The sequence below is a fragment of the Acetivibrio ethanolgignens genome (assembly GCF_001461035.1).
Classification (GTDB): Bacteria; Bacillota; Clostridia; order Lachnospirales; family Lachnospiraceae; genus Velocimicrobium; species Velocimicrobium ethanolgignens.
On record NZ_LNAM01000124.1, the window covers coordinates 1 to 47,311 of the forward strand.

Below are 47,311 nucleotides of genomic sequence, written 5' to 3' on the forward strand. Positions count from 1 at the left end.
AATGTATTTCCCATCCCGCACGGTAAACACCTCCTTTTCACGCTGAACAGAAAATATAGACAGAAATATTATCACACATTTTCTGTCGGATTTCAACTGCACCTCGTTGCCGGGCATAGGAATGCAAAAATTTTCGGTAACATAAGTTATCAGGAATTCACAATACTACGCGCACATGTGCGCAAGCAATGCCTGTGTTAATACACACAGGCCCGCAGAGTGCAAAATCTCTCCGTGATTTTCCTCTCTGCTTGCTTGCCCGGGGCAGCGCCCCCAAGCCCCCTTGAACACAGAATTTCGTTCTGTGGCTGCGCGGTCTCCGTTCCACTCCGGTCGGCACTAAGCGGACATCCCCCGGATGTCCAGTGCCTGCGAACGCTTTTGACCATGACCGGCTCACCGCTGGCCGTGGTCTTTTTCCTGTTCTTTTTTCTGTTCCTCGTCCATTTTCAGTAGCCGGTCCACATTGGCCTTTGCCGTTAAAAGCTCCCGCATTTCCTCACGGGAGCGCCGGTACTCGGCGTAGGTTTTCTTCTTTTCCTCCAGCAGCTTTGCATACTCGGCTTGCAGGTCTTTGACCTTGGGCAGCTTCTTCACGCCCATCTCGTCAAAGGCATTTTTTGCCGCCTGATGGATCAGGATTTCCTGCTCATGTTCCTCCCGAAATTTTCGGGAATAACCGGCCTTGCGGTAGGCTACATAGGTTTCACGGGTCTTGGCATAGTTTACGATGTGAGTACGCAGAACAGCGATCTCCGCCATGCGTTTCTCCGCCGCCTTGATTTGCGCCGAAAGCTCATTGTGATGTGCCGTGGCAGCCGCAGCCTTTTCTTCCAAAACCACATACTCCAGCAGATTGTTCTCTGACAGGTAATTCATGGTCTGCGCCATTTGTTTCAGATTAAAAACTTTAGCCCATCGAGCATAGCCTGCACCTTTTCCAGCCTGCAATTTTGCCTGAATGTCCACCAGCAGATTGACCTTGGGCGGCTCCGGCTGCACGATGGATTTTTTACGGGGCGTATGCTGTTTTTCACCGGCCAGCACCGCACGGATTTCTGCTTCACTGTACCCGGCCCCCAGCTTGTCATCCATGCGGGCTACATTCTTCCAGCCGGGTGCTTTGAGCCGGATTGCTTTCCCGCGCCGGGATACTTCACAGCCCATTTCGGAAAGCAGCTTCAGCAGCGCATCAAAGTCCGCCGGTTTCTGCTCCAGCACACGGTCAATCATCACCCGCAGCTGCTCCCGATGGGAGGGCTTGGCCTGATCACCCAGCCATTTGTTGTAGCTTTTTCCGTGGGGCTTGGGATTCTCCACAATAGACAATCCGTTCTCGATACAGATGGTATCGCTCAAGCGTCGGACGGCTCTGGTGCTGCCCCAAAAGTTGCGGAATTTTCGGTCACAATCTGCATTGACCGCCGACCAGATGATGTGATTATGAACGTGCGATTTGTCTATGTGAGTGCAGACCACAAAGGCGTGATTGCCCTTGGTGAACCGCTTGGCAAATTCTATGCCCAGGCGGTTGGCTTCCTCCGGTGTGATCTCTCCGGGTTTGAAGGACTGGCGCACATGGTAAGCGATTACATCATCCGCACCGCGCACCCGCCCGGTGGCGGCGATATACTGCCGCTTCGCCAGCAGAAACTCCGCATCGGCGGTCCGGCTGTCACAGCCATAGCTGGTAATCAGTTTTCCGTTGTCGGTCTTTTGCGGATTTGCCACATAATCAATGATGTCGCTGATTGCCTGACTTTCGGTGCGCCCCTTGCCGATATGCAGGGGCATGATGCGTGTGGTTGCCATAGATGGAGCCTCCTTTCCAAAAAAGAAAAGGACAGCTGTGTGAGCTGTCCTTTGGTTAATCTAAATTTTCAACAGGCTGCTGTGCTTTTAAGACTGCAATCCGTTTGGTATCCACAAAATGAGTTGCATACCATTTCTCAATTTCCAGATTTCCGCTTTTGCTGAACCGCAGCGGAATCACCGGCTTGTGTCCCTGCCCATTTTTCTTTTTTACACCCCCTTTCTTGTAGTAACAGAAGGAGGGTTTTAAGCCAGTTTTCTGTGCGTACACTCGCATCTGGTGCATGATGAATGAGAGTTTGCGCAGATTGACAGTACATACCCGTTCCAGATAATCAACCCGCCCAAACCGCCAGTCCTCATATTTCTGTTTTGGCAGGACACCGATCTCCATCAGTACATCTACCGGAGTCGCATAACCACGGCGCTGGCATTGATGATAGACCGCTGAATGTACTTTTCCAATCAGTTCTTTTTCAGTCATGGCAGTTATCTTTCTTATCGTGCCAGTTTTTCAAGACAGCCTCTACCTGAGCAATCAGCTGTTCCTTGTCCGGCATATAGAGAACATACCGGGATGCGAAAATATTGTTGGACAGACCGCCCAAGGCATATTCCGCCGCGATGCTGTCTTTTTCCGTACAGAGGATAATACCGATAGGCGGGTTATCGTCAGGGTCGTTGACTTCTGCCGCATAGTAGTTTAAGTACATATTGAGCTGACCGGCAGCCTCTGGTGTCAGTTTTTTCGTTTTCAGTTCAATCAGTACATAAGCACGGAGGATTTTATTGTAAAATACCATGTCCACATAGTAGTGGGTATTGTTCAGGGTCACGCGCTGCTGGGTTCCGACAAACATGAAGCCCCGTCCAAGTTCCAAAAGAAACTTTTCGATCTGTACGACAAGAGCTTTTTCCAAATCGCTTTCCAATATGGGCTTGTTCTCCGGCACACCCAAAAACTCGAACACATAGGGATCACGGATGATGTCAGCTGGCTGATTGATTTCAATCCCTTTCTGCGCCAGAGAGAGGACCTTTTCTTTATTCGCATCTCCGCTGGAAAGTAGCAGCCGTTCATACAGCGAGCTGTCAATCTGCCGTTTCAGCTCCCGAACTGACCAGCCCGAATTGATAGATTCTTTCTCGTAAAAGCTGCGTTTGTTCTCATCCGTAATACTCAAAAGTTCACAGTAATGAGACCAGGACAATTTGCCAGACACTGTCTGGCATTTTTCATAAGCAAGATAAAATGCCCGCATATTTTGCAAATTAGAACGAGAAAAACCTTTTCCAAATTCCCGTGTCAGCTCTTTGGAAAGTTCCCTTAAGGTTTGTTTTCCATAATCCGCGCGAATCTGATTTTGCTGTTCATACTCCACGATAATCCGGCCAATGTTCCAGTAGGTTGTCAAAAGCTGCGTATTAACCTGCTGTGCAACATTTTTTCTGGCGTTTTCCAGCAGCTCTCGGATTTCCAAAATCATGGAGTTGTTTGGCGTTAATTGATTTTCCATACACGCCCTCCTTTATCTAAAACTATCCGCACTCGGCGGCAGAATATATTCTTATATAGTATATCCTATTTTCAATGGAAAGTAAAATAACATCAGTGGCATATTTTATCCATAAACCAAATCCTGAATGGCAAACTTCAAGTCCTGCACCTTGCCCAGCAGCCAGATGGCAGCCATCGGCAGACCATAGGGACTAATAAGGAATGCCATCACCAGTAGGGCGATCACCATGCTGATAAGCCCCAGCACCAGACCGGAAACATAGACGATCCCCACACAAATCCAAACGAACAGGGTCAGTGTCAGAATTACCGGAGCTACCAAAATCTTCAACAACAGTTTTAACAAAAACACCAATGCCCTCATTGTTATGCCTCCTCCCAAAATCACAGTTCCTGTTCCTGATTCCATTATCCCTGTCTCACAGCCAAAAGGCAAGGATATGGGCAAAAAGAAAAAGCCAGAGATTTGAAAATATGTATAATTTTCAAATCTCCAGCAAAAATGAGCCTTAATAACTATTCTATTTTTTCTTCATGAAACAACCCTGGTTTATAATAAATACTATCAAAGGCGGCAGGCCATAAATTAACAGCAAAGCTCATTCTATCTTATCCTCTCCTATGCCTCTGGAAAAATCCTGATATAGATTCCTGCAATTATCCCATATAAGCTTGGAAAAGTGCCAAATACCAGCAGTGCAATTTTATCTGTTGTATTGCTGGCTTCTAAAGCCGCTTTTCGCTTCCCCTGATAAGTATCCTTCCACTCCTGCCTAAGCCGCTTTTGCAGATCCTTTCGCTTCGGCATATACTTTTTCACGCGATACCAGGCAATCTGAATATTCAGCAAATATCTTTTTATTGCTGCCGCAGCCATTTCCTTATCTCCTGCCTGTGTAAAGAAAATAACTGCCTCCTTCAAGGCCTCCAGCTTATCCAGCCTTTTTTCACTGTAGCCAGCATTCATAATACTTCCCTCACGCTGCAAATATTTGTACAGGGGCATTGGACTTACTACCACCGTATCTGCTGCATACATCACACGATAGGTTACAAATTCATCCTCATGGATCCTTCCCTCCGGATACTCCAAAAGCCCTTTTAGATTTTTATGATATAGCTTTCCCCATGCGGTAATCATAGGTCGTCGGCTATTTTTTACAATTTCCTTTGCTGCTTCTTTTCCTGTAAGCATATAAGGCTTTTCTTCCCTAAGCTGCTTCTTTTTCCTTTGATTTTCTTTTTCCCAGACCGGCTCAAAGGAACAAACAGAAATCTCAGCCTGATGCTGTACTGCATTTTGATAAAGAACCTCCAAATACCGGGCATCCACCCAGTCGTCACTGTCAATATAAGTAATCCATTCCCCCATCGCAGCCTTAAGTCCCTGATTTCTAGCCCCTGACAAGCCTCTGTTTTGCTGATGGATAACCTGTATTCTGCTATCTGTTTTCTGTAATTTATCGCAAATAGCTCCGCTTCCATCCGTAGAGCCATCATCAACCAGTATGATTTCAAACTCACTCTGAGTCTGGTTCAAAAGTGATGCTACGCATCTTTCAATATAGTCTTTAACATTATATACAGGCACAATTATACTTATCATTTTTCCCTCTATTTTAGTGTCATTTTCGTGTACAGTTTCAAAAGTGGATACAGGCAGAAGAACAAAAAAGCACAGCTTCCTTCAGCCTTCCATCTTATTAAATGCAGACAGATTGTATAGAATACTGTCTGAAGCCCTGATGGCAGAGGCTTCAAATATTTTGCCGATTCTTTTTGCCTAATTACACGCTGTACCGGCTGACTGTCTATAAAGGCTTTTATTCTCTCTTTTAGCTTTGCCATAGAGTTTCCTTCATAGGCTGTATTTTTAATTAAAGACCAGCAAAAGGTTCTCATAATAAGCGGTACCACCATGTCAAGGTTTTCCTCCAGCTTATTTTCTTCTTCCAGATACTCTATTATTGTTCTTAGCATTTCTACATTTTTTCTATGTATCTGTGGGTCTGCACTTCTCGTCGTAGACACATTTTCTATAACGTAATAATATATCGGAATATCAGCACAATACAGAACTGGTTCCTTGCTCCAGGCCTTCAGATTAAAAAGGGTATCCTCCATGTAAACGCTACGAATGTCATCCATTTTCAAGTCATGGCAAAGCAGAAAATCCCTTCTGTAAAGCTTATTCCAGACATAACCAAAACAGCTTTCTGTTTTTATGCTGTGGTAAAGAGCCTTTTCTTTCTTACTTCCTGTTCTTCCGGCAAAGCCCTCCAAGGGGATATGAACCCATTCCTCCCGGGAAGCACTCACTCTTACATAGCTTCCCATGGTAATATCCACTTTCTGCTCTTCAGCCTTCTGCCACAAAAGATATAGCCTTTCCACATCCACCCAGTCATCTGCATCGACAAAATGAATATATTTTCCTGTCGCTGCCAAAAGTCCTTGATTTCTGGCAATTCCCTGTCCACTATTGGCTATATGCAGAATGCGAAGCCTTCTATCCCTTCCTGCCGCTTCCTCACAAAGCTCTCCGGTACGATCTGTTGAACCGTCGTCCACCACAATAATTTCTATCTGCTCTTCCCTATTCCATTTTTGAAGAGAGCTTATACAGCGTAAAATCCACCGCTCCCCATTATAAACAGGTATAATAAAGCTAATCTCTACCATCATACCGGTCTCCTAAAAATTATTTTTATACCTCTCCTAACGCAGGCTCTGCCCGTCTGGAAAAAGGGGCCAAATCTATAATATAGCTTCTCCAGCCAGTTCTGCCATATCAGTTCTGCTTCCTTATCCTCCAGATATTTTATAATCTCCTTCCCGCTATCTATTCTCCAGGCCGCATACTTTTGCAACTCTTCTATTTTACTTCCTTCACCATGCTCTTTTATCCATTGACAATCTAATAGCATAATTATCTTTCCTGAATTCAGTTTTTTCATATAAACAGGGGCGTACTCATCATATATTTTCCTGAACTCCTTGTCTTCCAGCATCCCGCCAGGTAACGTATATAAACAGCATTTTCTCATATCTACATATTTTTTTGCCATCTCTATAATATACGTTTCTGCCAGGAACCGTTTTCTGAAAAAAAGAAAATCATATTTATTTGGCAGCTTTTTATCAAAAAGGTACACCAAAAGCCTCTTTTCATAAAAAATTGCTGTACTGATTCTATGGGCACCATCCATTGCCATATATTTTGCATCCACTGGTATTGGATTTCCCAGCTGCACTAAGGTATTGGAATCCTCCCTTGTAGTGCTTGCTATTTGCTCAAAGGTATCTAAATATTTCTGAAGCCCTCTTTTTTCATTTTGTCCCGACTCAATCATCAGACGATTAGAGAAGGCTTCCAAATGCTTTTTATACAAGTCATCAGCCTTTTTCCTATCATAGGTTCCGTTCTTTGCAGTCAAAAGCAGAAGTTTAGCCATAAGATCCAGACGATACGGAGATATAAGGCTCTCTGCACTCACTTCCTTGCGTCTGATTTTCATGCTCTTCTTAAGCCGGAAGGTAGCACACAAATAGGGATACTGCTCAAAAAGGACGTTCCTTTCATTCCTGCCCTGCTCTCTCCACTTTATATAACAAGCAGTAAATATCGGCAAATATACCAGATTAGATGCCAACGCACAAATCACCATTTTGACAATAAAAGCCCCTGCTGTTTCCCCTGACAGCTTGCTTACCATCAGATCAGTCAGTAAAAATGAAATTCCCATCAGACCAATAGTGATACTATTATAAATAATTTCATTGAAAAAGCTCTTCTTAAAATAATCATACACAATTTTTGATTCATACCAGAACAAAGTCGTAACCGAGGACACCGTTGTTGCAATTAATACTCCTTTAAGCCCCCAGGCTCTTCCCATAATATAGGAGAGAATACTATTGAGTATACCCTTCAGTAATATGATATTTTGTATATTCCGGAATAAGCCCGCTGCCTCCCGATACATCTTAACTGCATTATGGGCTTCATCCAGATAAAAATTCACCAATAGCACCAGTATTATTTCCTCTGAAAAAAACTCAATTTTTCCCATCCACAGCCGGATAAAATCCTGTACCAAAAAATAAAAGCATATAAAAGATACTCCCATTAACCAGGCATTTACCAGAGAATACAGGCAAAATCCCCTGTACTGCTTTTCTTTGCTGCTCGTTTGTATCTGATAGCCTACCCTTCCCCGGATAGCTTCAAACAAAGCACCTGCCAGACTACGGATACCTACCATAATAAACATATAGTTTGAATATATTCCAACCATCGCCGTATTAATAAAGTAAGAAATAAAAATGCTATCCGTATTATGAATCAGCACACTTCCAAACCGATAAAGCCCCATGGAAAATATGTTTTCCCTTGCTTCTTTTTTCTCTTTTTCCAAAAGCTCTTCCTTAGATTGATAAATATATGCATATTCTTTTTCCAGATATTTTTTTAAAATAACGTTGGTCACAAGATTTTTCGCCAGAATGCAAATAACCATCAGCTCATAGTTATGAAAATACTTTAATACAAAAACTTCTGCAGCAAGGGCTGTCACATCAACACCACCTGTTACCATCGCTACCACATACCGCCTTTGATCTGCCTGAATAAAATAGTTGCGAACCAGCTGACGGTTATAAAGTACCACTGACAACAGAAAGGTTACATAGGTAGTACAGATTTCTATGATTTCTACATCTGCATTTACAAAAAACACGACTGCAAAGGTAGAAATTGCACCAACTGCCAGCACCAACAGACTTACTCTTTTGTAAAAGCCGTCATAATACTGATAAAATGCTGCCAGCTTTTCTCTATCGTTTCTGGCAAATGCCCCGTATAAGCTGAACAGCATAGCTGTCCCCATGCCAAAGAAAGCAAAGGACATAACATCGCAGAAATTCGAGTAGACACTTTGTATACCAAGATATTCCATACCAAGATAGTATTTAATGGCTCTTTTTGATATTAGATTTGTCATCAGTGATACAATCTGTATCACCATACTAGCTGCAATATTTAACTTTAAGCTCCTGTTTTTACCTTGCTGTGCTTCCTTCTTTGTTGGCATACACTATCCTACCTTTGTTTGATGACTTCATCGTATCAACTACCTTATAATCACAAAAAATATAGGTGTCAAAATTGCGTTCAATCCAGCGAATCCTGAAAAAGCTGTAGCTCCAGCCTGCAAGCATTCCGACCAGAGCTCCCATCCCCCAAAAAGGAGCTTCATACTGGCTTGAAGCTAAGCTTGCTCCCAACGTAACCAAAAAATAAATTCCCCCTGTTATCATAGCCCCTTTTAAATCAGAGAAATAATACAAATACACCAGGTTGCCGTACATCATAAAAATTCCCAGATAAGCGACTACTAAAGCTGGATATATAGCCAAGGTAACACTATCTATCCCCAGACTCGTTCCAAAAGAAATAATAAGCAGATAAATCACAGAGGTAATTGCTACCTGTGTACTGAATATCTGTCCAATCTGCTGTGAAAGGGTACGGAACATCTTTTTTCGCCCCTTTACCAGCATTTTGTAGGTTCCACCTAAAACAGCCTCCATGTACTCCTTGTAAGCGGTGTGAAATTTAGTCTCTACTGATACCGTAAAAACAACCATAATAAAAATATTGGTAAGCATAGCCAGATAAGTAGCCATATCATAGGCCTGGTTCGTATAAAAGGTTTTCGCTGTCTCTGTACGGCTCGGCATCGTCCACATTACAAAATTGTGTGCATACAGACCAAGCGTATACATCATATTTGCAAGCAGCAGGCTTTTATAAGACATCATATAATGCATACATTCTCCATATCCAGTCTCCGAGGAAGAAAAATATCTTTTTATATAAGCAAAAATCTGTATTGCCGTTACTAAAAAGCCAGCTGCCAATGCATAAATTATTGCATGAATTACATCCTGCTGTCTCCATTGATATAAAAAAACCGCCAGTAAAAAGGCAAGCAGAGAGCCTGATAAGAAAAATATCGTAATCATTTTATAATCCTTTGTTGCATGAAGATAAATAATAGAAAAAAATACCATAATCAAGGAAATCCACAATACATAGGCAGCCAGAATATAAGGATAATCAATTTCTCCTCTTATCCGAAGACTCCAGCCAACAGGCAGAAAAAGCAAAGAAGAAATTGCTGCACATACCGTAATTCCCATATAGTAGGAGTTTAAAATATTTCTGTATTCCTCGGTGTAAAATTTATCTGCAATGTATCTGGAAAAAACGACGTTAAAAGGAGCCGTTACAATAACAGAAAAAATGAAGGCATACAAAATTGTCGAAGAAAGCAGCTCCCGGTCAGCATAAGACACATCACTTATTTTCAGGAAAAAATATAATCCAAGAATAGTGCAAATTGAAAAAATCATGGGACCAAGCGTAACGACTGTACTATATAAAGCTCCAAGAGCTCCTCTGGTAATTCCCTCCTTCCGGTATATTTTCTTTAACTCAAATCCAATTCCTGCCATAATTCTCCCTTTCCTTCTAAATCATATCCTTATACAGCTGATGATATCTTTTAAATACCTCCGCTTCTTCATAATACTCACAGACACGTTGATAGCCGATAGCTCCCATCCGTTCCCTGCCGTGTTTATCTTCGGCAAGCTTTAAGATGGCTCTGGCAATTTCCTTTACACCCATAACCGGCACAATATAACCGGCACTTCCATAATTATCCTGCTCCCCTTGAATTAATCCTCTGCAATTTCCCACATTTGTAGCAATATATGGTTTCTTAGCTGCAAAGCCCTCTAGAATGGAAAGCGGCTGTCCTTCGCTTAGACTAGTTAATATCATAAAGTCCATTTTGCCAATATATTCTTTTACATGGATAGCTCCTGTAAATACTACGTCCTGAATTTGCATATCTAAAACCATAGTGCGGCACTCCTCTGCATATTGCTTTGCTTCCTCCATGCCACCCATAATCCAAAGCTTCAGCCTAGGCTCCTTTTCCTTTGCGATGGCAAAGGCCGCCAACAGTGTCTTCACATCCTTAATTGGAGTTACTCTCAGCACAGCCCCTACATTAATCCAGCTGTCCTCTGCATCCTTTTGAGGGATATCTGCAAAATTTTTATAATTAACTCCATTTGGAATAACCAGCGTCTTTTCCGGCATACACCCCATCTCTATCTGTAGCTTTCGTGCATCCTCAAATAAGGAAATCACTCTATCTGAAAAATCATAGCAGCACCTTCCTATCTTTTTAAACTGGTCAATCCATAACTCCTTATAAATTCCATTTACCCAGTCTGCCTTGATAATTTCCTCTTCTCTTTCTCTGATATAAAGACCATGCTCCGTCATAAGAAATGGTGTATCTGTCATACATTTCTGTAGACTTCCCCAGATACCGGCATAGCCATTAGACACGGAATGGTACAAATCTGCTTTTTCAACTCTGGATTTTAAAATCGTAAACAGGGGCAGAAAAAGAGAACGCATCGTCCATAGGAAATCGGAGAATATCACTCTTTTATAGTTTTCATTATAATAATTACGGGTCATCCGGAAGAAATCCTTCCCAGATAAAAGGGCATTTAAAGAAACCTCTTTTTCTGCAAAAAAACGGATAATAATATTCCAATCGGGATTTTCCCCAAATATCAGACTTTCAAAAGCATCATACTCCTCACCTGTCAGCCTTATCTTCTTTTGTACCCTGTTATTTACATAGTCATCCGATAAAAGATATACCTCCTGAATCTGAGTTACATTGGGTGGTATCTTATATTTAAACTGCTGTCTGGAATCTGCCATAGCCGCAATCGCCTGAATTACAAACTCCACATCCGGCATACTTAAGAGCAGCTGCTGTACCCAGCTGGAAACACCACCGGTCACATAAGGATATGCCCCCTCTACAATTAAACACACTTTCATCGCTTTCTCCTCTAACCTTGAAATTCTATTTTTGCCCTTTCCTTCGTTATCTTAATCAAATACAAATTATCAGAAATCTCCGTTACCTCTGCATTCAAGGCTTCGATAATCTCTTTTTTCGTCCGTAGATAAAAATAGGCTGCATCTGCAAAAAAATCAATCTGGATGTCAATCCCCTCCGAGGTATAGCTAAGCCTTGGTTCCATAACCTCAAAGGCTCTGATACGGTAAACAGCCTCCCTGGCTGAAACTCTGTCCAGCCAGAAAATCTCCTGCTTCTCCGTTCCAAGAACCGATTCCAGATTGTTGCTGAAATCTATCCAATCTGCACTGCTTTCCTCATCCAGAAACTCATCTATGTTAATGACTGAAGAAGTAAAGCCAAGACCCTTTATACCACTTAGATTTTCTACCAGAACCGTCCGATAGTCTGCTGTAGAAATATTCATATACGGAATCTGTACCTGTTCGTTCTCCAGCCAGCGAAATTCCGGAGACCATTCCTTTAAGACATTATCAAACTCTGATGGAACCTTTTTCTTTCCCGTTTTAAGATTCCACTCACCAATCTCGTCATAGTTTTTCTCAATATTCTTAATATAATATTGTATTAATGGATTCGTCGTGGTTTTTATTTCTTTTTTCTGAGAAGTATACCAGGTAGCCTTTAAGCCGTATCTATCCTCGCATCGGCGGATTTCCGGAAAGAAAATATCATTTTCCACTCCAAGGGCATTCTTCCCATAAACAGACTCCAGATATTCCTCCGAAGCCGTTCCTGTATATTCTTCATAGGGCATACCTACAACCATAAAGCAATAAGCGTTTACAATAGGATACATATAGCTTTCATATACATCTTCAAGCAAAAAGCTGATAACAGCATAACCTGTTTTCTTTTCAAATAGAGACTTATCTGCCACATAGATACTACCAGAATCTACACTTTGCTTATATCGCCAGAACAAGGGAATATCTTTTTCCAAGGTTTGTGCATAGACCTCCGTCTGATTTTCCAGTTCAATCTTTTTAACCCTTATTTTCTCCTTGCTTTCCGCTATTTCACCAAAAAGCAGAGCTTCGGAAAGCCGTACTCCCCTCTCTCCTTCTATTCCCTTATAGGACTCTATTCCCAAAAGCTTCAGGAGGGATTTTTTCCTTAACTGTTCCTCCTCCGGTATCTGGGTAAAAAAAATAATCATTCCTTTTTTATTCCATTTATCCAGCGTTATAAGCTCAGACTCCGAAAAAGAGGCTTGGCAGACAAACAAAATAAAGGCATCTTTGCAATTTATTAATTCCTCTTTTATTACATAGCTCATTTTCATATTTTCTAATTGAGCCTCTGTAATCTGGCAGCCTATCGTTTGATTTCCCCACAGATATATCATCTGCTCTCTTTTATCCTGAGCTTTTATTTTCTCTGTTTCTTTAAAGGCTTCTACTGCGTCCACCACTCTTTTATGCTCTGCCGCTTTCTCCTCCATTTTTTTTGTGCTAACCAGAAAATACTTTAGGTTGCTAAAAGTAGTAAAAATCAAAAGCATTAGAAAAAGTACAGCTACAATATATAGAAACAGATGTCTTCCCAACTGATTTTTTCTTAAAATTTCTGGTTTTTTCAATATTTTCATTTTTATCTCATTTCCTATATCTCAAATAAACATTTAAGCTACTAAAACACATTAAAATCATATATTTTGCAACCTTTAACAGTCCACTGTGCATAGAAGTCCCTGCTGTACGCTTATGCATAATCGCCGGAAATTCTTCTATTTTGTATCCTAAAAGAAGCATTTGGATTACCATATTCATATCCGGATATTTTAAATCAAAATTTCCATACCTTGCGTAGAAAGAAAAGGCTCTTCGATTCAGTCCCTGAAGCCCGCTGGTCGGATCTGTTAAATCGTTTCCTGTATTATGCTTAATAACAGAACGAAACATATTGATTGCAAGCATTTTAAGCTTCGACATACAAAAGCTTTGGCTCCCCTCTAAAAAACGAGAGCCTATAACAATATCCGGAAAATCTGTTTCTCCCCCAGCAAAGCAGCCCAGTCTTTTACAGATAGTATCTATATTTTTCAAATCATGCTGTCCGTCTGCATCAATCTGCAGTAAATAGTCATAGCCCTTTTCTACGCCATACTTATAAGCGGTTTGTAAGGCAGCACCATATCCCATATTGAAAATCTGACGAATTACCTGATAACCGCATTCACAAACTATCTGTGCCGTTTTATCTGTTGACCCGTCATCAATCACCAGGATATCCATCTGCTCCTCCAGCTTTTCTTTTTTAATCCTTTCCAGAAGCAGTCCAATGTTTTCTTCTTCATTATAGGCCGGTATAGTCAAAAGTATTTTTTTCATTCACTCATCCCCATATCTCCTTTTTAGCAAGAACCTTATAATCTACAAAAAGATTAATTGTAAAATAAGGATCCTGTTCAATCTTATAAATGCACACCTGTTCATCTTCATAGTAGATAGAAACATGGCCTGGATATATCTGCCCTACTGTCTCTATCCAGTAATAAAGCTTTGACATAAGAATATCTCTTTGGAAATAATAAGGTGCATCCAGCGAATGTATAGAGTCCACTCCATAATCCCAGCTAATTTTTTTTAGAGCCAGCTGCCCATTAAGTTCCTTTACATTATCCTTCGCAACTATATCACTACGATCAATTGCCCTTTTCGCATTTTGAAAGGAAATTGGCTTTTTCTCCGATACTACATAGATTTCTCTGGTAGGTATATAGATATCTCCCTTTCCCTCCTCCAGCTTCTTGATTAAATCGGTTATCTCATAATGGTATCCATCATAGCGTATAATCGATAAATCATTTGTCGGTGAAATAACTGTCCAATTCTCTCTTTTCTCATGTTCCACCAATTCAAGACAGGTTTTTACATCTGCCTCAGTAGCTATTATCTCAAAAAATAAATTTTCTTTTTTCTTTCCTGCACCGCTAAAAATAAGATATGCCATTTCACCTGCAAGCAGTAAAACAAATATCCACTGCACATAAGCAACCCTCATTTTCAGATGCTTTAGTATACAAAACAAAATATCAAAGGGCATGCAAAAAATTGGAATTGATAAAAACATTAAAAAGGTTGCCATTCGCTTAACCTCTATGAGAGTCATCAGATTCAGATAATAGGTGCAAGCCATAAAGGCACCTGCCTCCCACAAAACCGCAAAAAAAACATCTCTTTTAAATTTATCTTTGTTATTTGCAAAAATAATACCGAGCAATGCATACAAAAGCAATATTTTATTTGCTAATATAAGTATCTTTGCAGTCTTTTTCTGGTTTACAAAATTTTCTGCCAGATATACTGCTTCTTTTTCAAAAATAGAAGCAGTCTCTAAGGCTGCTTTTGTATCTTCTGTTTTCTCTGCTTCTCCTCCTTCAGCCGCAGCCGTTTTGGCAGTAGTACTGGTCATTCCCAGAGCCCACTCTATCGACCGCTCAAACTGATAACCACAGACATGGCCTAGGGCATAGGGTACGCAGGCCAGAAAAACTCCTATACTTCCTGCTGCTACCAAAGGTAGCACCATTCTTTTTTTGAACAGCCGGTACAGATAAGTAGCTCCAAAGCACACACACATGACCGCACACAAAATAGTAATATAAAAATGTGCCATTAGGCTCCAGGTAATGCATAGGGAAAATAATAACAAATCCTTTTTTTCCTTTTTCTGTATGTACTGTATCAGGCTATGCAGCATACCAAAGGCAGCTACCAGCCCAAATTCCATTGGAAATGAAATCTGAAATCTGAAATATGCATTTACATCAAATATATCTGATAAAACCAAAAATATCCATCCAGCCAATGCCACATAGGCATTATCAAAGCAGCTCCTAAAAAACAGATAGGCCGAAGCAAATACCAATACTGTCGATAAAATAGAAAAGGTTATATATACTCTGTATGTCGTCAGACCAGATAGTACAGCAATTGCTGCTACCAGCGTGTGCATCCCGTGAGGATACATACCTGCGGGAAAAATATTTCCATGAATCAGCTCACTAATCCAGTATAGATGGGTTTCCTCATCTGCATGACCATATGCCGTATTATGAAGCTTATACCAGCCATAAAACCAGATAATCCATAGTATTACCAAGCCAAAAATGCTTAACTCTGCCCAATGCCCTTTCAGATACTTTTCATTTACTGCATTCAGCCTTTTTTCAAGCCTGTTTTTAATATTTCTTATAAAAACCTTTTTTCCATAGGTTTTCATCATCAGCTCATACAATATGTCTTCTATCTGCTTCCATTTCTTCCAGAGTGCATCTTTGTTCCTGAACCCACACCATGACAATGGAAGAAACAATAAAGTTACAAGTAGCGTTAGGAAACTAACTCCATGGCAAAGTCCAAGCCCCCACACAACAAAACCAATATATAAATTGCCAGTACACTGATAAAAAAAGAAACGAAAGATCAGGTTTTTTCCCCTCACATATTGGTGCAGGCAAACCAAAGGAATATAAAGGGTTAATATGATATACCAAGCTGTACTGCCACCAATTGTCCAAGCATTTTCCCAGTTCATTTTTTACCTCTATTCTATGATGTGTAGAATCTTATCCATCCTATAAGCTCACTGTCCAGCTCCAGCTCAGAGCTTTTAATTATGTCCATTGCTTTCTCAAAGTTTTGAGTATCCTTCGTATAAAAATAATATTTCAGAACCTCCTTTGCGGCATCGATATCCTTTTCCATTATTTGTTCTGCACGAGATACCCACCTTTCTACAGCAATGTTATTTTTCCCCTCTTTCTCAAGGGAAATCATCTGAGATATTTTTATGCCGTCAATCTCTCCTGGATTAAGCTGATACAGCAGTTCCATATATTTTTCAAAATTCCCCACATACATCTGCCGTTCTGTACCACTGAAGATGTTTTTCTGGAGAATATCAGCACAAAGGCGGAGATATCTCAAAAGTATTTCAGGATCCTCCTCCTTATCGCACAGCAAACGAAGATTTCTTTCACTTTCCTTATATTTTACAATCGTATCCGAGATATAGGAGGCCGCATAGTGTACTACCTCTGTGTCCTTTTGTTTCATAGCCTCCTGTATCTTTGCCATATAATTTTCTGCATCGTCACGCTTTAATACCTCTAGAAAGGCCTGCCGTTTGTCAATACTATCCGAGATACGCAACGCCTCATCAATTGGAACAATATTTTCCGCTTTCTCTATGTCATCACTAATAATTGTTCGCCCTTTCTTTTTACAAAATCCCAGCTCATCTTCATTAAGTTCAGTCTCATTTCCGTGAAAAAAGAGAAAATTTAACATTTGTGCCCCTGCTAAAAATACAGCTCCAACTCCCGGAACAAAAAGAATAAAAAGTCCAATGAAAGCTCCCTTCCGGTAATTTCCTTTCAGTATTCCCTGATACAGAAAATGTAACAGTGCAAGCAGTGTATTTATAATCAAGATTAGTATTAAAATTTTACTTTCCAACATTTCAACCCCTGTCGCTTATATTTTCAACCACTATATTTGCCCTGTTAAATCGTTCCTTTACATAGTCTGTTTCTTCTTCATTGGCATTCATCAAAATAATATACAGCCCATCCGCTCTTTTTCCTACAAAATCCGTTTCCCGAACAAAGCTGCTTACCTCAGAATATAATTCCTCCGTTCTGGCTTCCACTGTCTCCTGGGGAATTCGCAGCAGAGAATAGATTACCTTATTCTGCTCTCTTCCTTCTTTGCACAAGGTAAGAATCTTTTCAAAGCTCTCCTCCTGCAAAACCGCTGTGCCCTCCAGATACTGGTTCAAGTATTCATTCCAAATAATACGAGCTCTTCCCATAGAATTTTCAATCAGCTTTCCCAGCAATGCAAGCATATTAGATTCATAAAGATTTATCTTGGTCAAATCCTGTGTCCATATCATTACAATCGCTATCAGGCTGTCTTCTGCAAAAATACCACAAGCATAGGTCGGAAGCTCTGCCTTCATATCCCTGTTGCAAAACACATTTTTCTCTATCAACTCATTATACATAAAAAAGCCTTCATCAACACAAATAGACTTTCCCATAGAACGAGCCAATTCAGAGGAGGAGGCTGTCAAACGGAGATATTTTGCATCCTTCCCTGCAATATAGATGGCTACATCCTCTACCTGTAAAAGCTCCTTTGCCACATCAATTGCTTGAAAAACTACCCTTTGTGGCTCCCAGAAATCAAGGGAGCTGGATAATTCATAGACCTTGGCCATACTCATCTCATAGCTCAAAAGCCGCTGCTCATACATTTCCTTTATACAACGGTTTCCATCATAAATTTTGGTCATATCCAGTAGCTCACTCTGAAAATACCGTTTCTCATCCTCCAGATCCTCTGACCTCCGTTTATATTTATCGTGCATATATCCTGTAATTACACCTACTATCAATATCTGTAGTATATCTGCAAACGCAATATATTCGATATCCATACCCTGCAAAAAAAGTCCCAGTACCCTCACTATAAGCACAAAAAGGCTAGAAATCAAAGCCTGACTACAGCCATAAACAGTCGCTATAATTGCTACATAGAAAAGATAAAAATTGACATGCTCGCCAAGCCAGGTGCTGCGAAGCATAGCTGAAATGAAGGTTACAATAAGAAATAGTCCTACATTTTCTGCAAGGGGAAGTAGCTTTTTTCTGATACCACCTTTTACATTCTCCTTATAAAAGTTAGCTTCTCTTTCTTTGGTAAAAAGCTTGTAATATTCACTCAAGCCTTCCTTTAGCGTATATTTTTCATAAAATCCCATAGCCTCCTTTTCCGGCTCCTCTACAGCCGGAAGTGCTTCCTCAGCACCAGGCTTATCCTTGATATTTACCTGTCTTTCTCCAATAACCTTCTTAATTTCAGAAAGTAATTCTCTCTCCGTATGCACAGAGCCTTCTATAAAGTAGTTACTCTTTCTATCCTTTTTACTAAAAACTCTCATTAATGCATCTACGGCATCTTTTACATAAAGTATCCGGTGAAGACATTTCCCATATATCTCTATCTCATCCCGCTCCCAAAGTTCTTCCATAAGTTCGGCACAGATATCTGTCTTTTCCGTTCTGCTCTCGCCGTAAATTTCCGGAAAATGAATTGTAGTAATGGAAGGTTTCCCTGGCTCCTGTTGTTTTTCACACAATTCCTCCACCTGTTTATAGGTCCTCTTAATTTCAGAGTCTTCATATGTATTCAAGGTAGAACAATAAATAATCTCAGGAATTCCAGCCTCTTTCCCATTCAGTAATAAGTTTGTCATACCCGTCAGGTATTTTACAGCTTCCTGTTTTTTCTCTTTCCAGGTAAACTTAACATCACAAGAGCCGAGTATAATCATGGCATCAGCATCTATATTTTTCATAACCTTGCCTATACTTTTACTGCGATAGCTGAAATTATAGTCCTGAAATACTCCGCTGTGAGGTCTTTCACGTTTTGGTTTTTCCGAACCGGTTATTACAAATACATCATGCCTTTCCTTTTTCATTCGGCCAATTAATTCTTTGCAAAAAATACCATATTCGCCGCATATCAATATTTTCATCCCTTTTTTCTCTCCTCCTCTTTAAGATATGCCAGCTCTTCCCACAACTCCTGATTATTCTCCTCTAATAAAGCAATGTGCATTGCCAGCTCCATTTGCTTTGCTTCCAATGCCGTAATCGAAAGGGTATGATGAAAAACAATCAGAATAATTACGATTAAAAGAAAAAATATTAATATAGCCGGAGGCCACCAAACCTCCAGCAAATCAGCCACCCATGGTATAATATCCGGAAAGCATGACAAGGTTAGCAAACCTACTGCACCAATTACCCACAGAAGTGCCTGGCTTTCTGACATTTCCTTCTTTTTCGTTTTCATAATCAAGCCGTAGCACATCAACAAACATATTCCTACAGCTATCAGCTGCCATAACATATGTATATGCATATCCTTTCCTCTTTTCTACTTAATGATTAAGTTTTATTCCAAATATTTCACATTTACAAAAAACGACAAAAACAGCAGAGACAGGACATCACCATATCCTGCCTCTGAAACCTACTTTATTTATTCTTCTATTTCCTTTCCCAGCCGGCGAAGCATCGTCTTCTTTACAGCACGGAAAATATTCTCATAACCGGTACACCGGCACAGATGACCGGATAAGAGCTTTCTAAGCTCATCATCGCTATACTCAATTCCGCTATCCAAAATCTCTAAAGCTGTCATAATAAAGCCTGGAGAACAGAAGCCGCACTGCACTGCAGACTCGTCTACAAAGGCCTGCTGGATATCAGAAAGCTCACCCTCTGGACCCAAAAGCCCTTCTACTGTCGTAATCCGCTTTCCTTCTGCCCAGACAGCCAGATAAATGCAGGAATTATAGGCCTCACCATCAATTAAAACAGTACAGGCACCACATTCACCTACCTCACAGCCTTTTTTTACACTGGTCAGGCGATAATCATTCCGAAGCATATCCGTAAGGGAAGCCCGGACATCTACCATGGTCTGGGTCTTTTTCCCATTGATGGTACAGGTAACTAACTGAAACTGCTTTTCTTCCATTAGATTTCACCTCCGGCTCTCTTAATTGCTTTTTCCAAACCACGCTCTGCCATAACCTCACCAATGTGGCAGCGGAAGGCCTTGCTGGCACGCCAGCTGTCACGAGGATTAATATCAAGAAGCACTGCCTCTCCAAATTTCTTACAGGTTTCCTTTGATACCGGCTGTCCCTTTACCAAAGCCTCTGCTGAAGGGGTTCTCATAGGCACCGGACCTGCAACACCATAAGCAATGCGGGCAGCTACGATTGTTTTCTTATCCTCAGAAAGCTTTACATTTACGGAACAGCCTGTGGTTGCGATATCCATCGCATTTCTCATGGCATACTTTGTATAGTGTCCAAAGTAACCCTCATAGGCCTCCTTTGGAATCAGAATACCTGTCTGGATTTCTCCCGGACGCAAATCCACGCAGCCAGCCTTAATATAAAACTCCTTAATTGGAATCCGGCGAATCCCCTCCGGACCGGAAATCTCTACAATCGCATCCCACGCATGAAGGGTGGATGCAGAATCTGCACTGGTAACACCATTACAGGTATTGCCGCCAATAGTTCCGATATTTCTAATCTGCGGTCCGCCTACCATATCTACTGCTTCACCCAGCACATTAATATACTTCTGAATAATCGGGTCTTTTGTAATATGGGAAAAGCTGGTAAGAGAACCAATGCGGATTGTCCCGTCGTCCTCCATTTTAACGCCACGAAGCTCATCCAGCTTATAAACGCTTACCAGCTCTTTTCCTGCCCGGCGTCCCTCACGAATCTGTACTAAAACATCACTTCCGCCAGCAATGACCTGTGCTTCAGGATGTTCCAGCAAAAGCTCTGTTGCATGGGCTACACTGGCAGCCTCATATAATGCTTTTATATCATACATTTTCTAACATCCTCCTTAAATAAGTCCTTCTTCCTTAAACCGTTCAAACAGCACTGCCGGCCGCATCGGTATCTGGTTTACAGCTACTCCGGTTGCATTTAAAATCGCACTGCGAATAGCGGAAGCTACCGGACATGCCGGTGGTTCACCTAACGCCTTGGTTCCAAAGGCACTGGTAGGCTCTGGATTTTCAATAAACTGTGCCTCCAGGTGAGGATGATCCATAAAGGTGGATAATTTATAATCCAACAAATTATTATTAAGAACTTTTGCTGTCTTTGGATCATACAGCATGGTCTCTGTTAAGCCAAAGCCAATGCCCATACTCATACCGCCGTGTACCTGTGCCTCTGCTAAAGCCGGATTAATCAGCTTTCCACAGTCATGCACATTGATAATTTTCTTTACCTCTGCACGGCAGAATGGCACATCTACCTCTACCTCTGCAAAGCAGCAGCCAAAGGAATATGCATTGGACTTTGTCTGATAAGTGCTTTCTGCTGTCAGGTGCTTACTGTTCTCCAGACTATAAAGAGCCTCTGTAGCCAGCTCACCAAGGGTCATCAGACTTCTTCCATCGGTAGTCCGGACAATATTTCCATCTATAATATCCAGATTATATTCCGGCATTCTTGTCAGCTCATGGGCATACTTTAAAATCCTCTCCTTTAATAAAAGACCGGTCTGACGGATAGAAAATCCGGCAGTATAGGTCTGACGGGAAGCGTAAGCTCCAGTACCAAATGGTGTCAGATCGGTGTCCTGGGTCGATATGGTATGTACCATTTCAAAGGGTATTCCCAAGACCTCTGCAGTCATCTGGGCATAGGCTGTATCAGCACCCTGCCCTATTTCTGTTTCTCCTACCTGCACCTGTACAGAGCCATCCTGGTTAAGTACCATGCGGCAGGAAGAGCTTTCAAGAGAAATTGGCCATACTGCCGTATTATACCAGAATACCGACATACCGATACCCTTACGGATATCGCCAGTTTGATTTTTATATTCCTCTCTCTTTTTATAATAATCCATATATTCAATTCCCTTATCCATACACTGATTAAAGGAATCATAGTAATTTTCATTTTTAGAAAAACCGTCTACATAGCCTACCGGCATGAGATTTTTTCGGCGGAACTCAATCGGATCCAGCCCCATGGCCATGCATACATCATCAGTATGGCTTTCGTAAGCAAAGGTTGCCTGCGGCATACCATAGCCACGCATGGCACCTGCCACGGTACGGTTTGTAAATACGGTATAAGCATCACATTCCACATTGTCACAAGGATAGAGCTGCGGAAATGCTCCCATTGCCTTTGCTGCTATACTATGTCCATGAGAAGCATAAGCTCCCTGGTTAGAAAATATCTCCAGCTTTCTGGCCGCATAGGTACCATCCGGCCGCAGATAAGAAATAATATGGAGCTTCATAGCATGACGGACACGGTTACATGCAAAGGTTTCCTCACGGGAAACATCCAGCTTCACTAACCTGCCACCTACCTGAGTACATAAATAAGCACATAATGGCTCATACAGTGCATCCTGCTTATTTCCAAATCCGCCACCAATGTATGGCTTAATGATGCGGATCTTACCCCAGTCCATACCAAGGGCCTGCCCAACAATTCGCCGGACAATATGTGGAATCTGTGTAGATGCCACAATGTTCAGTCTGCCAGCCTCTTCATAGCAATAGCAGATAAAGTTTTCAATATGGCTGTGCTGAACCGTCGGTGTCTCATACCAGCCCTCTACCTTAGTAAGTCCTTCTTCCTTACTTACCTCTTCATAGTTTCCTTTCCGGATACTGGTATGCTTTAATATATTATTCGGATAATCCTCGTGAAGCTGCGGAGCACCATCCTTCATTGCCTCAATAGGATCCAGTACAACCGGATACTCCTCATATTCTACCTTTAATGCACGAACAGCCCGTGCCGCTGCCACCTCATCCTCTGCAATTACGGCAGCAATGTCATCTCCGTAAAAACGGACTCTTTCTGTTAAGACCAGACGGTCTGCCACATCCTGATGATTCGGATCCGTTGACCATGGATGTCCAGCGGTTGGAAAATAATGCTTTTCTTTTACATCAAAACAGGTTATTACCTTAACCACTCCAGGTATTTTTTCGGCTTCTGTTGTATCAATTGATTTTACAATACCATTGCCAATGGTGGAATGGCAGATTTTTGCAATCAGGGCACCCTTATCACAAAGGTCGTCGGTATACTTTGCCCGGCCAGTAATTTTATCCACTGCATCCACACGCGGATAGCTTTTTCCTACTACCATTTTTATATTCCCTTCTTTCTTAAATAAAAACCCACTGATAGCAGCAGACTTCTCCATGGCCCATCAGGAGAAGTCTGTTGCCAGTATTTTTCTTTTCCCTCTATATTATCAGGTCTGAATAAAGATATATTTCAGGATGAACAATAGGGAAAGCACATACATAAGTGGACTGATTTTCTTTTCCCTTGCTTTTCCAGATGCTACGTTAACTACAACATAAGAAATAAATCCAAAAGCAATACCCTCAGAGATGCTGTAAGCTAAAGGCATAATCAGCAGGCAGATAAATGCCGGTAAGCTTTCGGTTGCATCGGAAAAGTCTATCTTTAAGATAGAACCAGCCATTAAAAATCCTACTACAACTAATGCCGGAGCAGTTGCAAAGGATGGAATAGCCAAAAAGATTGGAGATAAGAACAATGCAATCAGGAATAAAGCTGCAGATACCAATGCTGTTAATCCTGTTCTTCCGCCTTCTGCAACACCAGCTGCACTCTCTACGAAGGTTGTAGTAGTGGAGGTACCAAACACTGCACCTGCAGAGGTTCCAAGTGCATCAGATAACAAAGCTCCTCTGATTTTAGGAAGATGTCCATTCTCATCCAGCATATCAGCCTTCGTAGATACACCAATCAAGGTTCCCAGTGTATCAAAGAGGTCTACAAACAGGAATGAGAAGATAACTACGATAAAATTAAAGGACATTAACTCGGACGGATCAATCTTAAAGCACTGTCCCAGTGTCGGCATTATACCAGGAATCCCAAATCCACTGGAGAAATCAGGAAGTGTGCTGTACATACCAAGCTCTGGATTAGGTACATATACACCCACCAATTCCAGAATAATAGCAACACCCCAGGTTCCTAAGATACCCCAGAGAATATTTCCCTTAACATTTTTAGCAATCAGCACACCGGTAAATAAAATACCAAGCAGTGCTAAAATAACACCTACACCTACAGAACGGATAGAGCCATCAGCGATTGCTCCCTTGAAGCTATAAAGAGTAACAAGCTTTGCTCCTGTTACAATAACATGTGCATTCTGTAATCCAATGAATGCGATAAACAAACCGATACCAACAGTAACCGCATGCTTTAAGGACATTGGAATCGCATTGAAAATCGCTTCACGAACGTTTGTCACAGAGAGAACAATGAAGATAATACCCTCTGTAAATACTGCTGCTAATGCCATCTGCCAGCTGTAACCCATACCAATAACTACAGAATAAGCAAAATAAGCATTTAATCCCATACCCGGTGCTAAAACGAATGGGTAATTAGATAATAACGCCATCAGAATAGTTGCAAAGGCTGATGCCAGAACGGTTGCTGTAAATACAGCTCCCTTGTCCATACCGGCATCTGCCAGAATGGATGGATTAACTGCAAGGATATACGCCATTGCCATAAAGGTCGTAATACCTGCGATGACCTCGGTTTTCACATCGGTATGGTTCTCCTTTAAGTGGAACCACTGTTCTAATTTCTGATTCATACTTTCTCCTCCTTCAGATTGTTTTTGAACACATGCCCTTATTCATGTGAACTGGATTTATCCTACCTTTTAGTACGAACACCGGAAACATATTTGTCATAAATATTCCGGTCATCAGAAAAATACACGATTCTTTCCAGTCTTTCTTTCACCGTTAATTTCTGTGGATGCGGTAAATTTGTATCATCCAGAACTACCGCATCAAATTCATAGCCTTCCAGAAAGCTGCCTATCTTTCCAAAAAAGGCTCCGCCACCCATAGTGGCCATGTAGAATGCTTCTTCTACTGTCAGCGGTTTCAATGTATCATCCACCAGTCTCCAGCGAAGCTTGGAAACCTGAATCGCATCTGCCATTGCTCTGAAAATAGATGTCACATGTCCACCTGCCACATCACAGCCAAGACCTGTCGGAATTCCCATATCCAGGAATTTTCTTACCGGAGCAATTCCGGAAGACAGATTTTCATTGGACTGGGGACAATGGGCGATAAACACGTTATTTTTCTTCATCAGAGCCAGTTCAGCCTCATTTGATGATACACAATGGGCCATAACCGTCGGACAATCACCTCCAAACATTCCAAATTTCGCATATGCCTCACCATAAAATCTGGTGTCAGGACACAGCTCCTGCACCCAGGCAATCTCCCCCTGATTCTCGGATAAATGAGACTGCATCGGCAGTTTATATTGTTTTTGAATATCCTTCAACCGTTCCATCAGTGCATCGGAACAGGTAGGGATAAACCTAGGTGTCAAAATAGGTTTGACAAGGGTAAAACGGTCCTTTATTCCCTCCAGCCATTCTACCGTTGCTAAAGCTGAAGCTTCAGCACTTTCTTCACATAAATACTCCGGTGAATTGCGGTCCATATTCACCTTACCTACCATAGCTCCTATCCCTGCATCCTCCAAAAGCTCCATCAGAAGAGTCGTCGCCTCCTTGTGAACAGTACCAAAGATACATGCTCTGGTAGTTGCTCCCCCTTTTAAATCCTCTACGAAATAAGTATATGCCTCCCTTGCATAAGCAAGGTCCTTATACTTGGCTTCCTCCGGGAACGTATGGGCTTCCAGCCAGTCTAATAATTCCATATCCATACCTAATCCGCGGAATGCGTACTGTGGTGCATGCATATGCAAATCTACCAAGCCTGGAATAATTAAACGGTCACCATAGTCTTCTATCGGAATCCCCTCAAATTCTTCTGGTAGACTTTCGTAAACTCTCTTTACTTTTCCCCGTTCACAAACAAGATATCCGTTCTCAACCGTATGAAGTGTGTCCTTATCTGTACTGTAGCAAATATGCCCCTTAATAATTGTCATTTCTCTGATAATAATTACCTCCTTGCGGGAACCAGGTAACCCCTTCCGATAATGGGGGGGGGAAGAACTGGGTAAATAAAAAACTACCGAAAAAGGTCACTGCTCTCCCTGTTAATAGTGGAGTCTTATAGGCAACTTTTTACGGTAGTTGGTAGATACGTTCACCCAATTATGAACTTATATAAGCCACTACTAACAATATACTATGCATATTTGCTTTTGTCAATCATTTTATACAATTTTTTTCTTCCTACCTTATTTTTTTTGTACAACTTGACCCATATATTGTTCTACGGCTTTTTTGTCGATAACAAATCTATTATCCATTGTCTTCATTAAATCCTTTACCTGGAGCTTCTCAAATATATCATCATAATACAAATCATAGATTTGATTATTCCAGAATCCAAGCACCATTGGACGAAGAATATTGCCGCTGTTCTCCTGTAAAACAACGCCTTTTTCACCATTTGTAAGTTCTACGCAGGTACCTGGTGCTAAAATATTTATACTGTCAATAAGTGCAAAAACAGCCTCCTTATTAAATCCGCTTCTTTCATCCATAAGATAGCGAATTGCCATTACCTCAGAATTTGGTGCTGTATTGAGGTGCATCGCCGTCAATTCATCATAGGCATAGGCTACATACAGAAGCTCCGTTGTCTTTTCTGTATTTTTATCTGCTTTATCGTCAATCCTGCGGAGAGTTTCGCTGATAATCGCACGAACCTCGTCGCTCATATCATAAGCAGAAGCCAGCAGGGAAATTCCCGCCTGATGAGACTGCGCTAAAAGCTCCTCATTATTCTCCATCTCTCTTAAAACAGTCTCACCCTGTTCTTTTACCAGCATAAGCTTTCCTATATCATGGAGAAGGGCCGCCATAATAACATTGTTCTGTTCACTGTTTCCCATACGCATCTTATGGGACATCACCGCCGCCAGAATCGCTGTATTTAAAGAATGCTTATAAATCTCATCCTCTGTACTTCTTAGGTTCTGCATAAAATTAATTTTATGATCCAGGCGTCCATAATTCCGCAGAATTTCGCCGGTCAGTCTTGGCAGGGAGGACGGATATTTTCCGCTGGTTACTGCCTGCAAAATCTCTCTGAGCGTAAATATCGCCATTGTCTGAAACCGTTCAAACTCAACGTCTTCCTCTGTCATTGGAGGTACCGGCTCTGCTGGTTCTAGAATATAGATACCGATTAGTCCGAAATTCTTGATGCTATAAATACCCTGCATCGTAAGCTTTGTGTCTCTTTCATACAATAAAACACCATTTTTGTTATAAATCGGCCTTGCCAGCCGCATCCCTGTCTTTAAATCCTCTGTACGAACAAACTGCATAATTTTCCCCTTTCTTCTTTGTTTTATAGTTCTAAAAGCTCTTTGGGCTCCGCTACAATCGCATCTGCGTGATTCGCCTCCAGCTCAGCTCTGTCACGAAATCCCCATAAAACTCCAACAGTAAACATCCCCGCTCTGTGTCCTGTTTCCATATCTACATTGGTATCACCAATATACATACATTCCTCCGGCTTTAGCCCAAAGCTTCTCGCCGCTTCCAGTGCCCCAAACGGATCCGGCTTCCTTGCAATCCCTTCTCTCTGGCCAACTACCATGTCAAAAACATCCTTACCAAAAAGCTTATCAATTACCTCCACCGTTCTTTCATGAGGCTTATTGGAAACCACCGAAAGCTTGATTCCCCGGACTTTTGCCTCCCTTAGAAGTTCTGGAATACCATCAAAGGGCTTTACCTTATAGGTACAATCCTTTTTAAAAACCATTTTATATTCTTTATAAGCTTTTTCAAACCATTTTCCTTCGGTATCCCCTGCAGCAGCTAAAGCTCTGTGAATCAAGGTATCGGCTCCATCTCCTGCAAAATATTTGTAGCTTACTATCGGCTGCGGCTTAAGTCCGCATGCCTCTAAAGCTTTATTCCCTGCCGTCCCGATGGATTCAACACTATCCGCCAGTGTCCCATCCAAGTCAAAAATCATGCCTTTATACATTCAATCACCCCTTTATCTCCTGCCAAAATTCCTTCAGCTTCTTTTGCACCGTATCAATTGTAACAATTTCATAAGGAAACCATTCCTGCGGAAACAGGCTGGTATACTGCTTTGTCAAAAAACGCTCGTCCAGAAGCAGTATAGCACCCTCGTCTTCATCTGTACGAATTACCCTACCAGATGATTGTAACACTTTATTCATACCATTGTAAAGATAGGCATACTCAAATCCGCTGTCTTTTTTTTCGTCATAGTAGCTGCGAAACAGTTCCCGCTCATTGCACACCATCGGAAGTCCTGTCCCTACGATAACTGCCCCTATCAGGCGGTCATTCTTCAAATCAATACCCTCACCGAAAATACCGCCCATCACACAGAAGCCAATTCTTGTGATTCCCGGTTCTTCCGTAAAATATCCCAGAAACTCTTCTTTTTCCGCTTCCGACATCCCGGCAGCCTGAACATACAGCTCCCATTCTCTCTCTAACGGAAAGCAGTCTAACACCTGCTCCATAAACTGATAGGACGGAAAAAACACAAAGTAGTTTCCCCTTTTTATCTGGACAAACTCTTCGATATATCTTGCAATTTTTCGGTACTCCTGCAGGCTTCTGGCCTTATAACGGGTACTAACATCTCCACCTACCATCAAAAGCCTCTTTTTTTTATCGAAGGGAGACAAAGCATACATTGCATAATCTCCTTCCTCTCCACCAAGCTGCTCCATATAATACTTTATCGGAAGAAGGGTGGCCGAAAAGAATATAGCACTCCTGCCCTTTGCCAGACAAAGCTTCAAATTATCAGATGGATCCATACACTGTAAATGCACCCGAAATTCATTCCCGGAATAATCTCCATATATCCGATACTTATCATTTAATATATCGTAAATATACAGAAAATTTTTTACCTCAAAATACAACTCCAGTATCTGTTCTCTGTTTTCAAAGGACGTATACTCCTGTAAAAATTCCTCCAATTCCGTAGAAAGCGATAAAAGACGCAAAACCAGCTCTCCTACCGAATCAAAGAGTTCAAATTCATCGCATTCACGCTTTAGCTTTAAAAATGCCTGATTACAGGCGGAAAGCTTTTTCTCCAGCTTTTTGCTAAATACCTTTACTAAGGCTCTGGCCTCTAAAAAGCGTTCCTTGTAAAGTATGGCACTGTACATTTCCCTGGCACGTTCTACCAGGTTATGTGCCTCATCAATTAGAAACAGATACTCATTTTTCTTATCTCCAGCAAAAAAACGCTTCAGCTGTGCCGATGGATCAAAGACATAATTATAATCACAGATAATCACATCTGCCCAGGTGGTCACATCCAGTGCCATTTCAAAGGGACATACGCTGTGTTTTTTTGCATATTCTTCTAGCAATCCCCGGGATATCTCCTCTTCTGAGGTCAGTAAATCAAAAACAGCATCGTTTACTCTATCATAATGCCCCTTTGCACGCTCACATGCAATAGGATTACAGTCGCATTTATCAAGAACACAAATTTTTTCCTTCGCTGTCAATGTGACATACTTAAGCTTCATCCCTTGATTTTTCAGTATTCGGAAGGTATCCTCTGCTACTGTTCTGGTAATGGTTTTGGCTGTCAGGTAAAAAAGCTTTTCGACCTTTCCTTCTCCCATCCCTCGCACAGAAGGAAATACAGTAGATATTGTTTTTCCAACACCGGTCGGTGCCTCAATAAACAGCTTTTTACCGCTTAATATGGTGCGGTACACTCCACTGACCAGCCTTTTTTGCCCTTCCCTGTAAGGAAAAGGAAAGGCCGCCGGAAGAATCGAGGCATTTCTTTCTTTCATCCAGCCCACCTGCCAGCATGCCCACTTGGCATATTCCTTTACCAGTCCATTAAACCAGCTCTCCAGCTCTTCTCTGGTATGTATCTGTTCAAAATACTTTATTTGCTCCGTTTCCATATTGCAGTAGCTCATCCGGGTTCCGATTTCTTCTCCCTTAAGCTTCAAAAGATACATATAGGCATAGCATTTTGCCTGAGCCAGATGCACTCCCACCGGCTCCACCATATGCTCTACCTCCCGGTAAACACCCTTTATCTCATCAATGTAAACTAACTCCTGCCAGGTAAATATGCCATCTGCCCGTCCCTCTATCGTAAGCTCTAAGCTCTCCCCTGTGTTTTCATCCAATATGGGCAACGTGATACTTAATGGCACCTCTGCCTGATAATCGCCCTTCTGCTCCTTTTGGATTTTCCGGTGGATACGGCTTCCCTCCTGCATTGCATCCTTATCTGCCATGCCGCTATTCCGGTTATCAATATCACCCTCCCTGAGAATAAATTCTACCAGATTCCGTACAGATATCTTTAATGCCTGCTCCACCCTTTTCACCTACTCTCGCAATAAAATCTCTCTATAAATTATACCCGACTTCAACAAGTAAAACAACAGTAGTTTTACTTGAAAAACCTCAAGATATGATTTACAATAGAAGTATACTAATTAGCTTGTGAAGTAATTCTTCCAGCAGCACAGCCTTCTGGAAATTTATCTGAAAAAGAAAGGACAAAAAATATGGCACATTTAGAAGACAGTACAATTAAAATTCAGTCTAAAAGCTCACCTTCTGTCACACTGAAGGTGATTCCTGGACATTTTGCTACCAATCACTCCCATATCAACTATTATATTGATATGACCACCTTAAAGACCCGTCAAAGCGAAGCTGCTGCTGTAGCTAAAAATTTTGTCGGTGACTACATTCACAACACTATTGTGGATACGATTGTCTGCATGGACGGCTGTGAAGTCATTGGAGCTTATCTTGCTGATGAGTTAAGCCGTGCCGGTATTCATTCTATGAATACCCATCAGACGATTTACATCGTATCTCCAGAGTATAACTCTAACGGCCAGATGATTTTCCGTGATAACAACCAGTCTATGATTACTAACAAAAACATCCTCTTATTGCTGGCTTCTGCTACTACAGGAAAAACCATCCGACGCTCCTTAGAGTGCATCAACTACTACCGCGGCCGTGTACAGGGTATTTCCGCTATCTTCAGTGCAGTTAATTCCATCAACGGACTCCCGGTACATTCTATTTTCCAGAGCAGCGATGTACCTAACTACACTACCTATCCATACAATGACTGCCCATTCTGCAAGGCAAGTCAGAAGCTGGATGCCCTGGTTAATTCCTATGGATATTCCAGAATCTAAGTTCTATGAGTAAATAACCTGTCCTCTGCCAAAAAGGGGAGTGCCACAAAACGGCTAAATTATAGCCATGGAGTGACACTCCCCTTTTTATTTCTTTACTTTATTCATTTTTACTCTTTATTAACATATACACTCCTAAAGCTGCAAATATCAAAGCCAATATCATAGTTACTATACTATCAATATGACCTGCCTCATAAGACATATTGAACCTCGTAAATGTAATTTCTGACATACGCAAACAAATTCTATCTGTTATGTATAAAAGTGTTGCAATTAAAAAGAAAATTCCAGCCGTGACTCCTTTCATTATTTTCCTCCTCTTTATCTATTCTTATAATTCCCATCTTCTTTCCATACATAAACACCATCAGGACAATAAATATTTTTCCCTCCTAAATTCATTTTAACAGTTACTGGGCTGGTAGAGGATACCTTTTGTCTGTCTTGTATAATTATTTTTGGCTTTCCTCCACGCGTTTTAAAATATTTTTGAGCTTCTCCTTTGATATATCTTAATTTAGGTTTAAATTCTAACCAAACTCTTTTTTTAGGTGGTACATTGATTGTTAATACTTCTGAAAAGCTACTATTATATTTCCAATTTCCTCCAACTGTTGCATCAAAAACTTCTTTGTATTTTCCAGTTAAAGAAAGATTAATTCCCCATGTCACACTGGTTGATGCAGTTATTTGCTTTGATTGCTTCGTACTGGTTTCATTAGCTGCATATGCGGAAATTCTTCTTGTGTCTCCCCATGTTGTACCACTTGCAGTCTTCACAAAACGATATTTGTAAGTAAACATCCCTCTTGGTGCTATGTTAGTCTAGACTACTTAATGGTAGTTACATTATATCTTCATTTCCAAAAAAATACAATATAAATCTGTAATGCTTTATTAAATTCCATATACAATTTTCGACAAACTTTGATATTTGAATCCATTTCCTCCTGAAAAAATTTGATTAAACTCTCAAATTCAAAGAATCTTCTTGCAATTTTTACGTTTATCTGTTACTCTCATTGTGAAGACTATTTATAGTACAAAATGTAAAGAGAGGTATCTATTATGAGTGAACATAATCACGACTGTGAATGTGGCTGTGGCTGCGGTTGCGGACATGACCATGACCATGAGGAAATGAGCGTTACCCTTACTCTGGACGACGGTTCCGAATTAGAATGTGCTGTACTAGCTATCTTTCCAGTAGAGGAGCAGCAATATATTGCTCTTCTTCCGCTGGATGATGAAGAGAGCACGGAAGGTGAGATATTCCTTTATCGCTTCAATGAAACGGAAGATGGCGATCCTGAGCTTTTAAGCATTGAGGATGATGAAGAGTACGAAAAGGTTGCAGATGCCTTTGACGAGCTTCTGGACGAAGCGGAATTCGATGAAATGTTTGAGGAAGACGAAGAATAATACATCTACTTCTTCATAATTTCATTTACGAAGCGTGAAGGCTCCACAGGCTTATTATACCGTTCTCTGGTATAATAGATGTGGAGCTCTTTTTTTGCCCTTGTCATAGCCACATAAAAAAGCCTCCGCTCTTCCTCTATATCCTCTGGGAGCGTAGCCTTCTGATAGGGGCTGACTCCTTCATTGGCATCCAGTATCCAGACTGCCTCATATTCCAGCCCCTTGGAGCTGTGCATCGTCTCCACTGCAACCCCCTTCTTCTGAAAATCCTGTTCTTTTTTCAAAAGCTCCAGCTGCCGTCCATACTCCTCAATATGTAAAAACCACTCTTCGTAGCTTCCACAGGCTCTGGCTGCCTCCATAATCTCATCCAGTATCTCAAAAAGTCCCTCCGGCTTTATCCTCCGGTATTCCGCATATTCCTTTAAAAAATCATCATAGCCAATCGCTTTTCTGATAAAGTTTACTGCTGCATATGGTTTCAGATTCTTAAGAACCTTCATATCCGCTTCCAGCTGGTCAATCCGATCCAACATCCACTCCTTATCCTCGTAGAACCATCGAAGTCCCTCAAATTCAATAAAAGGTTCTTCTAAAGCATCTCTTCCAATATAACGCTTCGGACGGTTTACAATTCTTAAAAACAGACTCCTCTCTCGGTTTCCCAGAGCAATCTTTATATAAGACAGAATATCCTTTGCAATCCAATGCTCATAACGGTTCGGTATGCGGTCGCGGATATAAAAAGGAATATTATACCTCATAAAAATCTCTGCAAGCATACCTGCCTGTCCATTGGTACGCAAAAGCACTGCCATATCCTCATAAGCTGTGCCACCCTTAGATAGCAGCAGAATGTCCTCCATAACCTGACGATTTTCCTCGCTTAACATAGAAAATTCCTTGATTTTTACCGGTTTCCAGCCTGTCTCTGCCTTTTGCGGTGCCGGAAGAATCTGCTTTTGATAGCGTTTTTCATTGTGAGAAATCACTCTGGCTGCAGCCTCCAAAATAGTCGGGCTACACCTGTAGTTAATATTTAAAAGAAGCTTGCGTCCCTCCGGGAAATCCTGAGAAAAATTCAGCATAAGCTCCGGTCTTGCTCCCCGAAATCCATAGATGGACTGATCATCATCCCCTACAATGCAAAAATTGTTATGGGGCAGGGAAAGAAGCTTTACTATTTCATACTGAAGCCGGCTGATATCCTGAAATTCATCCACCATAATATAGTGAAATCTTTCCTGCCACAGCTTAAGAATATCCTTCCGCTGCGAAAAAAGCTGGTAGCAGTATACCTGCATATCATCAAAATCTATCATCCTTTTACTAAGAAGCATATCCTGATATGCTTTAAAAATCCTTCGGAAGACATCTGTAGAGCAACAGGCTGGATAATAGTGCTCCAAAGGCATAAGCTCTGCCTTTACCCGGCTGATTTCCAGCTCCAGATTTTCAATTAGCTCCTCTTCATCCTGAGCTTCCATAGAAAAGCTTCTTGCCATTTCCTGCAAAAATTGCTTTTTCAAGCCCTCCGGAATCACATTTTCTGCCCGGTAGCCATAGGCATGCTTTAAAATAGAAAAAAAGACAGCATGAAAGGTACCAAACTGTACCCTTGTTCTCTCCTGTCCTATCTCTCTTAAAAAACGTTCCTTCATTTCTCTGGCTGCTGCCTTGGTAAAGGTAACTACCAGTATTTTTTCTGCGGACACACCCTTTTCAATCAGCCTTTTTGTCCTCTCTGTAATTACAAGGGTCTTACCAGAACCGGGCCCCGCTAACACAAGCAAGGGCCCGTCCCGGTGTTCAATGGCTTCTCTTTGTGCTTCATTAAACCGATTCTTTTTTATCATGAACTTCCTTATTTTTCTGTCTCTAATTTGGCAATGGCCTTTTTGATACGGTCAAGACTTTCTTCCTTACCGATAATCTCCATAATCTCTGTCGCACCACCTGGTGTCATCTGCTTACCAGATACAGCAGTGCGGATAGGCCACATAACATAACCATTCTTATAGCCCTTTTCTTCTACGAACTTCACCAGCATAGCATACAGGGCATCATTGGAATAATCCTCCTGGGCTTCCAGTGTCGGAAGAATCTCCTTTAATACGCTTAAGGAGGTCTCTGGATTGGTCTTCATCTTCTTATGAGTATACATGGATACATCGTACTCTGGCACTTCCTCAAAGAAATCAATCAGCTCCTTAATATCTGGAAATACCTCTATACGAGTCTTTACCAAAGCTGCGATTTTCTTCAAATCCATGTCCTTTGTAATAACCTCTTTGATGTACGGCTCTGCCATTTGATAAAATTTATCAAACTCCATAGCCTTCATATATTCGCCATTCATCCATTTCAGTTTAACCATGTCAAAAACAGCTGGTGCCTTATTGATACGGCGATAATCAAAGGTCTCAACCAGCTCCTCAAGGGAGAAAATCTCTCTATCCTCTGACGGACTCCAGCCAAGAAGTGCTACAAAGTTTATCACAGCCTCGGTCAAAAAACCCTGTTCGATTAAATCCTCATAGGAGGAATGGCCACAGCGTTTACTTAGCTTCTTATGTTCTTCGTTCGTAATCACCGGACAATGTACATAAACCGGAATCTCCCAGCCAAAAGCCTCATACAGACGATTATATTTTGGAGTAGAGGAAAGATATTCGTTTCCACGTACTACATGGGTAATGCCCATCAAATGGTCATCAATAACATTCGCAAAATTGTAAGTTGGGAAGCCATCTGACTTAATCAAAATCATATCATCCAGTTCTTCATTTTCTACCGTAATATCCCCAAAGATGACATCATGGAAGGTAGTCTGTCCCTCAGTAGGGTTATTCTGCCGGATAACGTATGGCATTCCTGCTGCCAGCTTTGCCTCTACCTCTTCCTTGGATAGATGGAGACAGTGCTTATCGTATTTTACGATTTCCTTGCCTTCACCATCTTCACCGCTGTCGATGCCCACAGCAGTTCTTAAGGACTCCAGCCGTTCCTTTGTGCAGAAACAGTAATAAGCTTCTCCCTTTTCTACCAGCTGCTTTGCATATTCAAGGTAAAGTCCCTGGGCCTGACGCTCACTCTGAACATAAGGGCCTACGCCACCATCCTTGTCAGGGCCTTCATCATGAACCAGTCCGGTCTTTTCCAGAGTACGGTAAATAATCTCCAAAGCTCCTTCCATAAAACGCTCCTGGTCTGTATCCTCAATACGGAGAAGAAAATCTCCTCCCTCATGCTTTGCAATTAAATATGCATACAATGCAGTTCTTAAGTTTCCAACATGCATCCGGCCGGTCGGGCTTGGTGCAAATCTGGTTCTAATCTTATTCATCTTTCCAATCCTCTTTTTCGTTTATTTATTTTAATTGCACTTTTCAACAAATACTTTAATCAGAGCTACTGACTCATCAATACCAACACACTCTGTCTTTACTGCCAGATCATAGTTGAACATATTGCCCCACTTCTCACTGGTATGGTAATTATAATAATTTGCTCTTCTCTTGTCATACTTCATGACCTGTTCTGCGGCCTTCCTTTCAGAAATACCATAGAGCTTCGTTGCACGATTAATTCTGAAATCCAGTCCTGCATAGACAAAGACATTAACTACATTTGGTACATCCTTTAAAACATAATCCGCACAGCGTCCAACAATAACGCACGGGCCATCCTCAGCTACTTTACGGATAATATTGGACTGTGCCAGAAAAATCTTATCATCCAGGGATAAACTGGAAAAGCCAAAATCCTGGCTTCCGTAAGCATTCATCCCCATAGCAATGGAATATAACAGGCTGTTTGTCGCCTTTTCCTCTGCATGCTTAAAAGCAGCTTCTGCAAAACCGCTTTCCTTTGCCGCCCTTGAAATAAGCTCATTATCGTAAAAAGGAACTCCAAATTCTTTTGCCAGCTTTTCACCAATTTCTCTTCCGCCGCTGCCATACTGTCTGCTGATAGTAATTATTTTGTTCATAGTGTTCCCTCCATTTCTTCTTTGCTATATAAAAGTATAGCACATTTTGGAGTTTATGAAAATATCAAAATCAATTCTTTCCAAATTCTGAAAGCACAAGACCTTCATTTCGCTCCAATACTGTCTTAACACTCCACGGGTGAGTGAAAATAAGCAGTGGATTACCCTTCAAGTCTTTAATTTTCTTTGTATCCGAAGTGACACTTAATTTATTTACATCAATTTCCTTGTTTTCAATCCAGCGAATATGCTCATATGGCAGTGGATCCAAACGGATTTCTACACCATATTCAGACTCCAGACGGAATTTTAATACATCAAACTGAAGGACACCGACAACACCAACGATGATTTCCTCCATACCGGTATTAAACTCCTGGAAAATCTGAATCGCACCCTCCTGGGCAATCTGCTCGATTCCTTTAATAAACTGCTTTCGTTTCATGGTATCCATCTGGCGTACCTTGGCAAAATGCTCCGGTGCAAAGGTCGGAATACCTTCATAGCAAAATTTATCCTTTCCTGTATAAAGGGTATCACCGATAGAGAAAATACCCGGGTCAAATACACCGATAATATCTCCCGCATATGCCTCCTCCACATGCTTACGTTCCTGTGCCATCATCTGCTGCGGCTGGGTCAGACGAATCTTTTTGCCTCCCTGTACATGAAATACCTCCATACCAGCCTGGAAGCTTCCAGAACAGATTCTCATAAATGCAATTCTATCTCTATGAGCCTTGTTCATATTAGCCTGAATCTTAAATACAAAGGCAGAGAAGTCCTCACTGAATGGATCAATTTCCCCTTTATCCGATTTCCTAGGCAGAGGGGAAGTTGTCATATCCAAAAAGTGCTTTAAAAAGGTCTCTACACCAAAATTGGTCAATGCGGAACCAAAAAATACAGGAGAAAGCTGTCCTGCACGAACCCTCTCCATATCGAAGGCATCACTTGCCCCATCCAAAAGCTCTATTTCCTCCAGAAGCGTCTGATGGTTTACCTGTCCAATCAGCTCATCCACACGCCCATCTCCCAGAGCTACCTCTATTGTCTCTACTTCCTTTTGTCCATTATTCGCTGCCATAAACCGGGAAATTGTCTTGGTATTTCTATCGTACACACCCTTAAAATTCTTTCCTGAACCAATCGGCCAGTTAATCGGACAAGTACGGATACCCAGCACCGTTTCAATTTCGTCTACCAATGTAAAAGGATCATTCGCCTCCCGGTCCATCTTGTTAATAAAGGTAAAAATAGGAATCCCACGCATAACGCAGACCTTAAATAGCTTAATTGTCTGTGCCTCAACACCCTTAGAGCCATCAATAACCATAACTGCAGAATCCGCTGCCATCAGGGTACGATAAGTATCCTCAGAGAAGTCCTGATGACCTGGCGTATCCAGAATATTAATACAATAACCATCATAATTAAACTGCATAACCGAAGAGGTTACTGAAATACCTCTTTCCTTTTCAATCTCCATCCAGTCAGAAACTGCATGCTTCGCTGTTTTTCTTCCCTTAACGCTTCCTGCCAGATTAATGGCTCCTCCATATAAAAGGAACTTTTCTGTTAATGTTGTCTTACCAGCATCCGGATGGGAAATAATGGCAAAGGTACGACGTTTTTCTATTTCTTTATTTAAATCGGCCACGATAAAATCCTCCTAAATCAAATTCATGCACGACCTTCATTCTATCTTACACGCTTTTTCTTGTCAAGTATTGGTATCTTTTCTTTGTTTTCTATTACACTATATATAAGTATTATTTTTTATGAGGTGTATATCATGAATTACGATATCTATAGCCAGGAAATACAAGACTGCATAAACAAAATACGAAAGACCCGAAGCACAGATGTAAAGATTATCCTTAGTTGCTGTCAGCAGCTCCTTGATTATGGTAAAAAATATAATGACAGCCAGCTTCTTGGTTTTTCCTATTACTATATAGCTGAAGCTTACTATTTTTCCGGTGACTCACAAAAACAGCTGGTTAGCCTTTTTAATGCATTAGAATATTTGAAAATTTCCCAGGACCATGGGTTGCTTGCCCGCTCCTATAATCTTCTGGGAATTCTTTCTAATACACAGGGAAACCCAGGTTCCGCTCTGGACTATTATTTGCAAGGGTTGGCAATCTGTAGCTCTCACAACCTTGATTATGTTACTGGTATGATTTATTCCAATATATCTACCCTGTTTTCAGAGGTTGGCAACCACAAAAAGGCTATCGAATTTTTGGAAAAGGCCATCGAAAATTATAACAAGCCTGTGCCTACCCAGGCTCTCATTAGCAATTTGACATCCTCCTATCTGGCTCTGGGTCAAAGCTACCTCCATTTAGAAAATCTTTCAGAGGCTATTAAATGCATGGAAAAGGCAGAAAAATACCTGCCACAGATTCCAATAGAAGATATCGGTATTACTATCTTTGTTTTTAAAGCTATGCTGGCAGATGTCCTTGGAAATACGGTTGAAAGAGATGCCTGTATCCAGGAAATCGTTGCTATGTCCCTACAGGAATATTCGCTTCTGACCTTTTATGATGACTTTTTGACATTACTCCATTTTCTGCAGAATATAGGCAAAGACAAGGCTCTTATGGAAATTATCGAACCTCTGGAGGATATGGCAGTAAAGGATGGCAATCTCCATATCCAGTTAGAGCTTGTCAAGGTTAAATTAGACTACTATCAACGGACAAACCAGGATTTCCTTTTCCTGCATACAGCCCGCCAGTTTTACAATTTATCCCTAAAGCAGGAGGCCGAAAACCAGAAAAATATTTCTGCCTCTATAGACCTTCGTTTTTCTCTCCTGGAGCTTCAAAAACAGCAGAAGAAAATCAAAGCTGAAAACCAAAGGCTTATCATCAAATCCGAGTCTGACGCTTTGACCGGTCTTCCTAACCGTTACAAGCTGAACGACTACGCGGACACCCTTCTTACAAAAGCCTTTCATAATCAGGTGCCCTTTACCGTTGAAATCTTAGATATTGATTATTTCAAGCAGTATAATGATACCTATGGTCATCCGGCTGGTGATGAATGTCTGAAAGCGATTGCCAGAGAATTAGATGTCATAACATCAGAGGATGTTTTCTGTGCAAGATATGGCGGTGATGAATTTATTATCCTGTACTATAACAAAACAGAAAAAGAGGTTATGACTCTTGCAGAGCTTCTCAGGCAACGTATCTGTGATCTTCAGATTGAGCATAAAAATTCCCTGGCCGAGCCTTTTGTTACCATTACCCAGGGAATTGCCTTGCGAATTCCAAACTCCGGAAACCGCATGTGGGATTTTCTTCATATAGCTGATAACGCTCTTTATGACGGTAAACGTAACTGTCGAAATAGCATCACCATCAAGACCTTTTAACTAAAAAAGAGTTTGCAAAGCAAACTCTCTGCCTGTGGCGGTCCGCGAAAGCGACATCTTCCGCACCGCCGCAGTGCAATCCTTAGCGGAGCTGTTTTTATTATATAATTGCTGCCCCCATTACATAAAGGGAGAGCAAAAACAAGGTTAATATTCCATTTAAAATACTTCCCATAATTGGAAACCGATAATGAATTTCTTTTTTTCTAAATGCACAAACTGCCAGTCCAAAGCCAATAACAGAAAAAACCATTGCCAAAGTCCCCAACACTCCGACGATAAGACTTCCCTGCCCCATTGCCTGTTCCGACATAGCAATTCCAGTCACAGTCAGCACTGTAGCTCCTATTCCCATGCAAAAGGACGTAATCCCTTCTACCGGATGTAGCTTATCCGAAAACTTATACTTTCCACTTCTTGCTTTTCTCGCCTTTCGCGGAATTCGCACTCTCCGGTTACCTGCCATGCCCTCGCTTCCTTTCCATTCTTTTCCCTATATAGTAAATTCCATAACCCAGAATACCCCCTAGCGTATTCATGGCAATATCATCCACATCAAAAATACCGACCCGGAACAAAAGCTGAAGTATCTCTATTGTCAGTGTGAGCTCCAGGCTCAGTAAAAAAACATTCAAAAATTTCTTATTTTTCGGACTGATAACCGGCAAAAAAAAGCCAAAGGGTGCAAATGCTGCTACATTCATCACCACATTCAGCAAAAAGTAGCTTATATTTCCATTTTCCAGACAATACAACGCTCTCTTTATCTCCTGAAATAGAACCAGATTATACCGGTACTCACCAGAGCCACTCCGATGCAGCCCTTCGCTAAAAAACAGGAAGTATGCCATCCCTGCCAAATATATAATAAAAGCGATCCAACTGATCCGCCTTATCCACTCTCTCTTTTTCTTCATGACGTTCCCCATTCTATCAAAACAAGCAGAAAATTCTGTGCTTATTCATTATATCGAAAAGTATTTCCGATGTAAAGGGGAGTATGCTAAAATTTTGGGTTGTAGATTTGTTTCGATTTTCAAGGGACGAAAAGAGTGTTGGTATTATAGCTCTTAAGCTAGGACTACGAAGGGCGATAATTCTAAAAAAATGCATATAATTTACTACAAGCGACGAGTACGCGGACATTCGACCTCCTGTCTCAGGTCCGCTCAAAAAACCTCCGTGTTTTTTGCCTCTGTGGGCTATGCATTTTTAAGAATTATCAGCCCTTTACCGTATAGCTTATTCACTATAATACCAACACTCTTTTTTGTCTCCTGAAATTCAAAAAATCTACAGTCCAAAATCATTCAAACAGATTTATAACCTGGTAAAAGTAGAACATATGCTTTTACCAGGTTAGCGTTTTACTTGGAATGATAAGAATTTTGCTTTATGCATTGAAAGCTTTTAGTAAATGTAAATTCTTTGATACCAGACAGGTTCTGCAAAGATTTTGCTTGCGATATTGCGGAAGTGAGTTCGAAAATCGCTCCTTAGATGTTCTTAAAATCGAAGGCTTTCCTGAGATTTTATATAGAACATCTTAGGAGAAGTTGAGAAGGAGCGAGCTATCGCAAGCAAAACTTTGCAGAACCCGTCTGCTATATAAAAGAAATTACGTAACTATTCAGAACCACCCTTATGATAATGCATGTATAGAATCTTTTCATTCTGTTCTTAAGAAAGAGGAAGTCTATACCACTACTTACCGTACATTGGAAGAGGCAAAAACAGCGCTCTTTGAATATATAGAGTCATTTTACAACCGTAAGCGTCGTCATAGTGCACTTGACCATAAAACGCCACAAGAGGTTGAAGATGAGGCTCTAGCAGCATAATGACAATTCTCCTTGCATCCAAGCATGCAGGGAGAATAAAGTTCAACTTTTTGTGTCCAAGGTATTGACATAGGTCCAATATGGCTCTACCTGATGAAGATAGACTTACTTTAAGAAAAATCATAAAGAAATCTCCTCATTCAAAAAATGCTGGAATAAAGCATAGGAAGAAAGGTAAGAGAAGATAAAATCGTATAAAAAACTACCAAAATCTTTTTTTATTAAGGTAGTTTTTTGTTTGATTTTATTAACAATTACAAAATTTTAATATGCTAAATTCCCAATTAAGAATTATTTACTATGTGGTAATAACCTAATTTCAACAATGTCATACGATGTATCAAAAGATAATAATAAATTGTCTTTCCTTATTTCATTCATTACAATAAATCTTAATTTTAAAGGAACTGCTATAAAATTAAGATTTATTGTTTTTTTTGTACATTTTATCTAAATAATTTTCTTTTAAACTTTCTTCATACCAGGCGTATATCTCATTTGCTTGTTCATTATTTGTCTTTCCAAAAGTTTTATCAAATTCTCCTAAACATACAGATTTTATATTTTTATTTTTATCATAATAAAATCCATAATATGTTATAAATTTGGTTTGAACCTGAGGAACGGCTTCAGGGTATATTAATTTTATTTTATCCTTATTTGATATTTCATAAAGTTTTTTATAATTTTCCTTCAACTCATTTAGATCACATTTTTGTTGAAATTTAATATATTTATCCAATTCCCCTTTTTTATATTTTTCAAAAATCTTATTTGCATTTTTATCATAATATGCGTATATATATTTATCCATGGTGTAATAATTTCCCTTGTTGTCATAAAATGCAGTTGCAGTGTCTACTTTATATTCTTCTGAAACATCTCCATAATCAACAACTTCCATGAAAACAATAGGTGGCATTTCTAATGGTGTGTTGGACGTTTTTTCTGCTTTCACTCCACTACAAGCAATCAAAAATACAGACAAAATAGTTAGGATAATTCTACTCATACTATTTCACCTCCCTTGGATCGGAACAATTATAAAACGCGTTAATAGATTTTATTCCAGCATTTGTAATTTCAAACACTTTCCAAACATTACCTTTTTTTCCATTAGGAACACTAAACGTTTTTATCAAAGTGTTTCCTGAATAAACGTGTATTGTAGCACCGGAATTAGATAATATTGTAGAATCATTTTGGCTTCTATTAGTATAATCATGAACAGAGTACACCAGTTTAGAACCATTTTCTACAACATCTGCATTCACTGTAGTTGTTACTGTTTCTGGTCCATAAGAAGATGTATCATCAAGGTCTAATTTAGCTACTATCTTACCTTTTTCTGAAACTTCCTTATTGCTATAATATACATGAAATCTTTTTTCCTGTCCATTATAACACGTCAAATGTGAATCCAAATCGTTAGGTTCGTTTCCCCAAGTTAATACTATTCTATATTCATCTTCTGACAAAATAGGTGTCATTACCATATCTATTTGTGATAATACAGAATACTCTCCGCTTGCTCCAGAAATTACGTTGTAATAGGCTGTGATATATCCATTTCTACTTATCTCAGCAGTATACATTCCTTTTCCAACCTTTATAGCAAAATCTCCATCCGAATTAGTACTGCCAGTTATTTCTTTTCCAAATAAAGTTTTTAAATACGAACCGCTATATTTATTCCATCCTTTACGTAACTTTATTGTTGCTCCATCTATTACTTGACCAGTCAAAGCATTTTTTACATTTCCTTGAACTTGGCAATCTTTATAAATAGTTACATTCCAAATACTTAAAAATATAGTTTCCAAATATGTCGTTTCCTCAGGAGTTATTACTACATCATTATATACATACGGTAAATATCCGTCTTTTGATATTACCAAATCATATGTTCCCTGAGGTAATTTTTGCACAAAAGTTCCTTGTTCATCAGAGTTAAATTGAAAATGATATTTTCCTAAATTATAATCCCCTGTATTTTTACGAATAGCAGTAATTTTTACATCGTTTATAACTTCACCATTTTCTTTTTTTGTATATCCTGTTACTATACCAGAAGGCCAGTTAATTTCATCATTTTTTTGTGGAGCATTTATCTCTTGTTTGTATGCACCTAAAGCATTAGGTATCAAATAAGTATATCCACCACTTGTAACAGATTTGGTGCTACTTCTTGATAGGTAGTCCTTTATATTACTACCATCTAAATTTGGATTTGCTTGATACATCATAGCTACTATTCCTGCAACATATGGGGATGCCATACTTGTTCCATTCATCGTTTCATAACTATTATTAGGAATAGTACTTAAAATAGATTGCCCTGGAGCAACAAAATCCACTCTACTCCCTATATTACTAAAATCTGTTATACTGTAATTATCATTTCCATCATTTTTTATAGCTCCTACCACTATTATTCTTTTTTTAAGATTTACATCATTTATGGCAGAAAGATTATAGTTATAATATGCATCGTAGTTTCCACTATATACGGTTTGATTTGTTCCATCACTTGTTTGATGTCTCCTTATTCCGTATGGTTGTGTGTTATCAATTACAAATTCATCATTATTACTATTTCCAGCAGAATTACATATAACAAAATCAAAACCTTGTGAAACTAATTTACTTAAAAATTCCTCCATAATATCTGCTTGCTTCTCAATAAAAGTTTTAGCTTTATCTGAATTAATTTTATCTAACTCAGGATGACTAGCAATAAAACCTATATGCACATCTTTAAACCCCAAACTCACATTTATAACTTTAACATTATTACCTATAAGCGTTACATAGGCATATTTGTTTCCCATCGAACTTCCAGTTTCATTACCTGAAAATGAATAAGCATATAATTTAGTATTTGTTGAAACTCCAGACACTCCAATTCCATTATTATGAGTTGCAGCTATAATACCAGCAACGTGCGTGCCATGCGTTTCTTTTCCTACATCATCAGTATTATTTGATATATCATCAAACGCTAAATCCTCGTGAGCTTCGTCAAAGCCTTCATCATAAATTCCTACCTTAACACTACTAAAATTATCTCTATAATCCCAAGCTGATGGTACATTAAGGGCTTCTAAACCCCAGTTATTACCTTCTGGATTCTGTTCATCCCACGGATCGTCTTTATATTTAGCATCGTTGCTTATGGCTTCAATTTTTACATCTGAAGACATATTAAGCGTAACTGTGCTTATAAAAGAATAACTATTTAAATAGTCAGCTATATCACTAATTTCATTTAATGTTTTATCATTTGTAAATTCTATCTGGTAGTCATTTGTTAATTGTATATAACCTACTATATTTGCCCCTATTTCTTTGCAAATATCTTCTATCACACGTTTTTCTAATCCCTCAAATGCACTTATCAATAGCTGATTCTTAACATACTTAACTCCAGATTCTTCATCAAAAACTATATCTTCTGGTTTTGGTTGTTTATAGTAAGCTTCTCCTATATCTCCAAAAGGTTCTTTTTCTTTTTCTTTAATTTTTCTCAAATTAACTATATATTTTGAATTTTTTTCTATTGGTTCATTTTTATATTCATTACCATCGATATCTAGAATCTTGATTGTATATCCATTTATATTCTTTATATTGAGAGTTTCTTCTGCATTTACCTCAACTACTTTTGGTAATTCAATGCCTTCTGGTGCATTCTCATACTCTAATTCAACATCATAAGTTACACCTGTTATTTTTATATGTGGTACATATCGTATTTGTTTTTCTTTTGTACTATATGTGCTTTCTGATGGTTCGTATACATCTTTTAAGCCATAATCTGTTGTTATATATCCTTGTAGCTTGGCTCCATTATCCAAGTGTTTCTTTATATAGTTTGCTAATTCTTGTCTTTTTGATGTATTTGATGCATCTACATCATATACATTTCCTATATATTCTTTTTTAGTTAAGCTATTTACTTTTCTTTCTCTTTTGTATCCGTCCCATATTACAAGTTTTGTTTCTTGATATGCGCTTCCTCCTGCATACCCTTTTTCTGTAAAGCCTTCATTTCCGTTATATTCTTTAAAGGCTTCTTCTATGCTTTCTTTCCAGCTTGAAAAGTCATCATTTCTGCTATACTTATTATCTACTCTTACTATGCCTATGTTTGATAAGCTATTTTCATCTTTTGGCAAGCCTTCTGTTCCTTGTTCCCCAAACTTTTCTAAATCTACGAGTAAATATCCTGTCATATAGTCTGAACTACCCCAGCCCCAGCCTAAATCTCCATTTTCTTTGCCAAGTGGTCTTGTATATTTTCCGTTATTTACCATATGTCCGAACAATGGTCCATAAGGTACTACGCCTTCCCATCTACTTTCATATTTCATACCCGGATTTACTGATGAACGTCTATAATCAATTTCTTGAATATCAAAGGTTCTGTTATTTTCTGCACCTCTAAGCTCTATACTTGTAGGTGTTGTTGTTTCTGCAAAATCTAAATTTTCGCTACTTACAACTTCTTCACTTGATACTGATGTTTCGCTTTGTGCGAATACATCACTTGGCATCATAGTTAATAGCATAGCAAAACTCATAACAACACTTAACAGTTTTGTTTTTAATCTTTTCATAGCTACTCTCCTTTAATTTTAATTATACTTTGATAAATAAACAACTTGGTAAAATCATATATTGCCTGCTTTTAAACTTATCCATTTTTTATCATCACCCCTTTATAAATTTTATTAGCCATGAGCAAAACTCCACATATTCAGTATTTATAATGACAAAAAGCATCGTGGCTGCACAAAATACATAACCATTCCTGATGATTTAAGACTCTCTGCCGATAGAAACAGTAAGTACTTTAAAAGCACCTATTCTCTCCGCACAGAATGCGAACGATACAATTCCCGTTTCAAAAATACAGGGCAGGAACGAATGTGGGTAAGAAATAAAAACTCTGTCGCAAACTTAAATACGCTCGCACATATCAGTTTGCTGGCAGTTGCGATTGCAGCAATCACTACGCATTCCAGTCAGTCTTACCGCAAGCTAAAAACAGTAAAACGAATCACATAATTTACGACAACTCAATACTGCCTAAACTTCGTAAGTTTTGGACTTATGTTAGCTTTGCTATTCTCTTAAATATCTATGTGCATAAACAAGTCGTACTAATTGCCAAACCTCAGATTTTTATTCGAGTGTTTTGCTCATCTCTAAATTTTAAAAAGTAAGTGCTTCAAAACACAGCGTTACTGACAAACAACTGTCATTCTGCTATGATATCAGTAAGCTATTTTTTGAAGTTCTTTTTATGCTTATGTATAAGACGGCAGCTTTCAGGCAGTTTATCTGACCATGGGAGCATATCATCTATGATTTCAGGATGATTGTAAAAGTCTGCATTTGGCATTTCTGTAAGCAGATAGTCAAGATAAGCATATACATTTAAATCATTTGCTCTGGCAGTTTCTACAAGCGTATAAAGCACGGCATTTGCCCTGGCACCATTGGGGGTATCAGCAAAAAGCCATGCACGTCTTG

37 protein-coding genes, 1 pseudogene and 1 riboswitch are annotated in these 47,311 nt (G+C 40.1%); of the genes and pseudogenes, 4 read left to right on the forward strand and 34 right to left on the reverse strand.

What is annotated here, in order from left to right; translation table 11 throughout:
- Positions 1–396: 396 nt before the first annotated feature.
- The 23 genes from ASU35_RS06695 to ASU35_RS06805 all read right to left on the reverse strand — a co-directional run bounded on the left by ASU35_RS06695 (position 397) and on the right by ASU35_RS06805 (position 30,282).
- Positions 397–1,812, reverse strand: coding sequence for a relaxase/mobilization nuclease domain-containing protein (locus ASU35_RS06695; RefSeq protein ID WP_058352272.1), 1,416 nt, complete (start codon positions 1,810–1,812; stop codon positions 397–399).
- A gap of 55 nt (positions 1,813–1,867) precedes the next feature.
- The gene (locus ASU35_RS06700; protein ID WP_058352273.1) at positions 1,868–2,296 is read right to left on the reverse strand and encodes a hypothetical protein; all 429 of its coding nucleotides are present in this window, start codon (positions 2,294–2,296) and stop codon (positions 1,868–1,870) included.
- Positions 2,289–3,329, reverse strand: a complete 1,041-nt coding sequence (locus tag ASU35_RS06705) for a PDDEXK nuclease domain-containing protein (protein ID WP_058352274.1) — start codon at positions 3,327–3,329, stop codon at positions 2,289–2,291. The genes ASU35_RS06700 and ASU35_RS06705 overlap by 8 nt, the downstream gene beginning before the upstream one ends.
- 105 nt (positions 3,330–3,434) lie before the next feature.
- Positions 3,435–3,695, reverse strand: coding sequence for a CD1845 family protein (locus ASU35_RS06710; RefSeq protein ID WP_058352275.1), 261 nt, complete (start codon positions 3,693–3,695; stop codon positions 3,435–3,437).
- A 255-nt stretch (positions 3,696–3,950) separates the two neighbouring features.
- Positions 3,951–4,937, reverse strand: a complete 987-nt coding sequence (locus tag ASU35_RS06715; RefSeq protein WP_058352276.1) for a glycosyltransferase family 2 protein — start codon at positions 4,935–4,937, stop codon at positions 3,951–3,953.
- An 8-nt stretch (positions 4,938–4,945) separates the two neighbouring features.
- Entirely contained in the window at positions 4,946–6,016 is a 1,071-nt protein-coding gene (locus ASU35_RS06720) for a glycosyltransferase family 2 protein (protein WP_242861219.1), read from the reverse strand.
- Complete coding sequence (locus tag ASU35_RS19870; RefSeq protein WP_187142676.1) at positions 6,013–8,424, reverse strand: lipopolysaccharide biosynthesis protein; 2,412 nt, start codon at positions 8,422–8,424, stop codon at positions 6,013–6,015. The genes ASU35_RS06720 and ASU35_RS19870 overlap by 4 nt, the downstream gene beginning before the upstream one ends.
- Complete coding sequence (gene pelG / locus ASU35_RS06730) at positions 8,393–9,850, reverse strand: exopolysaccharide Pel transporter PelG (protein WP_058352278.1); 1,458 nt, start codon at positions 9,848–9,850, stop codon at positions 8,393–8,395. The genes ASU35_RS19870 and pelG overlap by 32 nt, the downstream gene beginning before the upstream one ends.
- 16 nt (positions 9,851–9,866) lie before the next feature.
- Entirely contained in the window at positions 9,867–11,270 is a 1,404-nt protein-coding gene (pelF, locus tag ASU35_RS06735) for a GT4 family glycosyltransferase PelF (RefSeq protein ID WP_058352279.1), read from the reverse strand.
- A gap of 11 nt (positions 11,271–11,281) precedes the next feature.
- Positions 11,282–12,904 (reverse strand): DUF2194 domain-containing protein, encoded by a 1,623-nt coding sequence (locus ASU35_RS06740; protein ID WP_058352280.1) that lies wholly within the window; start codon positions 12,902–12,904, stop codon positions 11,282–11,284.
- Between the two features lie 7 nt (positions 12,905–12,911).
- The gene (locus ASU35_RS06745) at positions 12,912–13,646 is read right to left on the reverse strand and encodes a glycosyltransferase family 2 protein (RefSeq protein WP_058352281.1); all 735 of its coding nucleotides are present in this window, start codon (positions 13,644–13,646) and stop codon (positions 12,912–12,914) included.
- A 4-nt stretch (positions 13,647–13,650) separates the two neighbouring features.
- Entirely contained in the window at positions 13,651–15,855 is a 2,205-nt protein-coding gene (locus ASU35_RS06750) for a glycosyltransferase family protein (protein WP_058352282.1), read from the reverse strand.
- A gap of 14 nt (positions 15,856–15,869) precedes the next feature.
- Entirely contained in the window at positions 15,870–16,781 is a 912-nt protein-coding gene (locus ASU35_RS06755) for a hypothetical protein (RefSeq protein WP_058352283.1), read from the reverse strand.
- Position 16,782: 1 nt separating this feature from the next.
- Entirely contained in the window at positions 16,783–18,867 is a 2,085-nt protein-coding gene (locus ASU35_RS06760) for an NAD-dependent epimerase/dehydratase family protein (protein ID WP_058352284.1), read from the reverse strand.
- Positions 18,864–19,256, reverse strand: coding sequence for a DUF2304 domain-containing protein (locus ASU35_RS06765; RefSeq protein ID WP_242861220.1), 393 nt, complete (start codon positions 19,254–19,256; stop codon positions 18,864–18,866). The genes ASU35_RS06760 and ASU35_RS06765 overlap by 4 nt, the downstream gene beginning before the upstream one ends.
- 120 nt (positions 19,257–19,376) lie before the next feature.
- Positions 19,377–19,877 (reverse strand): xanthine dehydrogenase subunit XdhC, encoded by a 501-nt coding sequence (gene xdhC, locus ASU35_RS06770; RefSeq protein WP_058352285.1) that lies wholly within the window; start codon positions 19,875–19,877, stop codon positions 19,377–19,379.
- Positions 19,877–20,758 (reverse strand): xanthine dehydrogenase subunit XdhB, encoded by an 882-nt coding sequence (gene xdhB / locus ASU35_RS06775; protein WP_058352286.1) that lies wholly within the window; start codon positions 20,756–20,758, stop codon positions 19,877–19,879. The genes xdhC and xdhB overlap by 1 nt, the downstream gene beginning before the upstream one ends.
- A 15-nt stretch (positions 20,759–20,773) precedes the next feature.
- Positions 20,774–23,059, reverse strand: coding sequence for a xanthine dehydrogenase subunit XdhA (gene xdhA, locus ASU35_RS06780; RefSeq protein ID WP_058352307.1), 2,286 nt, complete (start codon positions 23,057–23,059; stop codon positions 20,774–20,776).
- Between the two features lie 108 nt (positions 23,060–23,167).
- Complete coding sequence (locus ASU35_RS06785) at positions 23,168–24,562, reverse strand: NCS2 family permease (RefSeq protein ID WP_058352287.1); 1,395 nt, start codon at positions 24,560–24,562, stop codon at positions 23,168–23,170.
- 62 nt (positions 24,563–24,624) lie between these two features.
- Positions 24,625–25,893, reverse strand: coding sequence for an amidohydrolase family protein (locus ASU35_RS06790; RefSeq protein ID WP_058352288.1), 1,269 nt, complete (start codon positions 25,891–25,893; stop codon positions 24,625–24,627).
- A 108-nt stretch (positions 25,894–26,001) separates the two neighbouring features.
- A riboswitch (purine riboswitch) is annotated at positions 26,002–26,098 on the reverse strand.
- Positions 26,099–26,148: 50 nt separating this feature from the next.
- Positions 26,149–27,246 carry an HD domain-containing protein gene (locus ASU35_RS06795; protein ID WP_058352289.1) on the reverse strand — a complete coding sequence of 366 codons (1,098 nt, stop codon included), beginning with the start codon at positions 27,244–27,246 and terminating at the stop codon, positions 26,149–26,151.
- A gap of 23 nt (positions 27,247–27,269) precedes the next feature.
- Positions 27,270–27,917 carry an HAD family hydrolase gene (locus ASU35_RS06800; RefSeq protein WP_058352290.1) on the reverse strand — a complete coding sequence of 216 codons (648 nt, stop codon included), beginning with the start codon at positions 27,915–27,917 and terminating at the stop codon, positions 27,270–27,272.
- A gap of 4 nt (positions 27,918–27,921) precedes the next feature.
- A complete protein-coding gene (locus ASU35_RS06805) occupies positions 27,922–30,282 on the reverse strand; it encodes an ATP-dependent DNA helicase (RefSeq protein ID WP_058352291.1) in 2,361 nt (786 codons plus the stop codon).
- 192 nt (positions 30,283–30,474) lie between these two features.
- Here ASU35_RS06805 and ASU35_RS06810 point away from each other — a divergent pair, with 192 nt between their 5' ends.
- Positions 30,475–31,125, forward strand: coding sequence for a hypothetical protein (locus ASU35_RS06810; protein WP_058352292.1), 651 nt, complete (start codon positions 30,475–30,477; stop codon positions 31,123–31,125).
- Positions 31,126–31,225: 100 nt separating this feature from the next.
- On the opposite strand, the gene ASU35_RS06815 is transcribed toward ASU35_RS06810, so the two are convergent.
- Together ASU35_RS06815 and ASU35_RS06820 are read right to left on the reverse strand one after the other, a co-directional pair.
- Positions 31,226–31,435 carry a hypothetical protein gene (locus tag ASU35_RS06815; protein ID WP_058352293.1) on the reverse strand — a complete coding sequence of 70 codons (210 nt, stop codon included), beginning with the start codon at positions 31,433–31,435 and terminating at the stop codon, positions 31,226–31,228.
- Positions 31,436–31,449: 14 nt separating this feature from the next.
- The gene (locus ASU35_RS06820; RefSeq protein WP_058352294.1) at positions 31,450–31,932 is read right to left on the reverse strand and encodes a hypothetical protein; all 483 of its coding nucleotides are present in this window, start codon (positions 31,930–31,932) and stop codon (positions 31,450–31,452) included.
- A gap of 264 nt (positions 31,933–32,196) precedes the next feature.
- Between ASU35_RS06820 and ASU35_RS06825 the strand changes: the two genes are divergently transcribed.
- Positions 32,197–32,550, forward strand: a complete 354-nt coding sequence (locus tag ASU35_RS06825) for a DUF1292 domain-containing protein (protein WP_058352295.1) — start codon at positions 32,197–32,199, stop codon at positions 32,548–32,550.
- A gap of 5 nt (positions 32,551–32,555) precedes the next feature.
- Here ASU35_RS06825 and ASU35_RS06830 read toward each other — a convergent pair whose 3' ends face one another.
- The 4 genes from ASU35_RS06830 to ASU35_RS06845 form a co-directional block, all read right to left on the reverse strand.
- Positions 32,556–34,406 (reverse strand): ATP-dependent helicase, encoded by a 1,851-nt coding sequence (locus ASU35_RS06830; protein ID WP_058352296.1) that lies wholly within the window; start codon positions 34,404–34,406, stop codon positions 32,556–32,558.
- 8 nt (positions 34,407–34,414) lie between these two features.
- Positions 34,415–35,896, reverse strand: a complete 1,482-nt coding sequence (gene gltX / locus ASU35_RS06835) for a glutamate--tRNA ligase (protein WP_058352297.1) — start codon at positions 35,894–35,896, stop codon at positions 34,415–34,417.
- Between the two features lie 30 nt (positions 35,897–35,926).
- Entirely contained in the window at positions 35,927–36,541 is a 615-nt protein-coding gene (locus ASU35_RS06840) for a cytidylate kinase-like family protein (protein ID WP_058352298.1), read from the reverse strand.
- A gap of 70 nt (positions 36,542–36,611) precedes the next feature.
- Positions 36,612–38,201 carry a peptide chain release factor 3 gene (locus tag ASU35_RS06845; protein ID WP_058352299.1) on the reverse strand — a complete coding sequence of 530 codons (1,590 nt, stop codon included), beginning with the start codon at positions 38,199–38,201 and terminating at the stop codon, positions 36,612–36,614.
- A 135-nt stretch (positions 38,202–38,336) separates the two neighbouring features.
- Between ASU35_RS06845 and ASU35_RS06850 the strand changes: the two genes are divergently transcribed.
- Positions 38,337–39,932, forward strand: coding sequence for a tetratricopeptide repeat-containing diguanylate cyclase (locus ASU35_RS06850; protein ID WP_058352300.1), 1,596 nt, complete (start codon positions 38,337–38,339; stop codon positions 39,930–39,932).
- 100 nt (positions 39,933–40,032) lie between these two features.
- On the opposite strand, the gene ASU35_RS06855 is transcribed toward ASU35_RS06850, so the two are convergent.
- Together ASU35_RS06855 and ASU35_RS06860 are read right to left on the reverse strand one after the other, a co-directional pair.
- The gene (locus ASU35_RS06855) at positions 40,033–40,398 is read right to left on the reverse strand and encodes a DUF6142 family protein (RefSeq protein WP_058352301.1); all 366 of its coding nucleotides are present in this window, start codon (positions 40,396–40,398) and stop codon (positions 40,033–40,035) included.
- Positions 40,388–40,849: a VanZ family protein gene (locus tag ASU35_RS06860; RefSeq protein WP_058352302.1), complete on the reverse strand. Its 462-nt coding sequence runs from the start codon at positions 40,847–40,849 to the stop codon at positions 40,388–40,390. Before ASU35_RS06860 ends, ASU35_RS06855 begins: the two co-directional genes overlap by 11 nt.
- A 723-nt stretch (positions 40,850–41,572) precedes the next feature.
- Here ASU35_RS06860 and ASU35_RS18590 point away from each other — a divergent pair.
- A pseudogene (locus tag ASU35_RS18590) lies at positions 41,573–41,773 on the forward strand (IS3 family transposase); the annotation flags it as partial.
- A gap of 418 nt (positions 41,774–42,191) precedes the next feature.
- Here ASU35_RS18590 and ASU35_RS06870 read toward each other — a convergent pair.
- The 3 genes from ASU35_RS06870 to ASU35_RS20125 form a co-directional block, all read right to left on the reverse strand.
- Complete coding sequence (locus tag ASU35_RS06870) at positions 42,192–42,785, reverse strand: hypothetical protein (RefSeq protein WP_058352304.1); 594 nt, start codon at positions 42,783–42,785, stop codon at positions 42,192–42,194.
- A 1-nt stretch (position 42,786) separates the two neighbouring features.
- Entirely contained in the window at positions 42,787–46,392 is a 3,606-nt protein-coding gene (locus tag ASU35_RS20460; protein ID WP_058352305.1) for a S8 family serine peptidase, read from the reverse strand.
- Between the two features lie 668 nt (positions 46,393–47,060).
- Positions 47,061–47,311 (reverse strand): transposase domain-containing protein (locus ASU35_RS20125; RefSeq protein WP_242861221.1); only part of this gene is annotated, 251 nt, incomplete at its 5' end.

Coding starts and splice junctions, on each gene's coding strand:
- ASU35_RS06710 (WP_058352275.1), bottom strand. CDS start 3,695: ATGAGGGCATTGGTGTTTTTGTTAAAACTGTTGTTGAAGATTTTGGTA.
- ASU35_RS06715 (WP_058352276.1), bottom strand. CDS start 4,937: ATGATAAGTATAATTGTGCCTGTATATAATGTTAAAGACTATATTGAA.
- ASU35_RS06755 (WP_058352283.1), bottom strand. CDS start 16,781: ATGTTGGAAAGTAAAATTTTAATACTAATCTTGATTATAAATACACTG.
- ASU35_RS06810 (WP_058352292.1), top strand. CDS start 30,475: ATGGCACATTTAGAAGACAGTACAATTAAAATTCAGTCTAAAAGCTCA.
- xdhA (WP_058352307.1), bottom strand. CDS start 23,059: ATGGTAGTAGGAAAAAGCTATCCGCGTGTGGATGCAGTGGATAAAATT.
- xdhB (WP_058352286.1), bottom strand. CDS start 20,758: ATGTATGATATAAAAGCATTATATGAGGCTGCCAGTGTAGCCCATGCA.
- ASU35_RS06745 (WP_058352281.1), bottom strand. CDS start 13,646: ATGAAAAAAATACTTTTGACTATACCGGCCTATAATGAAGAAGAAAAC.
- ASU35_RS06815 (WP_058352293.1), bottom strand. CDS start 31,435: ATGAAAGGAGTCACGGCTGGAATTTTCTTTTTAATTGCAACACTTTTA.
- ASU35_RS06740 (WP_058352280.1), bottom strand. CDS start 12,904: ATGAAAATATTGAAAAAACCAGAAATTTTAAGAAAAAATCAGTTGGGA.
- ASU35_RS06760 (WP_058352284.1), bottom strand. CDS start 18,867: ATGAAAATATTGATATGCGGCGAATATGGTATTTTTTGCAAAGAATTA.
- pelG (WP_058352278.1), bottom strand. CDS start 9,850: ATGGCAGGAATTGGATTTGAGTTAAAGAAAATATACCGGAAGGAGGGA.
- ASU35_RS19870 (WP_187142676.1), bottom strand. CDS start 8,424: ATGCCAACAAAGAAGGAAGCACAGCAAGGTAAAAACAGGAGCTTAAAG.
- ASU35_RS06785 (WP_058352287.1), bottom strand. CDS start 24,562: ATGAATCAGAAATTAGAACAGTGGTTCCACTTAAAGGAGAACCATACC.
- ASU35_RS20460 (WP_058352305.1), bottom strand. CDS start 46,392: ATGAAAAGATTAAAAACAAAACTGTTAAGTGTTGTTATGAGTTTTGCT.
- ASU35_RS06705 (WP_058352274.1), bottom strand. CDS start 3,329: ATGGAAAATCAATTAACGCCAAACAACTCCATGATTTTGGAAATCCGA.
- ASU35_RS06860 (WP_058352302.1), bottom strand. CDS start 40,849: ATGAAGAAAAAGAGAGAGTGGATAAGGCGGATCAGTTGGATCGCTTTT.
- ASU35_RS06820 (WP_058352294.1), bottom strand. CDS start 31,932: ATGTTTACTTACAAATATCGTTTTGTGAAGACTGCAAGTGGTACAACA.
- ASU35_RS06795 (WP_058352289.1), bottom strand. CDS start 27,246: ATGCAGTTTGTTCGTACAGAGGATTTAAAGACAGGGATGCGGCTGGCA.
- ASU35_RS06695 (WP_058352272.1), bottom strand. CDS start 1,812: ATGGCAACCACACGCATCATGCCCCTGCATATCGGCAAGGGGCGCACC.
- ASU35_RS06840 (WP_058352298.1), bottom strand. CDS start 36,541: ATGAACAAAATAATTACTATCAGCAGACAGTATGGCAGCGGCGGAAGA.
- ASU35_RS06800 (WP_058352290.1), bottom strand. CDS start 27,917: ATGTATAAAGGCATGATTTTTGACTTGGATGGGACACTGGCGGATAGT.
- ASU35_RS06790 (WP_058352288.1), bottom strand. CDS start 25,893: ATGACAATTATTAAGGGGCATATTTGCTACAGTACAGATAAGGACACA.
- ASU35_RS06850 (WP_058352300.1), top strand. CDS start 38,337: ATGAATTACGATATCTATAGCCAGGAAATACAAGACTGCATAAACAAA.
- ASU35_RS06750 (WP_058352282.1), bottom strand. CDS start 15,855: ATGAACTGGGAAAATGCTTGGACAATTGGTGGCAGTACAGCTTGGTAT.
- xdhC (WP_058352285.1), bottom strand. CDS start 19,877: ATGGAAGAAAAGCAGTTTCAGTTAGTTACCTGTACCATCAATGGGAAA.
- ASU35_RS06855 (WP_058352301.1), bottom strand. CDS start 40,398: ATGGCAGGTAACCGGAGAGTGCGAATTCCGCGAAAGGCGAGAAAAGCA.
- ASU35_RS06870 (WP_058352304.1), bottom strand. CDS start 42,785: ATGAGTAGAATTATCCTAACTATTTTGTCTGTATTTTTGATTGCTTGT.
- ASU35_RS06765 (WP_242861220.1), bottom strand. CDS start 19,256: ATGCATATACATATGTTATGGCAGCTGATAGCTGTAGGAATATGTTTG.
- pelF (WP_058352279.1), bottom strand. CDS start 11,270: ATGAAAGTGTGTTTAATTGTAGAGGGGGCATATCCTTATGTGACCGGT.
- ASU35_RS06825 (WP_058352295.1), top strand. CDS start 32,197: ATGAGTGAACATAATCACGACTGTGAATGTGGCTGTGGCTGCGGTTGC.
- ASU35_RS06720 (WP_242861219.1), bottom strand. CDS start 6,016: ATGATGGTAGAGATTAGCTTTATTATACCTGTTTATAATGGGGAGCGG.
- ASU35_RS06830 (WP_058352296.1), bottom strand. CDS start 34,406: ATGATAAAAAAGAATCGGTTTAATGAAGCACAAAGAGAAGCCATTGAA.
- gltX (WP_058352297.1), bottom strand. CDS start 35,896: ATGAATAAGATTAGAACCAGATTTGCACCAAGCCCGACCGGCCGGATG.
- ASU35_RS06700 (WP_058352273.1), bottom strand. CDS start 2,296: ATGACTGAAAAAGAACTGATTGGAAAAGTACATTCAGCGGTCTATCAT.